Raw genomic sequence first — 57,671 nt, 5'->3', positions numbered from 1 at the left:
CTGGGTGCGGCGGTCGCGGGTGTCGTCGTGTTCGGGCTGTCGAGCATCGGCCGGGGAGCGGGCAACCCCCTGACGCTGGCCCTGGCCGGGCAGGGGGTCACGGTGTTCCTCGCGGCGATGACCACGGCGGTCGCACTGACGGACAAGGCTTCGCTGAACGCCCTGCGGTTCTGGAACGCGGGCTCGTTGACCGGTGTCGGCTTCGACGTCATCTGGCCCGTGTCCGCCTTCATCGCCGCCGGGCTGCTGCTGGCGCTGACCACGCTGCCCTCCGTCAACCTGCTCAACCTGGGCGACGACGTCGCACGGGGACTCGGGGTGAACATCGCGCGGACCCGCACCATCGGCATCGTCGCCATCACCCTGCTGGCCGGCGCGGCGACCGCGGCCTGCGGCCCCATCGCCTTCCTCGGGCTCATGGTGGCCCACGTGGCCCGGTACCTGACCGGCCCGGACTACCGTTGGCTGGTGCCGTACGCCGGCCTGCTCGGCGCCGTCGTCCTGCTGGTCTGCGACATCGTGGGACGCCTGGTCGTACGGCCCGGAGAGCTGGACGCGGGGGTCGTCGTCTCGCTCCTCGGCGCACCGTTCTTCGCCGTCCTGGTGTGGCGCGGAAAGTTCAAGAACGCGTGAACGGGGCGGACGTGAAGGCGAAGAGCACGGGTGCGGCGGTGGACGTGAAGGCGGACGTGCGGGCGTCGGTGGCGCCGGGTGTGCGGTTCGGCGGCGTGTCGTTCGTGTGGCGGCCCTGGGTCGCGGGCGTCACCCTGCTCCTGGCGGTCGCGGGCTTCCTGGTGTTCTGCCTGTCCATCGGCGTCGGGGACTTCCCCATCGCCCTGCCCCGGGTGGTGGCCACGATCCTCGGCCGGGGCGAGCAGGTCGACGAGTTCGTGATCATGGACCTGCGGATGCCCCGCGCCCTCGCCGGACTCGTCGTGGGCGTCGCGCTCGGGGTCTCCGGCGCCCTCACGCAGTCGATCGCCCGCAATCCGCTGGCCAGCCCGGACGTCCTCGGCATCACCAGCGGCGCCGGGGCCGTCGCGGTGTTCCTGGTGACGGTGTCCGGCGGCGCCGCGACGGCCGTGGCCGACTCCGTGGGCCTGTCGGCGGCGGCGCTCGCGGGCGGCCTCGGCACCGGACTGCTCGTCTACTTCATGGCGTGGCGCCGCGGGATCGACGGCTTCCGGCTCATCCTCATCGGCATCTCGGTGAACGCCGTGATGCAGGCGATCACGACGTGGCTGCTGGTCACCGCCGACATCAGGGACGTCGCCCGGGCCCAGGCGTGGCTGGTCGGCTCGCTGGACAACCGGTCGTGGGACGAGGTGAACGTCGCCCTGTGGTGCACGCTCGTCCTGCTGGTCGTCGTAGCCTGCGTCGCCTTCCAGTTCAAGCCGCTGCACTTCGGCGACGAGGTCGCCGCGGGGCTCGGCGTGCGGTACGGCGCGGTCCGCGCGGTCCTGCTGCTGTGCGCGGTGCTGCTGGCGGGCGTGGCCGTGAGCGCGGCCGGGCCGGTGCCGTTCGTCGCGCTGGTGGCGCCGCAGGTGGCGCTGCGGCTGGCCAGGTGCCCGACGCCACCACTGGTGGCCTCCGGCCTGGTGGGGGCGCTGCTGCTGACCGGCTCGGACCTGGTCGCGCGCACCGCCCTGCCCGTTTCGCTGCCGGTCGGTGTGGTCACCGCCGCCGTCGGCGGGCCCTTCCTCGTCTATCTGCTGGTGCGGGCCAACCGCAGATAGCTGGTACAAAGTAAGGTGAGCCTAATCGAGGGGGCCTTGTGGTCGTTCAGTCCATCACCGGGACCGAGACGGAAGTCGACGCTGCCGCACGGCTGGCGGCCCGGGGCGTCACCGTCGGGTACGGGGCCCGGTCCGTCATCGACGGCCTCGACGTGGCGATCCCGCCCGGGGTGATCACCACCATCATCGGGCCGAACGGCTGCGGCAAGTCGACGCTGCTGCGCACCCTGTCACGGCTGCTCAGGCCGACCGGCGGTACGGTCGTGCTGGACGGCGAGGACATCGCCGCGCTCAGGACCCGCGAGGTGGCGAAGAAGCTCGGCCTGCTGCCCCAGGCGCCGGTGGCCCCGGAGGGACTGACGGTGTCCGACCTGGTCGCCCGGGGCCGCCACCCGCACCAGAGCTGGCTGCGGCAGTGGTCGTCGGACGACGCCGACGTGGTGCGGCAGGCGCTGGCCATGACCGGCGTGTCCGACCTCGCGGACCGTCCGGTGGACTCGCTCTCCGGCGGACAGCGCCAGCGCGTGTGGATCTCGATGACCCTGGCCCAGGGCACCGACCTGCTGCTGCTGGACGAACCCACCACCTACCTGGACCTGGCGCACGCGGTCGACGTGCTCGACCTGGTCGACGACCTGCACGAGTCCGGGCGCACCGTGGTGATGGTGCTGCACGACCTCAACCTGGCCACGCGCTACAGCGACAACCTCGTCGTCATGCGGGAGGGCGCGATCCTGGCGCAGGGGCACCCGCGCGACGTGATCACGGCCGACCTGCTGCACGAGGCGTTCGGACTGCGGGCGAAGGTCATCGACGACCCGGTCGGTGACCGCCCCCTGATCGTGCCGATCGGACGCACGCACGTCGAACTGGACCCGTCGAAACCGGAGTTGTCACGGTGAGGGTAGGCTAACCTCACTCAGGCGCGGTAAGGTTTGCTGCCCTCAGACGGGGCGCAGTGGACAGCGCGACAGCAAAGGGATCTCCGGATGCTCCTCAGAACGACGCGTATGAAGCCCTGGCGACGACTCGCGGCGGCCCTGTCCGCCGCCGCGCTCGGCGTCGGACTCCTCGCGGGGTGCGGTTCCGACTCGGACGACTCGGCGGACCAGGCCGGCGGCGGCACCCCGGCCGCCGCCGGTGCCTTCCCGGTCACCGTGGAGCACGCGTTCGGAACCACGAAGATCGACAAGGCGCCCGAGCGGGTCGTCACCGTCGGCTACACCGACGACCAGACCGTCCTGGCCTTCGGCATCAAGCCCGTCGGCATGGTCGACCAGTACCCGAACCCGGCCGGCCAGAGCCCCGACATCAACACCCAGTGGCCTTGGGTGAAGGACAAGTGGGGCGACGCCAAGCCCGAGGTCATCATGAAGAACGGTGACACGGGCCCCAACTACGAGAAGATCGCCGCGCTGCGCCCCGACCTGATCGTCGCGGTGTACTCCGAGATCGACCAGGCCGGCTACGACAAGCTCTCCAAGATCGCGCCCACGGTGGGCCGCACCAAGGGCGAGAAGGAGCCGTTCAGCGCTCCCTGGCAGGACAACGCGCTGCACATCGCCAAGGCGCTCGGCAAGGCCGAGGAGGGCGAGAAGATGATCGCCGACATCCAGGGCAAGCTGGACGCGGCCAAGCAGGCCCACCCCCAGTTCGCGGACCAGACCGCGGTGGTGCTCTCCTGGTACAAGGACTCGGTGGCCCCGTTCACCTCCACGGACGTGCGCGGACGGCTGGTGACCGGCATCGGGTTCAAGTACCAGACCGAGATCGACAAGGTCGCCGGCGGCGACTTCTACACCACGCTCTCGCCCGAGCGCGTCGACCTGGTCGACGTGGACCGCGTCTTCGTCATCAACGACAAGGCGGACCAGGACGCGTTGAAGAAGTTCAAGCTCTTCACCAACCTGGACGCCGTCAAGAACGGCAAGGTGTCGTACCTGCTGGACAGCGAGGGCCCGGCGGTCGGCGCGGCCATCTCCCAGGGCACCCTGCTCTCCATGCCGTACGCCGTCGACGAACTCGTCAAGTCGGCCGGGTAGGTGTGAGCGACACCGACACCCGCGTCGCCGCGGCCCCGGCCGTCCTGCGTACGGCCACGGGGCGCGAGGCGGGCCGATGGGTCGCGGCGCACTGCCGCGAGGTGCCGTGGCTGACGGCCGCCACGGTGCTCACCACGGTGGCCGGAGCGGCACTCCAGGTGCTCCCGGTGCTGCTGCTCGGCCGGGTGGTCGACGCGGTGGCCGGGGGCAGGTCGCAGTCCGTCCTGCTCACGATCGGCGCCCTGATGGTCGCCGCGGCGCTGCTCGGCGCGGCGGCGACCGCGGTGTCGACCTACCTGATCGGGCGGCTGGGCGCCGACCTGCTCGCCCGGCTGCGCGAGGGCGCCGTCCGCGCCGTCCTGGCCATGCCCAGCGCACGCGTCGAACAGGTGGGCCGCGGCGACGTGCTGTCCCGGGTCGGCGACGACGTCGCCGTGATCTCCAAGGGCATCCGCACCGCCGTTCCCACGGTGTTCTCCGCGGGCGTCCTCGTCGCCATCGCCACGGCCGGCATGTTCGGCCTCGACTGGCGGCTCGGTCTGGCGGGGGCCGGCGCGCTGCCCGCCTACGCGCTGGCCCTGCGCTGGTACCTGCCGAGGTCCGCCCCGCTGTACCGCAGGCAGCGGATGGCCCAGGCCGACCGGGCGCAGGCCCTCATCAGCGCTCTGAACGGCATCGACACCGTCCGCGCGTACCGGCTCGAGGACGCCTTCCGTGAGCGGGTCACGCGCGAGTCGTGGCGGGTGCGCGACCTTGGCATCGAGGTGTTCCGGTTCTTCGGCCGGTTCGTCGGCCGGGAGAACCGCGCCGAGTTCATCGGGCTGACGCTCATCATCACAGTGGGCTACGCGCTGCTGGAGGCGGACGCGGCCACGCTGGGCGAGGTGGCGGCGGCCCCGCTGCTGTTCCACCGGCTGTTCACCCCGCTGGGCGCCATCATGTTCACCTTCGACGAGGCGCAGAAGTCGGGCGCGAGCCTGACCCGCCTGGTCGGCGTGCTGGGGGAGGACGCCGCGGACCGGCTGGTGGGCGACGACTCCGTCGGCGCCGCCGCCGGACCGTACCCGGTGACGGTGCGGGGACTGACGTTCACCTACCCCGGGGGCGAGGAACCGGTCCTGAGGGACGTCGACCTGACGATCCCGGCGGGCGGCTCGCTCGCCCTCGTGGGGGCGACGGGCGCGGGCAAGACCACCCTGGCCGCCCTGGTCGCCGGCATCGGGACCCCGCAGGCGGGATCGGTGCGCGTCGGGCGGACCGACCTCGCGGAGCTCGACGAGGCCGGGGCGCGGGCCCTGGTGAGCATCCTGACCCAGGAGACGCACGTGTTCTCCGGGACGCTCGCCGACGACCTGCGGCTGGCAGCGCCGCAGGCGACCGACGCCGAACTCCTGGGCGCCCTGCGCACGGTCGGCGCCGGCGGGTGGGCCGAGGCGCTGCCCGACGGTCTCGACACCCCGGTCGGTGAGGGCGGCGAGCGCCTGGACGTGACCCAGGTCGCCCAGATCGCGCTGGCCCGGCTGGTGCTGGGCCGGGCGCCGGTGGTGGTCCTCGACGAGTCGACCGCGGAGGCGGGCAGCGAGGGTGCCGCCGAGCTGGAGCGGGCGGTGCTGGCCGCGTGCGCGGGCCGGACCACGCTCTTCGTGGCGCACCGTCTGACCCAGGCGATGGCGGCGGACCGGATCGCCGTCCTGGACGCCGGACGGGTCGTCGAGGAGGGCACGCACGCGGAGTTGGTGGCGCTGGGCGGCCGCTACGCACGGCTGTGGCGGGCCTGGCGCGAGGGCGGTCGGGCGGGGTAGTTAGGCATGCCTAAGTTAGGTTAGCCTGCCTTCATTCCTTGGAAGGGGCGTTGAGTCTTCGATGATGGAACCGACCGCTTCTCTCGCACGGCTTTCTCCCGGGCAGCTGACCGGCATACGCCGGCGCACCGGCGACTTCTCCGACCGGGTCGTCGCCGAGGCGTGTGCCGTCTCACTGGCGTACTGGGCCTCGGGCCGCGGCCCCGCCGGACTCGACCTCGCACCGGGCACCCTGTTCACCGACGTGCTCGGCTGGGCCGACAACGGCGGTACGGCACCCGGCGGTTGGACCGTGGGCCGGGACGGGGACGGGGACGGGGGCGGCCGGACCATCACCCTCCCGGACGGCGTCGTGCCGGACGACGCGCAACGCGCGCTCGACGACCTGGCCGACTTCCCCGACCGCCCGCTCGGCACCATCGGCCCCTCCGGCCCCGCGGAGCGCCTGGCGGACCTGGCCAGGTGGAACGACACCGACGCCGACCGGGTCCGCCCCACCTTGGTGGAGATGTTCCGCGAACAGGTCCGCGCCCGCCCGGACGCCGTGGCCGTCGTCGACGAACGCCGCACCCTCACCTACCGTCAGGTGGACGAGCTGTCCGCGCAGTTGGCGCACCACCTGGTCGCACACGGGCTCACCGCCGAAGACGTCGTCGGCATCTCCCTGGAACGCTCCGCCGAGATGGTGATCGGGTTGCTCGGTGTGCTGCGGGCGGGCGGCGCGTTCGTCCCGCTGGACCCGCACTGGCCCGCCGAACGCCGGGCCGTGGTCATCGAGGACGCGGGCGTCGTCGTACAGCTCAACTCCTCGGGCGAACACGTGCCGACGGAACCCGAAGCCGCGGCCGTGGACCTCGGCGACTGGCGGTTCGGCGCCCACCCCACCGAGGGACCCGCGATCAGCGTCCCCGGCGACGCCCTGGCCTACGTCATCTTCACCTCGGGCTCGACCGGGCGGCCCAAGGGCGCCATGATCCGGCACGAGGCGATCAGCGAGCGCCTGCTGTGGCAGATCCACGAGATCCTGGGCTTCGGACCCGACGACGCGTCACTTTTCAAAGCGCCCCTGTCCTTCGACATCTCCATCAACGAGATCTTCCTGCCCCTGGTCGGCGGCGGCAGGCTCGTGGTCCTGCGGCCCGGCGGCGAACGCGACCCGCAGCACCTGCTGGGCGTGATCGCCGAACAGCGCGTCACCTTCACCTACCTGGTCTCGTCCATGCTGGACGTGCTCCTCGAGATGGCGGGCGACTCGGGGCGCCTCGACAGCCTCCGGCACGTCTGGTGCGGCGGCGAGGTGCTCACGCCCGAACTGTACGAGCGCTTCCGTACCCGGCTCGACATCCCGCTGTACCACGGCTACGGCCCCGCCGAGACGACCATCGGAGTCTCGCACGTCGTCTACCGGGGAGCGGCCGAGCGCCTGTCGACATCCATCGGCCGGGCCAACCCCAACACCCGGCTGTACGTCCTGGACGACGAACTGCGCCCGGTCCCGGTCGGCGTCGGCGGCGAACTGTACGCGGGCGGACTGCTGCTGGGCCGCGGCTACGTGAACGCGCCGGGCCTCACCGCCTCCCGGTTCGTGGCGAACCCCTTCGCGAACGACGGCTCCCGGCTGTACCGCACCGGCGACCTCGCGCGGTTCGCTCCCGACGGGTCGCTCGACTTCCTCGGCCGCGCGGACAACCAGATCAAGATCCGCGGCATGCGCCTGGAGATCGAGGACGTCGAGGTCGGTCTCGCCGAACACCCCCACGTCCGCCACACCTGCGTCGTGGCGAAGAAGAACACGGCCGGCGGCACCTACCTCGTGGGATACGTCATCCCGGCCACCGGCCACGAGGACCTGCGCGCGGACGACGTCAAGGCGTGGGCCGGCGCGCACCTGGTGGAGTACATGGTGCCCGCCCACGTGGTCGTGATGACCGCGTTCCCGCTCACCGCGAACGGCAAGCTCGACCGGAACGCGCTGCCCGAACCCGTGCTCGCCACGGCCTCGGTCGCCCCGCCCACCACCGAGGAGGAGCGGATCGTGTGCGCGGCGGTCGCGGCACTGCTCCGGCTGGACCGGGTGGGAGTCGACCAGGACTTCTTCCAGCTCGGCGGGGACAGCATCCTGGCCATCTCCCTGCTGAGCGCGTTGCGCGACGCCGGACTCCACGTGAGCGCCCGGCAGATCTTCACTCACAGCACGGTGGGAGCGCTGGCGGCGGTGGCGAGCCGCGAGGACACCACCGCCGTGGACCACCGCGACGTGGCGACCGGAACCGTCGTGGGACCGCCCGTCGTGCAGTGGCTCGGCGAGACCACGGACGCGATCGACGGCTTCGTCCAGTCGGTCGTGCTCAACACCCCCGCGGACCTGACCGCGGACGCCCTCGGCACCCTCCTGGCCGCCCTCGTCCGCCGGCACCCCATGCTGCGCGCCAGGCTCGTGCGCGGCGCCCGCTGGGGATTCGACATCCCGGAGGCCGACCAGGACCCCGCCCGGGTCCTCTGGCAGGAGAGCGACCGGCCGCTCGACGCGTGCCTCGCCCTCGCCACCGGGGAACTGGACCCGACGGACGCCAGGATGCTGCACGCGGTCTGGCGCCGCGAGGCACGGCAACTGGCCGTCGTCGTGCACCACGTGGTGATCGACGGCGTGTCCTGGCGGGTCCTGATGGACGACCTGGCCACGGCCTGGCGGCAGCTCACCGCGGGCACACCCGTGGAACTGCCCGTGACGGGCACGTCGTTCCGGCGCTGGACCCAGCTCCTGGAACGCGCGGCGTTCGACGCGGACAGCACCTGCTTCCGTCGTCCCCTGCCGGGCCCCGACGAGCCGCTCGGCAGACGCGCGCTGTCCGAGGACGACACCGTGGCACAGGAGCGGACCCGGACCGTCCCGGTCGACGCCCGGACCACGGCCGCCCTCCTCGGCGACATCCCGGCGAAGTTCCACGCGGGCGTCAACGACGTACTGGTGACCGCGCTCGCCGTCGCCCTCGCCCGCCGCCGCCGCGACCTCGGCCAGGACCAGACCTTCGCGCACATCGAACTCGAAGGCCACGGCCGCGAAGCCGGGTTCGTCGCCCCGTCCGCCGGCTTCGAGCCGGAACTCTCGCGCACCGTCGGCTGGTTCACCACCCTGTTCCCGGTGACCGTCGACCCCGGCACGGGCCCCGACCCCACCGCCCCCGAGTACCTGTCCGCCGCACTCAAGGCGGTCAAGGAAGACCTCGCGCGCATACCGGACAACGGCGTCTCCTACGGCGCCCTGCGCCACCTGGCCCAGGCCGCCTTCGACGCGCCCGCACCCCAGGTGCTCTTCAACTACCTGGGCCGCTTCGACGCGGGCTCGTCCGGCGACTGGCAACTCGCCCGCACCACCGGGCAGCTCGGTGAGCGGCGCGACCCGCGCATGCGCCTGCCCCGCGCCCTGGAGTTCAACGCCATCGCCGAGCCCGACCCCACCGGCGCGTACGAGCTGGTCACCACCCTCTCCTGGCCCGAGGGCGTGTTCACCGACGCGGACATCGACACCCTCGCCACCTACTACCGGGAGGCGCTCACCGGGCTGGCCGCGCTGGAGCACGGCGGCCACTCGCCCAGCGACTTCCGCCCGCTGCCGCTCACCCAGGCCGACGTCGACGCGCTCGACGGCCCGGCACTGCGGGACGTCCTCCCGCTGACCCCGTTGCAGGAGGGCCTGTACTTCCACTCCGTGTACGACGACGAGGCCACCGGCAGCTACGTCGAGCAGCAACTGCTCACACTGGAGGGCGAGGTGGACCCCGACCGGCTCGCGACGGCGGCCACCCGCCTGCTCACCCTCCACCCGAACCTCGCCGCGCGCTTCGTGGTCCTGGCCGACGGCCGCGTCGTCTGCGTGCTGGAGCACGGCGTCGAGGCGCCCTTCACCACGCTGGACCGCCCCGGCATCACCGACGACGAGATCCGGGCCCACGCCGAGCGGGACCGCCGCGCCGGATTCGACCTGGCCACCGGCCCGCTGATGCGCTACACCCTCATCCGTGCGGGAGCCGGCCGGCACGTCCTGGTGCAGACGGTGCACCACATCGTCGCCGACGGCTGGTCGGTGCCGCCCATGCTGCGCGCCCTGCTGGCCGAATACCACGCGCCCGGCTCCGGGCACGCGCTCGGCGGCTTCCCCGACCACGTACGCCGCCTCGCCGCGCGCGACGGCGAAGTGAGCGACCGGGTCTGGGACGGACAACTGGCCGGCCTCCCCGGCCCGTCACTGATCGCCGAGGGGCACACGCCCTCCGCACACTTCGCCGACACGGCCGTGACGGCGGACACCGACGTCGACGCCGCCGCCCGGTCGGCCGGAGTGCCGCTGAGCGTGGCCGTGCACAGCGCCTGGGCCCTCACCCTGGGCGGCATCCTGCACAGCGACGACGTCGTGTTCGGCTCCACGGTGTCCGGCCGGGACGCGGACGTGCCCGGCATCGAGGACATGGTCGGCCTGTTCATCAACACGATCCCGCTGCGCGCCCGCTGGACCGCCGGGACGACCGCGCGCGAACTGCTCGCCGCCGTCCGGGCACACCAGAGCGCGGTACTGCCGCACCAGCACGTCTCGCTGGCCCGGATCGCCCGCCGGGCCGGCGCGGGCACCCTCTTCGACACCCTGGTGGTGTTCGACGTGGCGACCGACGTGGACGGACTGCGGCGACCCGGCGACACCTTCGCCGTCACCCGCATCGTCAACGAGGGCGCCCCGCACTACCCGCTGACGCTCGTGGTGGAACGCACACCGGACGGCCGCCCGCGCTTCAACCTGATCCACGACGCCGAACTGCTGGGACGGACCGCAGTCCGCGACATCCTCGCCACCTTCACCCGGAACCTCACCGCCCTGCTCAGCCGGCCGGACGCCCCGGTCGCCGACCTGGCGTCCCAGGACGCCGAACAGGTCGAGCCGATCACCCCGACCACCCTGGGCGACCTCTTCGACGCCGCAGCGCGCCGCACCCCGGCCGCCACCGCCGTCACCCAGTGCGCCCTCGACGGCGCCACCAGGTCCCTGAGCTACGGCGAACTGGGCCAGGCCAAGGACCAGTTGGCCGCCGCCCTGCGCGCGGCCGGGGTCGGCCCCGGCGGACGGGTCGCCGTCGCCGTGCCCCGCTCGGTCGAGCAGGTCGTCGCCCTGGTCGCCGTCGTCGCCGCGGGCGGCGCCTACGTACCGCTGGACGTGGCTTACCCGGACGAACGCCTGGAGTACGTCCTCGCCGACTCCGCACCGCAGGTCGTCCTCGTGGACAAGGAGCAGCGCGAGCGGTTCACGGGACTGCTGGACCGGGCGGGGGTGACGGCCCGCGTGCTCGTACCGGGGGAGGGGAACCCGCCCACCGGCGCGGAGCCCGGGCCCGGCGCAGGGTGGAACGACCCCGCGTACGTGATCTACACCTCGGGATCGACGGGGCGGCCCAAGGGCGTCGTCGTCCCGCACCGCAGTGTCGTGACGCTGCTGGCCAACACCCGGCCCGCGATGGCCTTCGGGCCGGACGACGTGTGGGTCCAGTTCCACTCCTTCTCCTTCGACTTCGCCGTCTGGGAGCTGTGGGGCGCGCTCGCGCACGGCGCCGAGCTGCTGGTGCCGGAGTACGGACTGACCCGTTCCCCGGTGGACTTCCACCGCCTGGTCCGCGAGCGCGGGGTGACCGTGCTCAACCAGACCCCCTCGGCGTTCCACCGGTTCGCCGAGGCGGACCGGCACGCGGGCGAGCCGCTGCCCGCACTGCGCCGCATCATCTTCGGGGGCGAGGCCCTGGACCCGGCGCGGCTGCGCGACTGGGTCGAACGGCACGGCACCGACGCGCCCGAGCTGGTCAACATGTACGGCATCACCGAGACCACCGTCCACGTCACCCACCGGCCGCTGACCGCCGCCGACTTCGCCCCCGGCGCCGCCGCGGCCAGCCCCATCGGCGGTCCGGTCCCCGGCCTGGTCGCCCACCTCCTCGACGACCGGCTCCGGCCGGTGCCGCCGGGCCGGGTGGGCGCCATCTACGTCGCCGGCGATCAGGTGGCGCTCGGCTACCTGGGCAGGCCGGGGCTCACCGCCGGCCGGTTCGTGGCGGACCCGTTCCGGGCGGACGGCTCCCGCATGTACCACACGGGCGACCTCGCCCGCCGTACGCTCGACGGCGAGCTGGAGTTCGTGGGCCGCGCCGACGACCAGGTGCAGCTGAAGGGCTTCCGCATCGAACCGGGCGAGGTGGAGTCCGCGATCCGGGACCTCGACGGCGTGGTCGACGCCGCCGTCACCGTCGCCGACAGCGAGGACCACCTGGTCGCGCACGTCGTGGGCCGGGCGCCCGCGGACCTCCCCGCGCTGCTGTCGGCGAAGCTGCCCGCCCACATGGTGCCGGGCCGGGTGCTGCCTGTCGACGCCCTGCCGCTGACGGTCAACGGGAAGCTCGACCGCGGGGCACTGACCGAGCGCGCGGCGCTGACGCCGCCCGAGAGCGGCGGGGTACGGGACCGCGACGCGCGGGTCGGCGACGCGCCGGAAGGCGACGCCCGGGACGGTGGCGGGCCGGCCGACGGGAACGACTCCGCGCTCGCGGCACTCGTCGGCATCTTCGCCACCGCGCTGCCCGGCTCCGCCCCGGACGCCGACACCGACTTCTTCACCGCCGGAGGCGACAGCATCGTCGCCATCACGGTGATCAACCGGGCCAGGGCGCTCGGCCTGCCGATCACCCCCCGCGACGTGTTCCTGCTCCGCACCCCCCGCGCGCTCGCGGGACACCTCGGCACCCGCACCCCGCGGCCCCAGGCGCCCGCGGCCGCCCGCCACGAGGACGGCCCGCTGCCGCCCACCCCGATCATGCTGCGCCGACGGGAACTGGGCGGACCACTGGCCCGGTTCGCCCAGGCCAGGACGCTGGCAGCACCCGAAGGCACCGGGTTCGCCGACGCGGAGCGTGCCGCGCGGGCCGTCGTCGACACGCACCCGGCGCTGCGGCTGCGGCTGCGTGTCGACCACGGGGCGTGGTTCCCGCGCACCGAACCCCACCGCGAGGTCACCGTGGTCCGGGCCGCCGGGACGGACGCCGCGAGCGCGGCCGACCGGGCGGCGGACCGCCTCGATCCCGAGAGCGGCGAGGTCGTCGCGTTCACCTGGCTGGAGGAGACCAGGACCCTGGTGGTCGCCGTGCACCACCTCGCCGTCGACGCCGTGTCCTGGCTGATCCTCCTGGACGACCTGGCCGACGCGATGCGCGGCACGGACCCGGCACCGCAGACCACGTCCTACGCCGAGTACGCCCGAGCGCTGACGTACCGGTCCACCGACGAGACCGACGACCTGGCCGGCTGGATCAGCACGCTCCAGGCCCCCACGCCGCTGCCCGCCGCGGTGAACCCGCGCGAGACGACGGTGGTACTCGACCCCGGACTGAGCGACCGCGTCACCCGCACCGCGCCCGCCGCGCTCGGCCTCGGTCTCACCGAACTGCTGTGCGGCGCGCTGCGCACCGCGCTGACCCGCGTCCAGCCCACGCCCACCGACCTGGCCGTCGACCTGGAGCGGCACGGCAGGGTCCCGGCCCTCGACCACCACGACTACACCCGCACCGTCGGCTGGTTCACCTCCATCGCACCCGTACGGCTCAGCGCGCACACCGACCCCGTCGCCGCGGCGCGCGAGGTCACCGAACGCCAGCCGGACGAGCGCGCCCACGCCGCCTACGGCGGCCTCAGGTACCTCAACCCGCAGACCGCCCCGCTGCTCACCGCCCGGCCCCAGGTCCTCTTCAACTACCTGGGCCGGGGCGGCGAGTCCGACGCACCGCACCTCACGGGCGGTGACGGGGGCATCGCGTACGCGGTCGAGGTGAACGCCTGGACCGACGCCGCGACCGGCAGCCTGCACGCGGCCTTCACCCTGGCCGAGGACGTCCCCGGCGAGATCACCGAGCACTGGCACCGCGCACTGGAACGGATCGCGGAGGCCGCCGCGACGGCCGAGCGCACGGCACCGGTCAGCCCCCTCCAGCGGGGCCTGTACTTCCAGGCCCAGCTGACGGGCCCGGCCGGGCACTACGTCGCCCAGAGCTACTTCACCTTCGAACGACGGCTGGACACCGAGGCGTTGGCCCGGGCGATGGAGTACGTGCTCGCACGGCACCCGGCCGTGGGCGCGGGCTTCACCACGGACGAGGACGGGAACCCGGTCCAGGTCCTCGCCGCGGACCGCCGGGTCGACGTCCGCACGGTCCACGCGGCGACGGACGAGGAGGCCGACGCCCTGCTCCGCACGGACCGGGAGCGGGGCTTCGACCCCGGCGAGCCGCCGCTGATCCGGCTGACCGTGGTACGGCTGCCCGACGACCGCGACGGACTGCTGCTCAGCTACCACCTGCTGCTGTGGGACGGCTGGTCGCGGGAGATCGTCCTGCGCGACCTGTTCGACGCCTACCGCGGCGTCCTGGCGGGCGAGCCCCTCGACCCCGGGCCGGTCACGCCGGGCTTCGAGGACCACACCCGGGCCCTCGCCGCCAAGGACCCGGCCGCCTCGGAACGCTTCTGGGCGGCGCACCTCGCCGGACTGCCCGGCCCGACCCTGCTCGCCGGACCGGCTCCCGCCCTCCCCGACGACCTGCCGCGCGCCCTCGTGCGCACCCTGACGGCCGAACGGTCCGAGGCGCTGAGGTCGGCGGCCCGGACGTACGGCGTCACCCTGAACTCGGTGCTCACCGGCGCCTTCGGCCTGCTCCTGGGCGCCCGCACCGGCCGCGCCGACGCCGTCTTCGGCGTGACCGTCTCCGGCCGGGAGGGCGAGGGGCTGGCCGACATGGTCGGCGTGCTGCTCAACACGGTGCCCATGTGGACCCGGGCCCGGCCGCACGACACGGTCCGCGACTACCTCGCGGCGGTGCAGGCGGCCAGGGTCGACGCCATGGAGCACGAGCACCTCGGGCTGGGCGAGATCCAGCGGGCCGGCGGACACGACACCCTGTTCGACAACCTGTTCGTCCTCCAGAACTTCCTGGACCTGGACGCCTTCGCCGAGATGAACGCCCGGCACGGCATCACCTCGGTGCGCGCCGACGACTCCACCCACTACCCGTTCACCTGGGTGGTCACCCCCGGCGACCGGCTCACCGTCAAACTGGAGTACCGCGACCACGACACCGAGGGCGCCCGGCACCTCCTCGACGACTACCTGCGCCTGCTCGACGAGCTCGTCGCGCGCACCGGGTCCCGCGAGCCGCTCGGGGCCCTCCCCGGCCCGGCCCCGGCGCCCCGGCCCGCCGCACGCACGGACATCGGCACGGACACCGTCGTGGACCGCTTCGACCGGGCGGCCGACCGCGACCCGGAACGGACGGCACTCGTCGCCCACGGCTCCGCCCTGACCTTCGGCCGGCTGCGGGACCGCAGCCGGGCGGTGGCGGGTGTGCTGGCCCGGCGCGGCGTCGGCCCCGGGGCGACCGTGGGCCTCGCCGTCCCGCGCTCCCTCGACTCGATCGTGGCCCTGTTCGCCGTACTGCGCACCGGCGCCGCCTACGTGCCGCTGGAGCTGGACCACCCGGACGAGCGGATCGCCGCGATCGTGGCGGACGCCCGCCCGGACGTGGTCCTCACGGTGAGCACGGTCGCCCACCGGCTCGCCGGCGACCTCGACCTGATCGAGCTGGACCGGCCGCTGCCGGAGGCCGAGCCGTTCGTGACCTTCGCGCCGAACGACCCGGACCGACTGCGGCACCCCGCGTACACCATCTACACCTCCGGTTCCACCGGCCGGCCCAAGGGGGTGGTGACCGAGTACGCCGGGCTCACCAACATGCTCGTCAACCACCAGCGCCGGATCTTCGAACCGGTGCTGGCGCGGCACGGCCACCGGACCTTCCGCGTCGCCCACACCGTGTCGTTCGCGTTCGACATGTCGTGGGAGGAACTGCTGTGGCTCGCCGACGGCCACGAAGTGCACATCTGCGACGAGGAGCTGCGCCGCGACGCGCCCCGGCTGGTCGCCTACTGCCTGGAACACGGGATCGACGTCGTCAACGTCACCCCGACCTACGCGCAGCAACTGGTCGCCGAGGGCCTGCTCGACGACCCGGCCCGCCGGCCCGCGCTGTTGCTGCTCGGCGGCGAGGCCGTCACCCCGGCGCTGTGGCGGCGGCTGGCCGAGACCGAGGGGACCGTCGGCTACAACCTGTACGGACCCACCGAGTACACCATCAACACCCTCGGCGTCGGCACCTTCGAGTGCCCCGACCCGGTGGTGGGCGTCGCGATCGACAACACGGACGTGTACGTGCTGGACCCGTGGCTGCGCCCCCTGCCCGACGGTGTCCCCGGCGAGCTGTACGTCGCGGGCGTCGGCATCGCGCGCGGCTACCTCGGGCAGCCCGCCCAGACCGCGCACCGCTTCGTCGCCTGCCCGTTCGGCGCCCCCGGCGAGCGCATGTACCGCACCGGCGACCTGGTGGTGCGGCGGCCCGACGGGAACCTGATGTACCTCGGCCGCACCGACCAGCAGGTCAAGATCCGCGGCCACCGGGTCGAACTCGGCGAGGTGGAGGCCGCGTTCGCCGCCCACCCCGCGGTGCGGTTCGCGGCCGCCGTCGCCCAGCCCGACCCGCAGGTCGACGGTGCCCACCGGCTGGCCGCCTACCTGGTGCTCGACGGCGCCGACCTGGCCCGGGTCGCCGCCGACGTGGGCGCCGCGCTACCGGACTTCCTGCGCCCCACGCACTACGCCCAGGTCGACGGCATCCCGCTGACCGTGAACGGGAAGGCCGACACCAAGGCGCTCCCGGAGGCCAAGCCGCTGGGCGCGCTGACCACGGCGGGGGAGCGGGCACCGGAGACGGAGACCGAGACGACGGTGTGCGAACTCTTCGCCGAGGCCCTGGACCTGGACGACGACGAGGTGAGCGCGGTGAGCGACTTCACGGCCCTCGGCGGGCACTCCATGCTGGCGGTGCGGCTGACCGGGCTGCTCCGCCGGGAGTACGGTCCAGTGATCACCATCCGCGATCTGTTGACCCTGCGAACCCCGGAAGCGATTGCCCGCCATCTCGATGACCACTCCTGACGCACAGCGGCCCCGCGCGGGGTCCGGCATCCTCCGTACCGCCCTGCGACGCAACGTCGGCGCGATGGCCTGGGGCACCCTCCTCATGGGCCTCTACCAGGCCGGTGAGACGGCCTTCCCCATCGCGCTCGGACTGATCGTCGAGCACACCATGCGGGACCGCAGCCCCCAGGCGCTCGGTGTCTCGATCGCCGCGCTGGCCGTGATCATCACGACCGTGTCCCTGTCCTGGCGGTTCGGGATGCGGATCCTTCAGAAGGCCAACACGACCGAGGCGCACCGCTGGCGGGTCCGGGTCGCCGGCTGCGGACTCCAGCCGGTGGCCAGGGACGTCGACCTCAAGTCCGGCGAGGTGCTGACCATCGCGACCGAGGACGCCGACCAGACCGCCGACATCATCGAGGTGGTGCCGCTGCTGATCAGCTCGCTGGTGGCGGTGCTGATCGCGGCGGTCGCGCTGGGACTGGCCGACATCCGGCTCGGGCTGCTGGTCGTCGTGGGAACCGTCGCGATCCTGTCCGTCCTGAGCGTGATGTCCAGACGCATCGGCTCCAGCACCCGGGAGCAGCAGGCCCGGGTGGCACGGGCGGGTGCCAAGGTCGCCGACCTCATCATCGGCCTGCGCCCGCTGCACGGCTTCGGCGGCAACCACGCCGCGTTCCGCTCCTACCGCGTGGTCAGTACGGAGGCGAGGCGCCAGTCCGTCACCGTCGCCCGGGTGAGCGGCGTCTACGCGGGCACCGCACTGGCCCTCAACGCGGTGCTCGCCGCCGCCGTGACCCTCACCGCGGGCTGGCTGGCCTTCCGGGGCCGGATCAACATCGGTGAACTGGTCACGGCCGTGGGCCTCGCGCAGTTCATCATGGAGCCGCTGAAGCTGTTCTCGGAGATGCCGAAGTACGTCATGATGGCCCGCGCCTCGGCCGAGCGGATGGCCCTCGTCCTCGGCGCGCCGCCGGTGACGGCACCGGGCACGGAGCGACCGGCCCCGGGCGGGGACCTGGAGGTCGACGGCGTCCGGCACGGGGCGCTGCGCAAGGTGCGGTTCCGGGTCCGGGCCGGTGAGTTCGTCGCCGTCGCGGCGTACCAGCCGAGTGCGGCGGCCGACCTCGCGGCGGTCCTCGCGCTCCACGTACCCCCCGACGCGTACGAGGGGACGGTGCGGATCGGCGGCCGGGACCTCGCGGACCTGGCGGTCGAGGGCATCCGCGAGCACCTGCTGGTCAACCCGTACGACGGCGAGATCTTCGCGGGCACCCTGCGCTCCAACATCGACCCGTCGGGCACCAGCAGGACGGTCCCCGAAGCCGTCGAGGCGTCGATGCTGACCGACGTCGTCGCGCTGCACCGCGAGGGGCTCGACTACGCCGTCCGCGACCGGGGTGCCAATCTCTCCGGCGGGCAGCGCCAACGGCTGTCCCTGGCCCGCGCGCTGGCCGCCGACACCGACGTCCTGGTGCTGCGCGACCCGACGACGGCCGTGGACGCGGTGACCGAGCAGCTCATCGCGCGGGGCGTCGCCGAGCTGCGCCGGGACCGCACCACCCTCGTGATCACCAGCAGCCCCGCCCTGCTGGACGCCGCCGACCGCGTCCTCGTCCTGGACGAGGGAGTCATCACCGCCGAGGACACGCACCGCAATCTCCTCGCCACCGACGAGGAGTACTGCCTCGCGGTGACGCGGTGACGTGGTGACGCGGTGGCCCCGTGACCCTGCGGGTCGGCCGCGGTCGGGGGAGGCTACCCGAGGGCCCAGGCCACGTCCCGGAGCAGCGCGTGCCGCCAGCCCGCGCGGTCGTGGCCGGAGGCCGACCGGGAGACCCGCACGGTCGCACCGGCCCGCTCGGCCAGGCTCTCCACCAGGGCGCAGTGGGGGAGCATCCGCGTCTCGTGCTCCCCCGCGTCGAACGCGATCCGCAGGCCGGACATGTCGGGACCCGCCCGCAGACGCGCCGCGAGGGTGCCGCCGACCGGACCGCCCAAGGGGTCCGCCGACTCCGCGGCGTCCGGCGTCCACCACAGCGACGCCGACTGACAGGCGACGCGCGACACCAGGTCCGGGAACTCCAGCGCCGCGTACAGCGCGCTCAGACCGCCCAGGCTCTGCCCCGCGACCACCGTCCGGCCCGGATCGGCGGGCACCCCGCTCTCGGCCACCAGGGGCAGCAACTCGTCCCGCACCGCCTCCCACAGCGCCGGCCGGCACCCGAACTCGGCCCCGCGGTCCTTGGCCGGGAGGAACACCAGGGTGACCGGCGGCATCTCACCGCTCGCCGCGGCCGAGTCGAAAGCGGCCGTCGCCGGGTGCAGGTACAGCCAGTCGTCGCCGTCGAGCAGCAGGACCAACGGGCCGCCCCCGCCCACCGGATGGACCCGCACGGTGCGCCGCCCGCCGAGCCGCTCGCTGGCCCAGCGCAGCCGGGTGCGGGGCAGGGGCAGGACGTCGGTGGCGCCGACCAGGGGCCAGTGCGGCTGGGCCGGGGCGTCCGGGGTGGCGCAGACGGACCGGTCACCGCCCGCGCCGACGGGGTTGCCCGGGTCGGCGTAGGCGGCGTCGTCCACGAGGAACTGGTACGTCACCCGCAGCCGCGCCGGCATCCGCACCTCGGCGTACCAGCAGTCCGTGTCGCCCCACCGCCGCAGGGGCACGGGCTCCGACCAGCTCTCGAAGACGACGCTCGCCGCCCGCGACCCGCGCCACAGGAACAGGGTCGTCCACCCGTCGCCGTCGGGGATCGACAGCGGCGTGGTCGGCCCGGCCCAGAAGGCGTCGGTGCCGGGCTCGCCCGTCAGCCCGAACGCGGCGAAGGTGTCCGCCCCCGCCCGGCTCATGAACGTCTCCTTGTGGAGCGGAAATCCAGAAGGCTAAGCTCATCGCGCATTAGGCGAGCCTAACCTAATTCAACGGGAGGTACCGCGGATGAGCACCAACCCCTTCGACGACGCCGACGGCCGGTTCCTGGTCCTGGTGAACGACGAGGGCCAGCACTCGCTCTGGCCGTCCTTCGCGGCGGTGCCCGGAGGCTGGACGACCGTCTTCGGGGAGGACACCCGCGACGCCTGCCTGGCCTACGTCGAGGCCAACTGGACCGACCTGCGCCCGCGTTCCCTTGCCGGGTCCGCGGACGCCTGAGCTGCGGGCCGCGTCACGCGTCGCCGGTGAACTCCCACCTGCCGTGGCCCACTTCGAGGACGTCGAAGCCGGGCACCGAGCGCAGGAACTCCGCCCCGTCGGGCGCGCTCGCGCGCCCGGCCCCGGACACCGGCACGTGGACCTCCGCCCGCGACCCGACCGGCACGCGCACGGTGAGCCGCAGCCTCCCGCCCACGGCGGACCACGCCACGGCCGCCTCGCCGCGCACGGTGCGGATCGAGGTGCGCGCCCAGTCCACCCCCGTACGGGCGTCGGGGCGCACGGAGAAGGTGCGCCACCCGGCGTCGCCGGGCCTGAGCCCGGCCACGTTCTCGTACAGCCACTGGGCGACGGTGCCCTGGAAGTAGTGGTCGCGGGAGCGGGAGTCCAGCGGCCACATCTCCCACATCGTGTCGGCGCCGTGGTCGTGCCAGTAGCCCCAACTCGGGTACGTGCGCCGGGTGGCCACGGCGTGGGCGACGTCCGGGCGGCCGTGGGCGCACAGCACCCGCAGCAGCACGCTCGTGCCCAGGGCCCCCGTGTTGAGGTGGTTCCCGCGCCTGTCGATGTCGGCGACCAGGCTCTCCAGGACCGTGGCCCGGGCTCCCGGCGGCACCAGCCCGAACGCCAGCGGAATCGCGTTGGACGTCTGCCGGTAGTCCGGGTCCTTGGCCGTGCGGTAGTGGCCCTGCGGACCCAGGAACGCCGCGTTGAACGCGTCCCGCAGACCCTCGGCGGCGGCGCGGTAGCGGTCGGGGACATCGTTGTCGCCGGGCAGGCCGGAGAGCGCCTCGCCGAGCTCCGCCGTGTGCAGCAGCGCCCGGTACAGATAGGCCGTGGCGGTCAGCCGGGTGTCCTCGGGCGGGTTGCCGCCGTAGCCGGGGGCCAGGTAGTCGCCGAGCGCGGTGACGGCCAGGCCGTCCCGCAGCCGGCCGAGCTCCCAGTCCAGGTAGCGGGTCAGGGTCTGCCAGTGCTCCCGGGCCGCCCGCTCGTCCCCGTACACCCGGTACAACTCGCGCACCACGAACGGATACACGGTCGTCCACTCGGGCGAGGGGCCGAGATCCCCGTACCCCCACCCGCCGCTGGGCACGATCACGGGGAGCTGTCCGTCGTCGTTCTGGCTGTCGGCGAGGTCCCCGAGCCACTTGGACAGGAAGCGCTGCATGCCGAAGGCGTACGTCATGACCGGCGTGCCGAGCTGGGCGTCGCCGGTCCAGCCGTTCTTCTCGTACATCGGCGTGTCGGTGGGAATGCCGTGCAGGTTGTTGAGGACGGTGCGCCGCATGGCCCTGTCCAGCCACTCGTAGAACGGCTCCGAGCAGGAGAACGAGCTGACCTCGTCCACGCGGGAGTGCACCAGCCGCCCCAGCACGTCCCCCGGTTCAGGACGCGCGGGCAGGCCGTGGACCTCGACGTACCGGAAGCCCTTGTACGAGAAGCTCGGCTCCCACACCTCCTCGTCCCGCCCGGCGCACACGTACTCGTCGGTCTGGAAGCGGCCGGGTACGTGCCCGGTCTCCGCGTGCACACTGCCGTCATCCTTGAGTTTCTCGCCGTGGACGAGCCGGACCGTCGTGCCCTCGGGGGCCCCGCGCACGGTCAGCCGGGTCCAGCCGGCCATGGTGCGGCCCATGTCCACGACGTACACGTCGGCGCGCAGTTCCTCGATCGCCGTCGGGCGGACGGTGCCGACGATTCCGATCGGGTCGTGCGGCTGTGCGCGCAGCGTGCCCCCCGGCGCCTCGCGCACACCGGCCGGCCGCCAGCCGGAGTCGTCGAACCCGGGCCGGGACCAGCCGTCGGGCGCCCGCCGGGCGTCGTAGGTCTCCCCGGCGTACAGGGAGTTGGACCGGGTCGGTCCCTCGGTGATGCGCCACTCGGTGTCCGTGGCGACGGTGGTGCGGGTCCCGTCCGGGTGGTCGATCTCCAGCTGCGCGAGCAGCCGGGGCTCGCCGTGCCAGGGGGCGCGGTGCCAGTTCCAGACGTTGGGTGTCGTCATGCCGTAGAAGCCGCGTCCGAGGGCGACCCCGATGGCGTTCTCGCCGCGCCTCAGCAGCTCCGTCACGTCGTGGACGGCGTACAGCACCGTCTCGTCGTAGTCGGTGAAACCGGGGTCGAGGACCTGGTCGCCGACGCGCCGTCCGTTGATCTCGGCCTCGTAGTAGGCGAGTCCGCTGATGTGCAGGCGTGCGCGGGTCACCCGGCCGCGGACGGTGAAGGAGCGGCGCAGCAGCGGAGCGGGTGCCTCGGGAGCCGCGACGGAGACGTTGCCGCCCCAGGGGCCCTCGCCGTAAGGGGCCAGCACGGCGGCCGGTGCCCAGTCGCCGTCGTCGAACCCCGGGCGCTCCCAGCCCTCCGGTGCCGCGTCGGTGGTGCGCCAGCCGTCGCCGGTGCGCAGTTCGTGGGTGCGTCCGTCCTCCGTCTCGACGAGGAGGCGGGCGACGAGTCCGCCGGGGTTCACACTGGCCCCGGGCCGGTTGGTGGCGAGGACGGCGACGAGGATGCCGCCGCCGGCGGAGCGCGCCTGCTCCGTGACGTCGGCGGTGCGGCCGGTGCGCCAGCCGTCGGTCTGCGGCGGTGCGTGGAGCACCTGCTGTCCGTGGATGTAGAGGGTGAAGTCGTCGTCCGCCGTGGCGCTCACCACGGCCCGCTTCACCACGGCGCCCGCGGGCAGGGCGAGCGTGGCGCGGAACCGGCGTTCGCCCTCCGGGGCGTCCGAGGAGGTCGCACCGGGGGACCAGATCCAGGAGGCGCCCTCCAGGGACGGCGGCGCGGGCGGCTCCTCGGCGCCGATCCAGCGCGCCAGCCAGCCGTCGTCCGGCAGCGACGTCTCCCACCAGCGCCTCTCGCTCCACGGGGAGCGGCGTCCCGCGGCGTCCCAGACCCGGACCTGCCAGTGGTAGCGGGTGCGGGGGAGCAGCGCGGGCCCGCCGTAGGGGATGCCGACGCTGCGGTCGGAGGCGACCTTGCCCGAGTCCCACACGGTGCGGGTGCGGGAGCCCCGGCCACCGGTGTCCCGGGTGACCCGGACGTGGTAGGCGGTCTGCCGGGCGTCGTGTCCGGGGGCGGCCAGCTCCCAGGACAGCCGGGGGAGTTCCACGTCCGTGCCGAGCAGGTTCCCGGCGTACTCGACACCGGTGCGCACGACGTGCAGTCCCGCCTCCGTCCGAGGCGCGCCGCCCGCGCCCCCGGCGCCCTGAGCCGCGGCCGCGCCGCCGGTGGTCAGCGCGGTGACGCCGGCGGCACCCGCGGTCGCCACCGTGCCGCGGAGGAAGACTCTGCGGTTCCAGCCCTCGGCCGTGTCCCCGGCCGGTTCCTCGGTCATGTGTGTCCGCCTTTGCTCGTCGTGCCGACGCAGCGGGAACGCACCGCGCGTGTGACTCGCGTCGGCTGCCTGTCCTACGGAGGGGAGCGAAGAGGTTGAAACGATTCAACCACTGTCCTCACGATCCTATGCACGCCCTGAGGGCCGCATCAAGGGATGCGACAACGGCCGTGCCGCGGCGGGGGCTTGCCGTCGCGCCGTGCGGCGGGGAAATGGGTCGCGCCCGCGGGACGCGACTCGTTAGCCTCGCCTCCGCCGGGCGCCGCGGGGCGCGGGCGCACCGTGACGACCGTGGAAGGGGCCGGGCATGGCGATCGAGGGCGCGCGGACGGACCGGTTGGGCGTACTGCTCGACCAGTTCGACCAGGCCAGGGAGATGGCACAGGTGCGGTTGGCCGGGCTCGGCGACGAGGAGTACCTGTGGGAGCCCGCGGCCGACTGCTGGTCGATCCGCCGCCGGGGCGAGGCGGTGACGCCCAGGGCGTACGGGCCGGGCGAGTGGGTGCTGGACAAGGGCGCCCCCGACATCCCGGCGAACGAGTACGCGGAGGTGGCCCGGCAGGCCGCGAGCGGCATGGCGGTGACCAAGATCGCTGACGACTGGAGCGTGAGCGTCGAGCGCGTCGAGCAGGTCCTGGCCCACACCGGCACGCCGGAGCCCGACCCGACGCCGGTCACCACCATCGCCTGGCGGCTCTCGCACCTGCACTCCTGCTTCGCGGGCCAGTGGGAGTGGACCTTCGGTGAACGACGCCGGGACCCGCGGCTGCTGGTCGACTTCACCCCCTCCGCCGCCCTGGAGCTGGCACGGTTCTGGGCGGTGATCGACCGCTGGCGCGAGGACGTCGCGGGCGTCACCGACGAGCAGCTCGACACCGTCGGCTTCTCCCAGTACCCCTACGGCTCCGATCCGGACGACCCCTACATCGGCGTCGTGGCCGGGGACAATCTGGAGTTCATCCACCACATGGCCGAGATCGCGCTCCTGCGCGACCTGTGGCGAGCCCGCTCCGGGGCCACCGGGTAGGCCCGGTCGCCGCCCGCGCCGGGGGCCGTCGCGGGACTCCCGAAACCGGTGGGCCCGGCGCCGCCGGGAAAGGCGCCGTGGGCGGCTTCGGCGGCCCCTTCCGGCGCACTTGCACCATGCCCGACGCCCTGGCTCCGACCAACTCCCGGCAGCCCGGCGACCGTCCGGCCACGGCAGCGGGCAACCGTCGGCGAACTTGCGCATTCCGACGATCCGCGCAGGCTGGGGGTGCTGAACGGACAGTCCGGGGAGGGTGATTCATGAGTGGCGGCACCACCGACCGCGAGGCCGGCCGGATCGGGATGCGTGAAGCGCGGGACGCCATCCGCAAGCGGCCCGGCATGTACGTCGGTTCGACCGGTGAACGCGGCGTGCGGCAGATGGTGTTCGAAGTCGCCGGACGGGCGGTGAACGAGGTCCTGGCGGGCCGGGCACGCCACGTAGACGTCACGCTCACGCGCGACGGCGGAGTGCGGGTCGCCGACGACGGACCGGGCGTCCCCGTCGAGGCCGCCGGCCACACCGAAGGCCCCGGTCTCGAAACGCTGCTGACCCGCGTGGCGTTCGCGCCCGATTCGGCCGACCGGCACACCGCGGTGCTGGCCCCCCTCGGCATCTGGCCCGCCGTCACCAACGCGCTGTCGAGCCGCCTGACGGCCGAGGTGCGACGGGCGGGGACGCGCTGGGTCCAGGAGTACGCGCGCGGCGTCGCGCTCGGCCCGCCCGTCGCCGGGGGAAGGGCCGCGGGCAGCGGTACCACCCTCACCTTCTGGCCCGACGCCGGCATCTTCGACACCCGGGAGTGTTCGTTCCCCGCGCTGGAGGAGCGGTTCAGGGAGCTGGCCCTGCTGAACCGGGCCCTGAGCATCTCGCTCACCGACGAACGCCCCGCGCGCCGGTCGGGGCCGGCCCGGTCGGTGCGGTTCCGGTTCCCCGGAGGAGCACGGGACTTCGTGGCCCTCCTCGCCGCGGGAGTGGGGACGCCGGTGCACCCCGACGTCGTCTGGTTCGAGCGGGAGGACCCGCGGATGGCCGGGACCGTGGAGGTGGCCCTGCGATGGTCCGACGCCCGCGACGAGCGCGTACGGAGCTTCGCCAACAGTTCGCCCACGCCTCAGGGCGGCGCGCATGTGGCGGGCCTGCGCGACGGAGTGGCGGCCGCGCTCGACGCCCGCGCGCGGGCGCGCGGCCCGGCGTGGGGCCACGGCCCCGCCTCCGGCGCGCAGCGGACCGGTGAGGGACTGACGGCGGTTGTGTCGGTGAAGGTCGACCGTCCCGACTACCAGGGCTCCACCCGGGGCGAGCTGGCCGGCGCCGCGGTGCGGGCCCGCGTCGAGGCTGCCGTACGGGAGCGGCTCGGCACCTGGCTCGAGGAACACCCGGAGCAGGCGGACGCGATCCTGCGCCGGGCCGGGCGCCGCGCGCACTGAGCGCTCACTCCTCCGCGTCGAGCCGGGCCAGACGCGCCGTCACGTCGTCGGCGAGGCGGGTGAGGAGGCGGGTGAGGTCCTCGCGGTCCTGCCGCGGCCAGTCGGCGAGCGCCTCGGCGAACCAGCCGAGCAGGGACGTCACATACCGGTCGGCGGCCTCCAGGCCCGCCCCGGTCGGCTCGATGAGGCTCGCGCGGCGGTCGTGGGGGTCGGCGACCCGGCGCACCAGAGCGCGCTTCTCCAGCGCCTGGACCTGGCGGGTGACGTGCGGGCCGACGACCTGCATCCGGTCGGCGATCTCACCGATCCGCAGCGGCCGGTCGGCCGTCCGGAGGGTCACCAGTACGCCCATGGCGGGACGGTCGAGGGCGAGCCCGGCCGCCTCGGCCGCGCGTTCCGTGAGCCGGCCCTTGGTGAAGGCGGCGCTGAGCTGCGTGAGCCGCGGCAGCACGCTCAGCAGGTCGGGGTGCGGATCGTCGGGCGCGGAGGGCCCGGCGGGGCCGGAAGACTCGGGGGTCATGCGGATCTCCATTTGCATACCTGAGTTAGGTATCTATATCGTGGGGAGCGGCCGGTGCCTGGGAGGGTGCCGTATGGCCTCCATAAAGATACCTGAGGTACGTATGCTTGCATGCCGAGCGGCACGTGCCTCCGACTCGCCGGGGTCCGCCCCGGTGGAAGGCGAGAAGCCATGATCCGCACGTCCCGTCCCGCTCGCCGCGTACTGATCTCCGGAGCCAGTATCGCGGGCCCCGCGCTCGCGTACTGGCTCGACCGGTACGGCTTCGAGGTGACCGTGGTCGAGAAGGCCGCAGCCGTCCGCGGGGGCGGCTACGCGATCGACGTGCGGGGAACGGCCCGCGAGGCCGTGGAGCGTATGGGCCTCCTGCCGGCGCTGACCGAGGCGCACGTCGACAGTCGGAGGATCACCTTCGTGGACGCCGCGGGGGAGGAGGTCGGCTCGCTGCACCCCGAGCAGCTGACCGGGGGAGCGGCCGGGGTGGATCTCGAGGTCCGGCGCGGCGATCTGGCCGAGGTGCTCTACGCCCCGCTGCGGGACCGGGTCGAGTTCCTCTTCAACGACTCGATCGCGACACTCGACGACGACGGGGACGCCGTGCACGTCGTCCTCGACAGCGGCGCGCGCCGCACCTTCGACCTGGTGGTCGGCGCGGACGGGCTGCACTCGAACACGCGCAGGCTGGTCTTCGGCCCGGAGGAGCCGTTCCACAGCTACCTCGGGCGGGTCTTCGCGGGCTTCACGCTGCCGAACGAGTTCGGGCTCGCGCGCGAGGCCGTCATGTGGAACGAACCGGGACGCAGCGCCGTCCTCTACGCCCACGAGCCCTCCGACCCGGTGCACGGCTTCCTCAACTTCACCCGCGACACCCCGCCCTTCGAGGCCTTCCGCGACCCCCGGGCCCAGCGCGACCTGGTGGCGGCGCGCTTCCCCGAGCGGGTCTGGCACCTGCCGCGCATGCTCGAGGCCATGCGGGAGGCCGACGACCTCTTCTTCGACGTCGTCAGCCAGATCCACATGCCCACCTGGTCGCACGGGCGTGTCGTCCTGGCGGGCGACGCCGCGCACGCCACGTCGTTCATCTCCGGCCAGGGGTCGAGCGTCGCGCTCGTCGGCGCGTACGTCCTGGCCGGCGAACTGGCCACGCACGCGGACCACGCCGACGCCTTCGCGGCCTACGAGCGCCGGGTCCGGCCCTTCGCGGAGCGCAACCAGGCGCTGGCCACCAGCGGCGGCTCGGCGGTGACCCCCGTGACGCGGCAGGAGATCGAGGCCCGCAACGCCCTGCTGCGCGACCCGGAGGCGGCCGCGAGGGCGCTGGTGACGGCGAGCGCGACGGAGGGCCGGGCGGCCCACTCGTCCCTGGAACTGCCCGACTACCCGCGGGCCGCCTGAGCGCAGGCGGACCCGTCCGACGGGCCGGCCTGCGCGCGCCAACCGTGCAGGAGCAGGTCGAACGCCGTCTCCACGGTCGCCCGGGGGTCCTGCCGTCCCGTGGTCAGGGCGGGGATCTCCAGGACGAACCGGGCCAGCGCCGCGCACCCGGGGTCGTCCGTCTCCCGGCCGAGTTCCGCCGCGATCACGGCGCTGAGGGTGCCGGCGTGTCGCATCCACATGCGCTCGCTGTACTCGCGCAGCGCGGGCGTGTCGCCGACCAGAGCGGTGAAGTCCGCCCGGCGCGGGTCGGACGCGATCGGCACCCAGGACTCCAGGGCGTGTGCGCGGAGCGCCTCGACCACTCCCAGCCCCTCGGGCCGTTCGCGCACGGCGGCGGCCAGCGCGGTGTCGACCTCCTGCTCGCGGTCGAAGACCAGCGCCTCCTTGCTCGGGAAGTGCGCGAAGAGGGTCGTCGTCGAGACGTCGGCCCGCTCGGCGACGTCGCGGACGCTGACCCGCTCGAAGCCGTGCTCCAGGAAGAGTTCGAGGGCGGCGTCGGCGATGGCCTGCCTGGTGGCGGCCTTCTTCCGCTCGCGGCGGCCTGGGGTCGGTGAGTCGGACATGGCGCCACTCTAACCGACGACTGGAACGACACAGTAACCGGCCGAAGACAGAAAAGTGAGTCATGCAGAAACTGGAACAGTTGCAGTTTCTCACTCGTTTCTGCTTTGGTGGGTCCACGGGGGATCCACCGACGGAAGGAAGCCACCATGAACACTCCGACGCCCGCGGTCGCGCGGATCAGCATCATAGGCGCGGGCCCGGGCGGGCTCACCTGCGCCCGCGTCCTGCGGCGGCACGGCATCGCGGCGACCGTGTACGACCGCGATCCGGACGCCGCCTCCCGGGACCAGGGAGGCTCGCTCGACCTGCACGAGGAGGACGGGCAGCTCGCACTGCGGGAAGCCGGCCTGCTGGAGGAGTTCTTCGCGCTCGCCAGGTGCGAGAGCCAGGAGGAACGCCGTTTCGACGCCGCGGGGCGCCTGCTCGGCCACCGGCTGCCGGACGCGGGGGAGACCGCCCGCCCGGAGATCGACCGCGGCCAGCTCAGGGACCTCCTGCTGCGCTCGCTCGACGCCGGGACGGTGCGGTGGGGGCACACCCTGGAATCGGTGGGCGGGCCGGCCGACGGGCCGCGGACCCTGACGTTCGCCGACGGGAGCACCGTGGAGACGGACCTCGTGATCGGGGCGGACGGCGCCTTCTCCCGCGTCCGCGCGGCGGTCTCCGACGCTGTACCGCGCTACACCGGCGTCGGTTTCCTCGAAGCGTGGTTCGAAGGCATGGAGTCCGCGCACCCGGAGCTGTCCGAGCTGGTCGGCCGGGGCAGTGCCCATGTGGCCGACGGCGAGCGCGGTCTCTTCGCCCAGCGCGGCAGCGGCGGACACATGCGCGTCTACATCATGCGCAGGGCCGCCCTGGACTGGATGGCGGCGAGCGGCCTGCGTCCGCAGGACACCGAGGGCATCCGCGCGCGGCTCCTCGCCGAGTACGCGGGCTGGTCGCCGCGCATCCTCCGCCTGATCACCGAGAACGACGGCGCCTACGTCGACCGCCCGCTCTTCGCCCTGCCCGTGCCGCACACCTGGCGGCACACACCCGGCGTGACCCTCCTGGGGGACGCCGCGCACCTGATGCCCCCGCTCGGAGTCGGCGTCAACCTGGCCATGCTCGACGCCGCGGAACTCGCTCTCGCCCTCGCCCGCTCCGCCACCGTCGACGACGCCGTCCGCACCTACGAGAAGACGATGCTCCCGCGCTCGGCCGAGATCGCCGGGATGCTGGAGGGCGGCGCGGGGTTCCTGCTGGAGGAACCGGACGCCGAGGATCTCGCCCGGCTGGGTGCGCCCGCGACGGGCAGCGGGCCGGGGGAGTGACGCCCGCCGAGGGGGTGGCGCCCGGCCCGGTGGGCGGCACGACGGTGCGGCCCTCGCCTCCTGCGAGGAGGCGTTCCGCGCCGCGGCGTACGTGTCCCGAGCCGGGATCCGGGCCCAGGCGGAACACCGGGCCCCCGCTCCTGCCGCCCGACGACCGGCGCCGGGGTCCCGGTCCCGCCGCGGTGGGCGGCGAGGGTACGGAGGCCGGCCGGACGGCGCGGCCCCCTCGCGGCCGGGCGTGCCGGTGAGCGCGAGGGGGCCGGCGGGCCGGGCGCGGTCCGCTAACAGCTCAGGTTGTCGCCGGGCTCGACGCCGAGGAGCTGGGTGAAGCGCTCGTAGTTGTCGATCCGGCTCTGGACCTGTCCGGGATTGCCCCCGTCACACTCCAGGCTGCCGTTGATGGAGCGGATGGTCTCCCCGAACCCGGCGCCGTCGACCATGGCGTCGTGCGGGGTCATGGTGCCCGGCCCGGTCTGGGTGTTCCAGTACCACAGGCCCGTCTTCCAGGCCACGGCCGCGTCGTTCTGCACCAGGTCGGGGTTGTTGAGCAGGTCGATGCCGAGGGCGTCCCCGGCGGCCTTGTAGTTGAAGTTCCAGCTCAGCTGGACGGGCCCGCGCCCGTAGTACTTGTCGGTGCCGGCCGGACAGCCGTACGGCTGCGAGGCGTCGCAGTAGTGCGGGTAGTTGGCGGTGTTCTGCTCCACGACGTGCACCAGTCCGCCGGTCTCGTGACCGACGTTGGCGAGGAAGGCGGCGGCCTCCTGCTTCTTCACCGTGTCGCTGCCGGTGTTCGAGAACCCCGGGTAGGCGCTGAGCGCGGCAGTGAGACCGTCGTAGGTGTAGAAGGAGTTCCGGCTCGGGAACATCTGGTCGAACTGGGCTTCGCTGACCACGAATTCGGCGGCGGCGGCCGGGGTGTCGGGCTTCGCGGACTTCTCGGCGACGGCCGACGGCGCCATGGTCAGGGTGCACAGGGCGGCGGCCGCGCCGGTCGCGGCCAGCAGTGCGAGCTTGCGGTGCTGCATCGATGGGACTCCAGTCGGGTGGGAGGAGGGAGGCGGGGAGGGCGGAGGGGGGAGTGACCGTGCGCCCCGGAAGGGGCGGGATCGCTCCCGGACCGCTCCGCCCGGCCCGTCAGCCGCCGACGTTGACGTCGATGCAGGCGTAGAACGCGTTGGACGTGTCGGCGACGTTCCAGACGGCGAGGACCTTCTGCTGTCCGGTGAGCCCACCGAAGTCGACCTGGTGGTTCACGACCGCGTCCGGCTTCGCGCCGCCGTCGTCGAACAGTGCGATCCGCTGACCGCCGACGTAGTACTCCCAGGTGGTGGTGGCGTGCTGTGCGGTGAGCCGCCACGAGAACGTCGTGGTCTTCGACACCGGGGTGACCTTCCACCCCTTGCTGTCGTCGTCCAGCTCGGCGAACCGGCTGTTGCCGCCGCTGCAACTGGTCAGGCCCTTGGGGCCCTCGACGCTCTGGGGCTCGTACGTGATGTCGCCGCAGGACACCGTGCCCGCGGCGCACTGGGCCTGCCGGCTCGGCGGGTCGGAGATGTAGCCGTGCGCGCTCGCCGACGAGGCGGGCAGGCTCACGGCCACGACCGGGGCGAGGGCCGCGCCGATCAGGGCAGCGGTCTTCCGTCGTGCGTGCATGGGAACTCCTTCACATCCGGCCGTCCCAGGGCACGCGCGGCCGTGTGTGGGGGGACCGCGCGCACGCCGAGTACGGCCTCTCGTGGGTGGGGCCAGGAGGCGCGAAGGTGACGCGCACCCACCGTCCCCGCAGGGGCGTGGGACCCCGGCAGGGCTCAACTCCGTAAACGGAGCGGTGAGTTCTGTTGGACTAGACCATACAAGCGATCGACGTGACCGTGTCAAGAGTGTGTCAACGGCGAACCACGGCCCGCAGAACGCGCGTTGACCGGCTCCACGGCGGCGGACCGACGGCCTGTCAGCCCGAAGCCCTCTTGGACTCGAGCCGCCCGAGGGGATGCGCGTCCCCGGCGAGGTCGCCGCGCACCGCCGCCCATTCGGTGCTGTCGACGCCGAGGGCGTGGCGCAGGTAGGCCAGGGTGACCCGTTGCACCAGGGCGACGTGGGCGGGGTTCTCGTCGGTGGTTTCGGCGACCTCGTAGCCGGAGATGCCGCCGAGGAAGTGTTCCGCGCCGAAGAGCGTCAGGAGGCTCTTCTCTCCGGGGCTCAGGACGTACGGGTCGGCCGTCCAGTCCGCACCGCGGACGGTGAGGGGGAGGTCGTCCTTGTCGCCCGAGACCACCAGGGCGGGTGTGGTCATGCGGCCGAAGTCGGGCTGCCTCAGCCACGGGAGGTGCTCGGCGGCGAACGGCGTCAGGGCGTCGCCGCCCGCACCGGCCGTGGCGAGCAGCACGCCCGCCCCGACCCGGGGGTCGGAGAGGTCCTCCATCTCGCCGGTGGCGGGGTCGCGGACGCGCAGCCCCAGCAGGATGCCCGCCGTCTGGCCGCCGAAGGAGTGGCCGGCCGCCGCGACGCGGGACCGGTCCAGCCGCCCGGCGAGTCCGGGGACGGCCGCCTCCACCGCGTCCAGGTCGTCGAGGACCCGCCGCATGTCCTCGACGCGCGAGCGCCACAGCCCCGGCCTGCGCGGGTCGTCCTCGGCGAGGCCCACGGTCCGCGAGTCGAGATGGGTGGGTTGGACCACCACGAAACCGTGGGCGGCCCAGTGGTCGGCGAGCGGGCCGTAGCCCTCGAGCGACGAGCCGAATCCGTGCGCGAGGAGGACGACGGGCAGGCCGTGCCCGGTCACCGGCGCGGACACGCGCACGCGCAGGTCCTCGCCGCGCCCGGGCGCGGGCAGCACGACGGGTGCGACCGAGACGACCGGCGCGGCGGGGGCGATGTGGGGCGGCACACCGACTGGCGTGGTCATGAGGGGCCTTCTTTCTGTCGGCCGGAAAGGGTGGGGGAGAGGGGCCCGCGACGAGGCGGGGCCGTCGGGAGTTACGCTAAAACCTCACGTTGACGTGAGAGGCAAGTCCTGTGGCCCGGCCCAGGAGAGGAGGCGCGGGATGCGCATCGGGGAACTCGCCGCCCGAACGGGCGTCAGCGTGCGGGCGCTGCGCTACTACGAGGAGCAGGAACTGCTCGTCCCGGAGCGCAGTCACAGCGGGCAGCGGCGCTATCCGGAGAGCGCCGTCGGTCATGTCCGGCTGATCCAGCGGCTCTACGCGGCGGGCCTGTCGAGCAGGACCATCGTCGACCTCATGCCGTACGCGGTCGACGGCAGGGCCACGCCGGAACTGCTCGACCGCCTCGCCACGGAGCGGGACCGCGTCGAGGGCCGGATCGCCGACCTGGTCGGCACCCGGGACCGACTCGACTCCGTCATCACCGGCGCCACGAGCAACCTCCGCACCGGCAGGTCCTGCGGCGCCGGAGCCTCCTGACCGACGTCGGCCGCCCTCGGCGCACGCCGCCGGCAGGGCCGACCGGGTTGAGGATGGCCCGCTCGGTGTCGCCCGCCGGGGAAACGGCCTCGGCGCTGCTAGTTTCGCCTGCCGTCGGAGGAATCCGGACGTCTCGGTCGGAGCCGGGCGCCGGCGGGCAGAGGGAGTACGGGTGACCGGTGTGCGCGAGGAATCGTCGGGGGCGGGATCCCCGTTCGGGCGAAGGACCTTCATGGCGTCGGCCGTCCTGACGGCCGCGGCCCCCGTCTCGGCCGCCGCCCCCGTCTCGGCCGCCACTCCCGTCTCGGCCGTCGCCCCCGTTCGCGCGGCCGGGCAGCCGGAGGGCGCCGTGTCCGGCTGCCGGTCCGTGGCGCGACTGCTCGCCGTCCCCGAAGGCTCCCGCGGCGTCGACTGGCTGACGGAGGCCCTACAGGTCGCCGTGGCACTCGAACTCGCCACGATCCCGCCGTACCTGTGCGGATGGTGGTCCGTGGGGGACCGCACGAGCCAGGTCGCCCGGCTGATCCGGCGCATCATCGGCGACGAGATGTACCACATGGGCGTCGTCTGCAACCTGCTGGTGGCCGTGGGCGGCAGGCCCCGGATCACGGACGCGGCCCTCGCCTACCCCGGCCCCCTGCCGGGCGGGGTGCGCGACGGCGTGAACGTCTACCTCTCGGGCCTCACCAGGCCCTTCGTGCACGACGTGATGATGGCGATCGAAGCCCCGGAGGAGCCGCTGGCCCGCGGCATGAACAACTCGCCCAGCATCGGGCGCTTCTACGACGACCTGCTGGCCGCCTTCCGGGCCACGGCGCCCGAGCTGTCCGTCCGCGGGCAGTTGTCCGAGCACATCGGGTCCGACGTCCTGGAACCCGTCACCGACCTCGACGGCGTCGAGCGGGCGATCGAGATCATCAAGGAGCAGGGCGAGGGCACCACCAGTTCCCCCGAGGACGCCTTCGGCGACGACTACCCGGCCCACTACTACGCGTTCGGCGAGATCTACCACGGGCGGCAACTGCGCCAGGAGGACGGCGAGTGGCGGTTCACCGGCGCCCCCGTGCCCTTCCCCGACGCACGCCCCATGGCCCGGGTGCCGGCCGGCGGCTGGCCCGACCCGCCGCAGCGGGTGGCGGACCTCCTCGACCGGTTCGACACCGCCTACGCCAAGGTGCTGAGCACCCTGGAGGCGGCCTGGGCCGACGGCGACGCACGCACCCTGGGTTCGGCCGTGCGGACGATGCGCGCGCTGGAGGGCCCCGCCCTGGAGCTGATGGAAACCGGCATCCCCGGCACCCGGGGTACCTACGGCCCCCAGTTCCGCCCGCCCCGGGGGTGACGTCGGCGGGACGGTCAGTGGTTCTTGGCGAGCGTGCCGCCCAGCCGCTCGCGCAACAGGGTGCTGTGCTCGTTGAGGCCGACGATCTCGACCCGCTTGCCGCGCTGCGCGTACTTGGTCTCGATGGCGTCCAGCGCGGCGACGGACGAGGCGTCCCAGATGTGGGTGGCGGACAGGTCGATGACGACCTGGTCGGGGTCGCCGGCGTAGTCGAAGCGCGTGACGAGGTCGTTGCTGGAGGCGAAGAACAGCTCGCCGGTGACGGAGTAGACGACCTGGCCGCCGTCCGGGTCGGTGACGGAGGTGACGTCGGCGAGGTGCGCCACCCGCCTGGCGAAGATCACCATGGCGGTGACGGAGCCGACCACGACGCCGATGGCGAGGTTGCTGGTGGCGACCACGACGGCGACGGTGACCACCATGACGAGGATCTCGCCGGCGGGCATCCGCCGGAGGGTCCGCGGCGCGACGGAGTGCCAGTCGAACGTCGCGAAGGACACCATGACCATCACCGCGACCAGGGCGGCCATCGGGATGTCGGACACGACCGGGCCGAAGACGATGCACAGGACCATCAGGAACGAACCCGCCAGGAACGTGGACAGGCGGGTGCGCGCGCCGGACACCTTCACGTTGATCATCGTCTGGCCGATCATGGCGCAGCCGCCCATGCCGCCGAAGAAGCCGGTGACGATGTTGGCGACGCCCTGCCCGATCGACTCGCGGGTCTTGTCGGAGTGGGTGTCCGTGATGTCGTCCACCAGCTTCGCCGTCATCAGCGACTCCATGAGCCCGACCAGCGCCATGGCGAGCGCGTACGGGGCGACGGTCGTCAGCGTGTCGAGGGTGAACGGCACGTCGGGCAGCCCCGGCACCGGCAGCGCGTGGGGCAGCTCGCCCTTGTCGCCGACGGTCGGTACCGCGATGCCGGCCGCCACGGTGACGAGCGTCAGGATGACGATGGAGACCAGCGGCGCCGGGATCACCCTGGTGATCCTGGGGAAGAGCACCATCAGCACCAGGCCGCCCACGACGAGCGGGTACACGGGCCAGGGCACGTCGGTCATCTCGGGCACCTGCGCCATGAATATGAGGATGGCGAGGGCGTTGACGAAGCCGGTCATCACCGAACGCGGCACGAACCGCATCAGCCTGGCCACCCCGAGCGCGCCGAGGACCACCTGGAAGACTCCGGCGAGGATGACCGCCGCGACGAGGTACCCGAGCCCGTGCTCACGGTTCAACGGGGCGATCACCAGGGCCACGGCACCCGTCGCCGCGGAGATCATCGCGCGACGGCCGCCCACGACCGAGATGGTGACGGCCATGGTGAACGCGGCGAACAGGCCGATCTCCGGATCCACCCCGGCGATGATCGAGAAGGAGATGGCCTCGGGGACCAGCGCCAGGGCGACGACGAGTCCGGCGAGGACCTCGGTGCGCCACACCTTCGGGTCGGAGATCCAGTCGGGCTTGAGGCCGCGCAGGCGCGCGGCGGGGGAGAGCACGGGAGCAGACAAGAGGGAGGTACCTGTCGTGGTCGGGCACGCCCGGCGGCGAGGGGCGTGCGGGGGAGCGCGAGGGCCGGGCCGGTCCTGCGCGAGGGCCGCGCGGCGGCGGACCGAACGGGAGGAGACGGCGCGCCGACGGGCGGACGCCGCTCAGCGGCGAAGCGTCACGGCGGACAGGCGGCGGCGCGGGGCGTCATCGGCATGCGCTCGCTCTCTCCTGCCGGCGTCGGTACGGTACCCGGCTACTCTACCCTAACGTTACGGTAGGGATCCCGGCCGTCGTGACGACGGCAGGACGGACGAGGAGGAAGGCGCGGGCGTGAACGGCGGGCACATGCAGATCGGCGAGGTGGCGTCCAGGACCGAGTTGTCGCTGCGCACGATCCGGCACTACGAGGAGACGGGCCTGGTCGTTCCGTCCGCCCGCTCCCAGGGCGGCTTCCGGCTGTACACCGAGGCCGACGTCGCCCGCCTCATGGTCGTGCGCCGGATGAAGCCGCTCGGCTTCACCCTCGACGAGATGCGCGCCCTCCTGGAGGCGACCGACCGCCTGGACCGGGGCGGCGAGCAGCTGCCGGCGGACGAACGCGCGCGGCTCCTGGAGCGGGTACGCGGCTTCGAGCAAGCGGCCCGGCAGCGGGTCGCCGACCTGCGCACGCAGCTGGCGCGCGCGGAGGAGTTCGCCGCGACCCTGGCCGACCGCATCGAGAGCGCGACGGGCGGGCAGTAGCGGGCGCCCGGCCCGTCCGCCCCCGTCCGCTACTGGACCTGCATGATCTGGATCAGATTGCCGCAGGTGTCGTCGAGGACCGCCGTGGTGACCGCACCCGTCTCCAGCGGCTCCTGGGTGAAGTGCACCCCGAGTCCGCGCAGCCTGTCGTACTGGGCCCGTACGTCGTCCACGGCGAAGGAGGCGGCCGGGATGCCGTCCTCGGCCAGCGCCGTCCGGTACGGCCGTACCGCGAGATGGGCAGAGGGTTCGAGCAGCAGCTCGGTCCCGTCGGGCGCCTCGGGGGAGACCACGGTCAGCCACCGGTCCCCGCCCGCCCCCACCGGCACGTCGTGCTTCTTCAGGAAGCCCAGCGCCTCGGTGTAGAAGCGCAGTGCATGCTCCTGATCGTCGACGAAGACGCTGGTGAGGTGGATCTTCATGGGGTCACCTCCGGTGTGCGGGTCCGGGCCGTCGGGCCACGACGCGCACGGGCGGGCCAGAACCGCCTCCCCCCGACGCCGCGGGCCGGGGGGAGGGGCCGGACAGGTGTCCTAGGACTGGGGCCGGCGGCCGTGGTTGGCGGGGTGGTTGCGGCGGGCCTTCTTCTTCCGGCGTCGCTTCGAGGACATGCGTGCCTCCTTCGGAAGACGTCTGCTCGGTGCGGGTCCGTGTCCGAGTTCGTGTCCGTGTCAGTGAGCATCCGTGGATGCCGTCCGTCCACGATTCCACGCACGGCCGGCCGGTGCCATTCGGCGCGGCACGGGCCCCCCGGGTCCCGCCGGCTCCGGGGGGCGTGCCGGTGACGAGCCCGGCCACGCGACGTCGTCGATCGCGAGCCACGGTGCGCCGGCCACGGCCGTGGGGGTGAGGCCGGTGAACGCCTTGACCTCCCGGTGGAGGTGGGACTGGTCGACGTAGCCGCTCTCGAAGGCGACGGAGGCCGGGGCCAGTCCGGCCGCGAGCAGGTGGGCGGCGTGGTCGAACCGCACCAGCCGGGCGGCTCGTTTGGGCGTGATGCCCAGCTGGGCGTGGAAACGGGCCGACAGCCGCTTGCGGCTCCAGCCGACCTCGTCGGCGAGACCGTCGACCCGTACGCGCCCCCCGTGTGCGCGTGTCGTCCGCCAGGTGTGGGCCACCTCCGGGTCGACCGGCGGCAGGTCGGCCGTGCGGCGGCGGACCAGGTCCGCCGCGAGCGCGAACCGCTCGTCCCACGACCCGGCGGCGCGCAGCGCGTCGACGGCGGCTTCCGCGCCGCGGCCCCAGACGTCGCCGAAGGACTCCACCCGCCCGCCGAGCGCGGCGGCCGGGCCGAGCACCCTGGCCGCCACCGCCGGTTCCAGCCTGATTTGCAGGCACGTGCCCACCCGGCCCGCCGCTCTGAGGTCGCCCGGGGCGAGCCCGACGACGACGCTGCCGTGTCCGTGGCGTCCCCGGGTGCTGTACAGCAGGCCGTCGCCCTCGCTCAGGTCGAGCAGCACGGTGACGGCGGGATGCGCGACCATCGCCATGTCCACGAAGGCGGACACGTGTTGGCTGAACCCGGCCATGCTGATACCCGGCAGCCGGGCCGAGGGACGCGGGACCGCGACGTCCACCCTCGACCAGTCGGGTGGCGCCCCGGTCGGTGCCTCGGTGGACAACACGCGGTCAGTCTAGGACTCGGGGCCGACGGACGGGAGGCCCGCGTCCCGCACGGCGAGGCCGAGCAGCAGCTCGCCGGTCGTCCCGGGCGCTTCCAGGGGAGGCAGGTGGCCGACGCCGGGCAGCAGCTCGAGCCGCGCGTCGGGCACGGCTTCGTACCGGTGTGCCGACGACGGCTCCCACCGGGGGTCGGCGGCACCGAAGAGCACCAGCACCGGGACGGTGAGCGCGGCCAGGCGCTCGGGCACGCTCCGCTCGGCGAGGTAGGCCGTGTTCCCGCGCGCCACCGTCCGGAAGGAGCGGTACGAGGTGGCCCGCAGGTCGTCGAGCATGTCGGCCGGGACGTCCACGGACCGGGCGGCGGTCGCCCCGATCGCCTTGCGGAGCATCGCGTCCGTGCGCCGCCGCCACAGGAGCGGGCCGAGGGGCGGGGCCAGCAGGAGCCTCAGGATCATCGGCTGCGGGAGGAGCGCGTCCAGACTCGGGCCCGTGCTGACCAGAGCGATCGCCCCCACCAGATCGGGACGCCGCTCCGCGAGGGCCGTGGCCACGTAACCGCCGCTGGAGTGGCCGACCACCGTCACGGACCGGAGCCCCAGGTCGTCCAGGAGTGCCGCCACCCGGCCCGCCTGCAACGGCACGTCGTACGACGGGACCGGCGGGGACGTGCCGGACCCTGGCAGGTCGATCCGCACCACGTGACGGCGCTCGGCCAGCACCGGTACCACCAGGTCCCACGAGGCGCCCGAGGCCCCCGAACCGTGGATGAGCAGGACGGGCGGCGCCTGCGGCGGACCGTCGTGGACCACGTGCATTCCGTGCGACATTTCGGCGTCGTACTGACTCATGCGGGCATCGTGCGCCCGTGACCGGGCGGGGGTCTTGTACGAATGTCGCGTGATCCGCGGGGCGGACCGGGAGTCAGGCGGGCGAAGCGCCGCGCACCGGGTGCTTGCTCAGGACGGAGACCCGGTTGAAGGCGTTGATGCTGATCGCCACCCAGATCACGGCGGAGATCTGGTCTTCCGACAGGACGCCCCGCGCCTGCGCGTACGCGGCGCTCTGCGCATGCGCGTCGGCGGGATGCGTGGTGGCCTCGGCGAGGGCGAGCGCGGCGCGTTCGGCGGGCGAGAACAGTTCGGTGTCGCGCCAGGCCGGCAGCACCCCGAGCCGCTGGGTCGTCTCACCGCCCCGCAGTGCGGCCCTGGTGTGCACGTTGAGACAGTAGGCGCAGGCGTTGAGCTGGGAGACGCGGATGTTGACCAGCTCCACGAGGGTCCGGTCGAGTCCGGCCGCCGCGGCGACGCCTCGTACGGCCTCCGCCGTCGCGCGCAGTGCGGTGTAGGCCTCGGGGCTCTGCTTGTCGATGAACACGCGCCGCTCTTCGTTGTCCTCGGCGGTGCCTGCATCGCTGCGTACCGGCGTCTGCGTCATGCGGGTGTGCCCTCCGTTGCGCCTCGGCGTTCGTGACGTCCTATCATCGAACCATAGAAGTTGAAAGTGAAACTTTCAGGGTGAGTGGGAGGACGAAGCGGTGAGCAACACGGAAGCGCATCCCGCCGAAGTCGGGCGCGGGGCACGGCACAACGGCACGTCCGCCGCCGGCGTGGAGATCCTGACCGCGCGGGAGGTCCCGCTCGGCGGGCCGCGCGCCATGACGGTGCGCCGCACCCTGCCCCAACGGGCCCGGACGCTGATCGGAGCCTGGTGCTTCGCCGACCACTACGGACCCGACGCGGTCGCGGAGTCGGGCGGCATGAACGTCGCCCCCCATCCGCACATCGGCCTCCAGACGGTCAGCTGGCTGTTCAGCGGAGTGATCGAGCACCGGGACAGCCTGGGCAGCCACGCGTTCGTCAGGCCGGGCGAGGTGAACCTGATGACGGGCGGCCGCGGCATCAGCCACTCCGAGGTGTCCACGCCGGACACCACCGTCCTGCACGGCGTCCAGCTGTGGGTGGCGCTGCCCGCGGAGCACCGCGACACCGCCCCGGACTTCCAGCACCACGTGCCCGCCCCGGTGGCCCTCGACGGCGGCGAGGCGCGCGTCTTCCTCGGCTCGCTCGCCGGGGAGACCTCGCCCGTCGACACCTTCACGCCCCTGCTGGGCGCCGAGCTGACCCTGGCCCCCGGCGCCGCCGTGACCCTCGACGTCGACCCCGGCTTCGAGCACGGCGTCCTCCTCGACACCGGCGGCCTGCGCGTCGACGGCACGGCCGTACGCCCCGCCGAACTGGCCTACGCCGCGCCGGGACGGAACACGCTCACGCTGACGAACGAGAGCTCCGGGACCGCCCGGGCCCTGCTGCTCGGCGGCCCGCCCTTCGGCGAGGAACTCGTCATGTGGTGGAACTTCGTCGGACGCACCCACGACGAGATCGCGGCGGCCCGTACGGACTGGGAGAACGAGTCCGGGCGCTTCGGCCGGGTCGAGGGCTACCCCGGCGACCGCCTCCCGGCGCCGGCGCTCCCCAACGCCGTCCTGTCCCCGCGCCGCAACCCCGCGCCCTAGGGCCCGGGGGCGGGGTCACTCCGGCCAGGCGGAGTTCTCGATCACCTCGACGAAGTCCGTGCGCCGGAAGCCCGGCACGAAGTGCTCCAGGACGTCCGCGTTGACCGTGCCGAAGGTGGTGTCCGGACGGTGGCTGAAACCGTCCGTGAACGCCTGGAGGATCTGCTTTTTGAAGTCCGGGCGGGGGTGGACGGCGGTGACCGCGTCGATCTCCGCCCGGGTGATGCGGCCCAGGTGCAGGCCGAGCACGTCCGTCTCGACACCCGCGGTGGTCGCCGCGATCTCCGGCGCCAGCTTGTAGGGGACCTCCGGGGTGGTGTGCAGCGCGACGGCCGTCCACACCGTGCCCGCGTCGGCCTCGGGCACGCCGTGGGCCAGCAGGAACGCCCGTGCCTGGTCCGCGCCGTCCATCTCGAAGCGCTGGTCGTCGCTGCGGTAGGGCGGCACCAGGCCGGTGTCGTGGAAGAGCGCGGCGACGTACAGCAGCTCCGGGTCCGGCCGCAGGCCCAGGGCGGCGGCCTGGAGGCTCCCGAACAGGTAGACGCGCCGCGAGTGGTGGAAGATCAGGGGCGGCGTGGTGTCACGGACGAGTGCGGTCGCCTCCCGCGCGAGCGAGCTGTCGGGGATGTCGACTCCGGCGATGGTCTCGGTCATGGCGGTCCTCACGGGTCGGTGCCTGTCGTGTCGGTTCCCACCCTGCGCCGCACGGCCGGTCCGCGTCCGCTCCCCGATGGCCAGGTGTCCCTCGAAACCGGTCATGACTCCCGCACGGTGGTGGCGAAGCGCCGCTGGTAACGGATGGGGGACAGGCCCAGGTGCCGGATGAAGGCCCGGCGCAGACTCTCGTAGCTCGAAAAGCCCGATCGGGTGGCCGCCTCGGTGGCGTTGTGCCCGGCGTCGAGCAGGGCCTTGGCCAGGTCGAAGCGGACCAGTTCGACGTACTTCGCCGGCGTCGTGTCCAACTCGGTGCGGAACATGCGGGTCAGATGGCGTGGACTGACCCGCACCCGCGCGGCCAGGGCCTCCAGGCCGTGGTCGGCCGTCGGGTCGCCCTGCACCGCCTCCTGGACCAGCCGCAGCACCGGGGTCCGGGGAGCCGGCCCCTGGAGCGAGGCGGAGAACTGCGACTGGCCGCCGGCCCGCTGCATGTACACCACCAGCGAGCGGGCGACCCGACGGGCCAGGGCGGGACCGTGGTCCTCCTCCAGCAGGGCGAGGGCGAGGTCGATGCCCGCGGTCACACCGGCGGACGTGTACGTGGTGCCGTCCTTCACGAAGAGCGCGTCCGGCTCGACCCGCGTCGCCGGACACCGCCGGGCCAGTGCGTCGGTGTGCTGCCAGTGCGTCGTGGCGCGCCTGCCCTCCAGGAGGCCCGCCGCGCCCAGCACGAAGGCACCGGTGCACACCGAGGCGACGCGCCCCGCCCGCTGTGCCAGTGCCTTCGCGGCCGCGCCGAGGGCGGGGTCGACGGGGGAGGCCGGCAAGGCGTCGCCGCCGACCACGACCAGCGTGTCGTAGGCCGCCGCGGCCCGTGCGTCCGTGTCCGCCGGCACCCGCATGCCGATGGACGAGGACACCGGCGACCCGTCCGCCGAGACGATGCTCAGCCGGTAGTCGGCGCCGAACCGGTTGGCCTCGCTGAAGACCTCCGCCGGCCCCGACAGGTCGAGCAGCTTCATGCCGTCGAACACGAGGACGCCCACCCTGTGCGGTCCGGCTGCCATTGCTTCCTCCGCCGTTCGGTACTTCAAGATCAGGTCATTATGAGTGAAAAATGAGGTATGTCGGTTATCGGCGTAAGGTGGCTCGCGGGGATCAGTCGCACACGCGGAAGGATCAGTCATGGGTACGGTCGCCACCTCCGACGGCACGGACATCTTCTACAAGGACTGGGGGCCGCGCGACGGACAGCCGATCGTGTTCCATCACGGCTGGCCCCTCAGCGGCGACGACTGGGACAACCAGATGCTGTACTTCCTCTCGCACGGCTACCGCGTGATCGCCCACGACCGCCGCGGTCACGGACGGTCCGCCCAGCCCTCGACCGGCCACGACATGGACACCTACGCCGCCGACGTCGCGGCCCTGGCCGAGGCGCTCGACCTGCGGGACGCCGTGCACATCGGGCACTCGACCGGCGGCGGCGAGGTCGCGCGCTACGTGGCGCGGGCCGAGCCGGGCCGCGTGGCGAAGGCCGTACTCCTCAGCGCCGTGCCGCCGGTGATGGTCAAGTCCGCGTCCAACCCGGGGGGTACGCCGATCGAGGTCTTCGACGAGTTCCGCGCCGCCCTCGCCGCCAATCGCGCGCAGTTTTACATCGAGGTGCCCTCCGGGCCGTTCTACGGCTTCAACCGGGAGGGCGCGAAGGTGTCCCAGGGGCTCATCGACAACTGGTGGCGGCAGGGGATGAGGGGCGCGGTCAACGCGCACTACGAGTGCATCAAGGCGTTCTCCGAGACCGACTTCACCGAGGACCTCAAGCAGATCCGGGTACCGCTCCTCGCCGCGCACGGCACGGACGACCAGGTCGTGCCCTACGCCGACGCGGGACCCCGGTCCGCCGAACTCGCCCAGAACGGCACCCTGAAGTCGTACGAGGGGTTCCCGCACGGCATGCACGCGACGCATCCGGAGGTCATCAACCCGGACCTCCTGACCTTCGTGAAGTCGTAGCCCCGGCGCCCGCACGGCCTCCCGCCCCGCTCGGCGGCGTGGCGACCTCAGGACGCCGATGCCCGCAGGCGGCGGCCGGCCGCCTTGGCCTGGTTGCCGCAGCGGCGCATGGAGCACCACTTGCGCGGCCGTCCGCCACCGGAGTCGAGGCACAGCATCCGGCACACCTCGGAGGCGCAGGCGGTCAGCCGGGTCCGGCGTGCGTCGTCGGTCACGAGATCGATCAGGTCCCGTGCGACGAGCGACAGCAGGGCTTCCTCGGTCAGCGGCCGGCTTGACTTCGGCGCCCACCCGCCCGCAGCCGTCGACTCCAGTCGGGGTGCCGGAGGTTCCGCCCCGGCCAGCAGATTGACCAGGTCGACCGACTCCTGCCGCGGCCGGTGCGAGTCCAGGGCGGCGGAGGCGATGTCGTATGCGGCATCGCGCAGCGCGTGCAGCGACTTCAGGACGCCCTGGGGGTCGTACCCCTCCTCCAGCGTCACCCCCACCCCCCGGCACCAGGCCCTCAGGCGTGCGGCGTCGCCCATCCGCTCGACGGGGGCCTCGGGCCTGCGCCCCACGGTGGCCACCAGGTCCAGACACAGGGTCCCCGCGTCGAAACGGAGCTCCCGCAGGTGCGCGGTGACCCTTCTGCGGGGCTCGCGCCGCTCGGCGTCCATGGCTCTATAGTAACCGTTCAGACGGTTACCAAGAGAGTGGCAGACGGGTGCCGGGAGAGTGGGGGCGGAGTCATGCGTATCGCGGTGATCGGGGCGGGCGGCGTCGGCGGGTATTTCGGGGCCCGGCTGGCCGCCGCGGGGAACGAGGTCACCTTCGTGGCCCGCGGCGCCCACCTGGAGGCCGTGCGCCGGTCCGGACTGGTCGTCCACAGCCCTCTGGGCGAGTTGCGCACCTCGCCCGACTCCTTCGTGGGGAGCATCTCGGAGCTGGGCCCCGCCGACCTCGTCCTCGTCGCCGTCAAACTGTGGGGCACCGAGGCCGTCGCCGACCAGCTGCGGTCCTCGGCGGTACACGGGGCTCCGGTGCTGTCCCTGCAGAACGGGGTGCACAAGGACGCCGTACTGCGCGGCCGGCTGACGGACGAACAGGTCCTGGGCGGGGTCTGCTTCATCTCCGCCTTCATCGAGGAACCCGGGGTGGTCAGGCACAACAGCACCCTCCAGAAGGTCGTCCTCGGCCCTTACCGGTCCGGTCGGCCGGCGATCAGCCGGACCGTGCTCGCGGCGTTCCGGGACGCGGGGATCGAGGCCGAGGCGAGTGACGACATCGAGCGGGCGATCTGGGAGAAGTTCGTGTTCCTCGTGGGTCTCTCGGCGACCACGGCAACCGTCCGCCGGCCCATAGGAGTCGTCCGCTCCAACGAGCGGAGCCGACGCCTCCTGCACGACGTGATGGCCGAGACGGTGGCCGTGGCGCGGGCGTCGGGGGTACGGCTGGACAGCGCCTTCGCCGAGGACCGGCTCGACTTCTGCGACACGCTCCCCGCGGGCATGACCTCGTCCCTGCACAACGACCTGGAGAAGGGCAACCGACTCGAACTGCCCTGGCTGAGCGGCGGAGTCGTCGACCTCGCCGACCGCCTCGGCGTGCCCGTCCCGCGCAACCGGACGGTGGCCGACATCCTCGCGCCGTACGTCCTCGGCCGGCCGGCCGACTCGTGACCGGCGCGGGGGGCTAGGCGCCGGCTAGGCGCCGACCCGGGCGAGGAAGTCCCGCATACGGCCGGCGATCTCCTCCAGGTGGGTCTCCAGGGCGAAGTGCCCGGTGTCGAGGAGGTGGATCTCGGCATCCGGCAGGTCGCGCCGGAACGCGTGGGCGCCCTCGGGGCCGAAGATCTCGTCGTTGGCCCCCCACACGGCCAGCAGCGGCACCCGCGTCTCGCGGAAGTACGCGTGGAGCCGGGGGTAGAGGGCCACGTTGGTCGGGTAGTCGCGGAACAGCGTGAGCTGGACCGCGTCATTGCCCGGCCGTCCGAGCAGGGCCTGGTCGAGGGTCCAGGTGTCGGGGCTCACGAGGCTCTGGTCGGGCACCCCGTTCAGGTACTGCCAGCGGATCGCCTCGGGGGTCAGCGCGGCCCGGGCGGGTGCCTCGGTCTCGGGGGTCGGGTCGTCGGTGTAGGCGAAGAGCCCGTCCCAGAACTCCTTGACGAACCCGTCGGTGTATCCGTTGCCGTTCTGCGTGACGATCGCGGTGACGCGGTGCGGGGCCCGGATGGCGATGCGCCACGCCACCGGCGCCCCGTAGTCCTGCACGTACACCGCGAAGCGCGCCACCCCGAGCCGGTCCAGGAGGCCGACGGTCACGTTCGTGAGGGTGTCGAAGCTGTAGTCGAACGCGTCGGCCCCGGGCATGGCCGACAGGCCGAAGCCGATCATGTCGGGTGCGATCACGTGGTAGGCGTCCGCGAGCTTCGGGATCAGGTGGCGGAACATGTGGCTGCTCGTCGGGAAGCCGTGCAGCAGCACGACGGTCGGCGCCTGCGGGTCACCGGCCTCCCGGTAGAAGACGTCCAGGCCGTCGACGGTGGCGGTCCTGTGGTGCACGGCGACACTCATGGCAACCCCTTAATTTGTTTTTGATGGTTAGGTGGAGTCCAGCACTTCGAAGCTAACCTGTCAAGTGTGAGTTAGGGGTTAGATGGAATGCTGCGAACGGTGTTGTAACCTGCCAATGTCAGCGAAATGGTTAGGGGTGAAGGCGGTGTCCGACGGAGCCGCGGAAGACGTCCTTCTGGAGCTGCTCAACACGACTCCCGTCGTGCGGGGCTCGGTGAGCGACGCTCTGGGCACGCCCGGCGAGGGGCGCGCGTGGGCACGCGGCCACGGCGGCACCGGGTCGGACGAGGAGGTCGCCCTCCTGGTCGCCGCGCGGGGTGCCCTCCAGGACGTCGTCCGGGGGCGGCGGGACCCCGCGTGCCTGGGCGAGTTCCTCCAGGGCGTCAGCAGGGTGCCGGTCATCGAGGACGGCCGGGTGGAATGGGCGCTCAGGGTTCCCGAGGCGCACCGTCTGGCCGTCGAACTGGTGCTGGCCTGGGCGCACGTCGAAGAGACCCGGCCGGGACGGCTCAAGGCGTGCGGCAATCCGGAGTGCCGGCGCTTCCTGCTGGACCGGAGCAAGCCCAACAGTGCCCGTTGGTGCTCCATGGCCGAGTGCGGGAACCGGATGAAGGCCCGGCGGCACTACCAGCGGGTCAAGGGCTCCCAGGCGTAGTCGGAAGACTCCGGGCGTAGCCAGGGAACCCGGGCGTAGTCAGGGGCCCCCGGGCGCAGTCCGGGGGCCCCGGTCGTGGGGAGCCGACCGGCGTCAGGCGGCCGCCATCACCTTCTCGTGCTTCCAGAACCCCGAGAAGGTGATGCGCTCCTTCGGCAGCCCCAGGCGGTGCAGGTGCCTGCGTCCCTCGGTGGCCAGCGTCGACTCGCCGACGACGAAGGCGTATCCCGCCGCGTCGGCACGGGTCAGCCGGCGCAGCTCACGGAGTGCGGCGGCACCGGGTACCGCGGTGTCGTCCCGGCGTACGACCCAGGAGACGGTCACACCGGCCGGGGCGGTCAGCTCGCGGCGGTCGGCGTCGGTGGGGATCTCCTGGATGAGGCGCCCCACGGTGCCTTCGGGGAGCGAGCGCAGGATGCTCGCCGCGGCGGGCAGCCCGGTCTCGTCGGCCACCACGGTGACCTCGGAGGCGTCCTGCGGGCAGTCGAAGAGGATGCCCTGGTCGAGCAGGGCGAGGGTGTCCCCGGGGCGGGCGCCGCAGGCCCAGATCGCGGCCCTGCCCTCGACCTCGCCGGTGGGGCCGCGGTGCACGACGAAGTCGATGTCCAGCTCGGCCGCCGCGCTGCGGTAGTCGGCCACGGAGTAGTTGGCGCAGTGCGGCCGCTCCTCCTCCGGGATCGCGAGATACGGCTGCCACCACTGGGAACCGGTGAACTCCGGCAGGCGCAGGCCCCGTTGATGGGGCAGCGGGAAGAACAGCCGGAACCAGTGGTCGTACCCCAGCCACGGGAAGCCGCCCAGTCGCGGCCCGGTGACCGTGACGCGCCGCATGGACGGTGAGACCTGCTCGGTCCGCACCACGCGGGCGCGGAACATCTCCGGGTGCTGGGGCGTGAGCCGCCGAACCTTCGCCATGAAGGCAAGGCTAGCCTAAGTTGCGTTCGATTCCGAGTCCGTGATCTCCAGGTGGACGCCCGTGGTCCGGTCGGACGCGGGGCCCGTCTCCAGCTCGACCAGCCCCGGCTCCACGGCGAGCCGCAGGTCGCGCCCGACCGAGGCCAGCGTGTCACGGTCCACCTCGAAGACCGCCTCGGCCTCGTCGCCGGGCGCGATGGTCAGGCGGACGAAGCCCCGCAGTTCGCGCACGCGCGGCCAGGACGTGCCCCCGGACAGTCGGCGCACATACAGTTGCACCGTCTCCTCGGCCGGCCGGGCCCCGGTGTTGCGGACCGTGACCCGGCACGTCAGCCGCGGGGCGTCCGCGCCGACACGCGTGTGCGACAGGCGCGGCGGCCCGTACGCGACGCCGGTGTAGGACAGGCCGTGCCCGAAGGCGTGGCGCGGACCGGCGCCCTGGTCGACGTAGCCGCGGTAGCGGTGGTCCTTGCCGTTGTAGTAGACGGGCAGTTGGGCGGCCGACCGGGGTACGGAGACCGGCAGCCGGCCGCGCGGCTCGGCGTCGCCGAACAGCACCTCGGCCACGGCACGTCCGCCCCGCGGCCCCGGATACCAGGCGCTCAGCACCGCCACCGCGGGCGCGTCCAGCTCGGGCAGGGCGTGCGGACGGCCCTGCACCAGTACCACCACGACCGGGGTTCCGGTCGCTGACACCGCGGCCAGCAGGGCCCGTTGCGCGGGCGGCAGCGCCAGGTCGGCCAGGTCGACCCCCTCGCCGCAGGTCATGCCGGACGGTGTTCCGGCACCGGTGACGGCCGCCCCGTTCGCGTCGAAGACCGTGTCCGGGGAACGGGCACTGGAGCCGCCCAGCACCAGCACGGCCACGTCGGAGCCGGCCGCCAGGGCGACGGCGGCGGGAACGTCCGACACGTTGTCACCCACCAGGGCGCACCCCCGGTCGTGGACCACCTCGGTGCCGGGCGCCACCGCCGCCCGGAAGCCCTCCAGGACGGTGATCCCGCCGCCGGGCCGCTGCGGCGCCGTGTAGTCGCCGATCTGCTGCGCCACGGAGTCGGCGTTCGGGCCGAGCACCGCGATTCGCCGCACCGCGCGGGACAGGGGGAGCACGCCGCCCTCGTGGGCGAGCAGGGTCACCGACGCACGGGCGATCCGCTCGCCCAGCTCGGCGGGGTCCGGGAGACCTGCGGTCTCGGACCGGGCCGGAGGCAGGGGCTGTTCGAACAGGCCCAGACGGAACTTCAGCGTGAGGACCCGCGCCACCGCGGCGTCCAGCGCCGACTCGGACACCAGACCGCGTTCCACCGCCTCGCCCAGCCGTGTGAAGGAGGCGTCCCAGAGACTCAGGTCGCACCCGGCGTCCAGGGCGAGCGCCCCGGCCGACACCGGATCGCCGGTCAGCCGCACCAGCCGGTCCACCGCCGTGCCGTCCGCCATGACGACACCCTCGAAACCCCACTCGGTACGGAGCAGGTCGGTCAGCAGATACCGGTTCGCGACGCAGGGCAGACCGTCGAACTCGTTGTAGGCGGCCATCACCCCGGCCGCACCCGCGGCCACGCCGGCCCGGGCGGCCGCCAGGTGCACCTCGTGCAGTTCGCGCGGTCCCAGTTCCGTCGCCGCGCTGTTGCGGCCGCCGATGGTGGCGCCCTGCCCGGCGAAGTGCTTGAGGACCACGGCCACACCCGCCCGGCGCGCGCCCTCGACCAGGGCCTCGGTCATCCGCGCGGCGAGGTACGGGTCCTCGGCGAAGCACTCCTCGCTGCGTCCCCACCGAGGATCGCGCACCAGGTCGAGGGCGGAGACCAGCGCGATGTGCGCGCCGCGCGCCCGCAGTTCGGCGGCAGCCCCGGCCACCGCGTCGGCGTACAGGTTCGGGTCCCAGGTGGCACCGACCGCGAGGTTCACCGGGAGCACCGTGCCGTCCAGCGCCTGGTGGCCGTGCGGCATCTCCTCGACCAGCAGCACGGGTATGCCGAGCCGGGTGTGCTCCATGACGTGCCGCTGCACGTCCGCCGCCGTGCGCGCCCCGTCCCCGGCGTCGAGGCCGTCCGCGAAGCCGACGCCCGACCAGGCGTCGGCCCGCTGTAGCCCGTACAGCGCGCCCATGCCGTCGAAGGCGGCGACCTCGGCGCGGAAGGAGTCGGTGAGGCGGTGTCCCTCCCCGGCGCGCTCGTAGGCGTCCCAGCCGTACATGCGCTGGTTGACCTGACCGACCTTCTCCGCGAGGGTCATGCGGCCCAGCAGGTCACGGACGCGGTCCGGGACCGGTGCGGCGGGATCGCGGTAGCGGGGGAGGGTCATCGCAGCTCCAGCACCACTACGCCGTACGCGTCGAGCGCCACGTCCTCGACCGGGTGACCGTCGGCCAGGTCGTGCAGCTTGCCCTCGGCGGTCGGGCGGACCACGAGCGGGTCGGGGCTCTGGCTGACCAGCCACACGAAACGGCGCCCGTCGGCGTGGCCGAGGACGTCCGCCGAGACGTGCGGATCGGCGACCGTGACGGGTCGGCGCACGCCCGCCACCTGCGCGAGCGCGGCGTAGAGACGGTGCGTGACATCGGGGTTGACGCGCGCCGTGCGGGCCGCCATGTGCTCCAGCGGGTAGGTGGCCAGCACCGTCCGGCCCACCCCGGTCTCGTGCACGATCAGGGCCGGCCGTCCGTGCGCGTCCACCGCGACGACCCGGCCGGCACGCGGTACGACGGGCAGGTAGGCGCGGCTGTCCTCGTTCCCCGCGACCGGGAAGCGCAGCACCTCGCCGGCCCGCAGGCCGCCGAAGTCCTCGGTGAACGTCATCTCCAGCACGTCGTCCTCGATCGGCTCGGCGACGCCGTACGACAACTGCAACTCGACGCCGAAGAGCCCGTCGAGATCGTCGAACCAGGGGCCTCGGGTCGCCGGGTGTTCCCCGGAGCAGAAGGACAGGTACACGGTGGCGCCCTCGGCGGCCCGGCGGGCCAGCTCCCGGCGGGTGCGGGTGGTGAGCTGCCGGGTGGCGGGAAGCAGGTAGAGCGACGCCTCGCCGGGCAGTCCGTCGGCCTCGCGGGTGAGGGCCACCGGCAGGTCGGCGGCGTGCGCGGTGACGTAACCCTGGTGCAGGGACGTGAAGATGAGCGGCCGGTCGGCGGGACGGCTGTAGGGATAGCTGCGTTCGAGGAAGGCCGGGACGACGAGGGCCGCGTCCGCGTCCGTGCGGGAGCAGCGCCGGAAGTCCACGGCCTTCAACACCTCGGCGAAGGCGGCCAGTTCCCGCAGCGGTTCCTTGGGCGCACCGGTGGAGTCGGTGATGCCGAAGTGCATCTCGAAGGGGTGGTGGTCGTAGGGGGACCGGTCCCACAGGCCGTCGTAGTCGGTGTTGTTCCAGGCGAGCCAGCCGGTCGCGCCGCCCAGCAGCGAGTTGTGCAGCGTCTGCCGGTAGAAGATCCCCGCGTTGGCGGCCGAGACCGTGTCGGTGGACAGCCCGAACTCCTCCAGCACGACGGGCTGCCCGGTCACCGAGGCCAGCTCGCACTCGAAGGCGGCCCGGTAGTGCTGGCGCGGCCGGTCGGTGTCCGAGCGGTACACGTGCGGGCCCACGAAGTCGACGTACTCGGCCGTCTCCCGCAGCGAGAAGCCGTTGTCCCGGCCGGTGACCTCGATGCCCCACGCCCCGTCGCCCAGCGACACCGGCTGCGTCGCGCCGGTCGCCCGCACGGCGTTGCACATGGACTGCGCCCACGCGGTCACCACGTCCGAGGACGGCGGGTCGACCTGGTAGATCCGCCCGTACCCCGGCATCTCGTTGGTGATCAGCCAGCCCGTGACCGCGGGGTGCTCCTTGAAGCGGCGCGCCATGCGGGAGACGAACCACGCCTGCCGGCCCACCATCCACACGTCCTCGTACAGGTCGCGGTTGCCGCGCCAGACGGGGTCCCAGTTCTCGCCGGACATGTGGCCGACGATGAAGGTGGGTATGGTCCCCATGCCCGTCTCCGTGTGCGCGTCGAGGAAGTCCTCGAAGCGCGCGCACAGTTCGTCGTCGATCCGGTCGGGCTCGGGGTGGAAGTCCGGCCAGTAGAAGAAGGACCGGGTGGTGTTGAGGCCGTGGCCGGCGAGCACGCGCAGTTCCTCGCGCACGGTCGCCGGGTCGTAGTTCCGCCACATCAGCGGGCCGCCGGTGCGGGACCAGAAGTTGGCGCCGAGCCAGGGCAGGACGTCGGACTGGTGGGTGAGCTGGGCGCTGTGGCGTCGCATGGTCCTTCTCGGGTGGTGGGGGTGCGGATGGTGCGGGGCCGCGGCGACGTGCCGCGGCCGGGTGGTGGTCAGGTGGGGGCGGGCCCCGTGGACTCGCGTACGACCAGGCGCGGCCGTTCGGCGAGGGCGGTCTCCTCGACCTCCTCGCCGCACAGGGCCAGCAGCATGCGCGCGGCCGCCGCGCCCACCCGCTGCACCTGCTGATCGACGGTGGTCAGCCGGGGGTGCAGCCAGGAACCGAGCGGCAGGTTGTCGTAGCCGACGACGGACACGTCCCGGGGTACGGCCAGCCCGGCGCGCTGCGCGGTGCCGATGCCGCAGACCGCCATCGAGTCGTTGGCGTACACGATCGCGGTGGGGCGGTCGGCGGAGTCGAGGAGCGCCTCGGTGGCGCCCACGGCGCGCCGTTCGCTGAAGTCGGTGGGCAGTACCGCGAACGGGCGCAGGCCCGCCTCGCGCAGGGCGCCCTCGAAGGCCGCCCTGCGCACCCGCGTGTGCTGGAGCTCGGGCGGTCCGCTGACGTAGGCGACGCGCCGGTGGCCGAGGCCCAGCAGGTGCGTGACGGCCTCGGCGATCCCCGCACCCTGGTCGCTCAGTCCGACACGCGGCACGACGGCCGTACCGTCGGGCGAACCGAGCAGGACCGCGGGCAGTCCGAGCCGGGCGAGCAGCGCGGGCCGGGCGTCGTCGTCGCGGGCGTCGGTGAGCACGGCGCCGTCCACCCGGCCCTCGGCCGCGAGCCGCTCGTACAGCGCGTTCTCCTCGCGGTGGCCGCTGACCAGGTGCAGCAGCAGACCGTAGCCGCGCGGTGCCAGCTCGCCCTCTATGCCGGTGATCAGCTCACTGAAGTGCGGGTCGGAGCCCAGCACGTCCGTGGGGCGGCGCACCACCAGGGCGAGACTGCGGGTACGCGCGTTGCGCAGGGCCGCGGCGGAGGCACTGGGCGACCAGCCCAGCTCCAGCGCCGCGTCGAGGATCCGGCGGCGGGTCGCCTCGGAGAGCCGGCCCTTGTTGTTGAAGGCCTGGGACACGGCGGCCGTCGACACCCCGGCCGCCGCCGCGACCGCCTTGATGGTGGGCCGGCGTCCCGACCGCTCGGCGAAGACGCTCACATCTTCACCGCCCCGCTGACCAGGGCCTGCTGCATGCGCTTCTGGAGCAGGGTGTAGACGAGCCACACCGGCACCAGGGTCAGCACCGTGCCCGCCGTCAGCACGCCGTAGTCCGTGCCGGTGATCGACTTCAGCGTGGGCAGGGCCACCTGGACCGTGCGCTGCGCCGGGTCGGGGCCGATGATGACCAGCGAGTACAGGTACTCGTTCCAGAAGGTCAGGAAGTTCAGCAGCAGCACGGTGGCGATGCCCGGCAGGCACATCGGCGTGTACACGTGCCGCAGTACCGCGAAGGTCGACGCCCCGTCCAGCCGGGCGGCCTCCTCCATCTCCGGCGGGATGGTGCGCATGAACTGCACCAGGATCACCACCGACAGCGGCAGCGCCGTCGCCGGCAGGAACAGCACCATGAAGATCCGGGTGTGGAACAGCCCGGTGGCCGCCGCCAGGAGGAAGGTGGGGAAGAGCGCCGCGAACGTCGGGATCAGGAAGCCGAGCGAGAAGACCTTCTCGACCACACCCGCCAGCCGCCCGGTCGAACGCGCCAGCGCGAACGAGGCGGGGATCGCCAGCAGCAGGGTGAGCGCCAGCGAGAACACCGTGACGAGCGCCGAGTTGACGACCGCGAGCCCGAGGTCGGCGCTCTCGAAGGCGGTGCGGAAGTTGCCGAGCCCCAGGGAGGACGGCGGGGCGAAGGGATGCGCGAAGATCTCGTCGTTCGACTTGAACGCCGAGGCGAGGAAGTAGTACAGCGGGACGACGAGCAGCACCGCGTACGTCCACACCAGGATGTGGGCCGGGAGCCAGCGCTTGCCGAGCTTCATCAGTGCTGCTCCGATCAGTAGTTCTGGCGGAAGACGCGGCGGATCGTGAGCAGCCCGGCGAGTCCGACGAGGAAGAGGAGGACGCCGACCGTCTGGCTGTAGCCGAGGTCGGCGGCGATGAACGCCTTCTGGTAGACGAGGAACGACAGCGTGGTGGACGAGGTGCCGGGACCGCCCTGGGTGAGCAGCAGCACGTGCTGCGCGGAGCCGAACAGCGTCCACAGGAACTGGAGCATCGTCACGACGCCGACGTAGTCGCGGATGACCGGGAAGTGGACCGACCACATCGTCCGCCAGTGCCCCGCCCCGTCCAGCTGGGCGGCCTCCCCCAGCTCGTGAGGCACACTGCCCAGCCGCGCCGCGAACAGTACGGCGGTGAAGCCGATGCCGGCCCAGACGTCCAGGGCGATCAGGCACGCCAGCGCCGTCGACGGCGAGGCCAGCCAGGCGTCGGCGAGGGAACCGAGGCCGATGCTCTCCAGCCCGCCGTTGAGCAGGCCGTCCGGGGAGAGGGCGGCGTAGAAGACCATCGCCTTCGCGGGCGTCGAGATCAGCCCCGGGATGAAGAGGAGGTACCGGATGACCTTGTGCCCGGGCGGCCGCTGGGCGACGTAGTACCCCAGCATGTACGCGCAGACGATCATCACCGGGACGGCGACGGCCAGTTGCACGGCGGTATTGCGGACCGCGTCCCAGAACACCGGGTCGTCCAGCACCGTCCGGGCGTTGTCCAGGCCGGCGAAGGAGACCGGCTGGAGCATGCCCGGCCAGTGCAGGGCCGCGATCACGAAGATCGCCAGCAGCGGCCCGACCATGAAGACCAGGTACCACACCAGCGCGGGCACCGCGAGGACGGTGCCGCCCTGCCGGGGCCGGCGCGAGACCGGGGCGGGGGAGGCGGGCGGGGCGGACCGCGGGGCCGCGCTCCCGTCCGGCGTCGTCGTGAGCGTCGTCATGCGGTGACTCCCGGAGAACGGGGGGAACGGGGGAGGGGGACCAGGGGAACCCGGGCGGCGGGACCGGGCGCGTCGGGGCGGCTCATACGGACCGGTACGCGGACTCGAGGGCGGCGCGCACCCGGGCCGGGCTCGTGCCCCGGGTGAACGACGTGCTGGTCGCCGTGATCAGCGGCTGCGCGGCCGCGGGCGGCACGTACACGTCGGGCAGCAGGACCTGGCTCACCCCGGAGCCGAGCCGCTGGGCCGCCCCGACCAACGGGAAGTCGGTGGAGACGGCGTCCGTGCGCAGGGCCATGTCACGCCCGCTCTCCGTCACGAACCGCGCCACGACGTCCGGGCGGTACATGAACCGCAGGAACTTCTCGACCTGCTCGATCTTGCGGACGCCGTTGGGGCTGATCCAGAAGCCGATGAGGGTGTAGGCGCGGATGACGGTGGGACCGTCGTGCGCCGCCCCGTCGGCCAGCGGCCAGCCGCCGACCTCCGTGTGCCCGGCCACCTTCTCGGGCACCTTGGCCAGGGCGGAGGACATCGCCGACTGGACGGCCGCCTCCTCGGTGTTGAACTGCGTGGTCATCGAGTCGGAGGTGAGGCCCTGGGCCTTGTCCGCGAACACACCCGCGTCCCGCAGATGCGTGAAGTACTCGATGCCCCGGCGCGCACCGCGCCCGGAGAAGTCACCCGTGGAGTACACGTGCCGGGCCTCCTCCTGGGACAGGAACGTCTGGATGATCTGCGCCAGCAGCTTCTGGCCGGTCCAGTCGTTGCCGCCCACGGTCACCGGGGCGATGCCCTTGGCGCGCAGCTTGCGGGCCGCGGCGATCAGCTGGTCCCCGGTGGTGGGGATCTCGGCGACGCCGGCCCGGTCGAGCAGGGCGCGGTTGTAGGCCACGGGCCAGTTCGTGGCGAAGTAGGGGAAGGCCCTGACCCTGCCCTCGTCGTCCGTCCAGTCGGCCAGCGCGGCGGGCAGCACCCGTCCGCGCAGCCCCCAGTCGTCGAGGTAGGGCTTGACGTCGACGGTCGCGCCGACGTCCGTCCAGGCCAGGGTCTTGTCGTAGAGGTTGACCATCACGACGTCGGCCTCCTTGCGGGCCAGCCGCGAGGTCTCGTAGACCTGGGCGAGGTCGTCGCCGTTGACGAGGTTCTTGACCTTCACCCCCGGGTTCTCCTCGCGGAAGCGGTCCACGGCCGCCAGGTACGTGGGGGAGCCCGGCGCGGTGGTGCCGAGCTGGGTGTGGACGACGAGGGTGTCCGGGTCGGAGTCCGCCGACGCCAACGACGAGCAGCCGGACAGAGCGGGCAGGGCAGCGGCCGCGGCCAGAGAGGAACCGGCGGCGAGCAGTTCGCGCCGCGTCAGCGATGAGCGCACAGGGGTGGTCTCCAACCAAGCGGTTAACGATTGGTTAATCGATGTACCTCGTGAGGTGCGAGGACTTTATGGAGTGGAGGGACCACGGTCAAGGGGGTGGCGCGGGGAGATTCCGTATCCGCGGCGCGGTGCCGGTTGCCTGGTCAGGCCGTTGCCGCGGCATCGACGGAGAGGCCGAGCCGGTCGGCGACGGTCGTGAGGGCCGGCCCCAGGCCGAGCGCGACCCGGGTGACGGCCAGCCGGTCGCCGCGGGTGGCGTCGCGGTTGACGATCAGGACCGGCTTGCCCGCGTCGGCCGCCTGGCGGACGAAGCGGAGCCCGGACATCACCGTCAGCGAGGAGCCGAGGACCAGCAGCGAGGACGCCGCGCGCACCAGCTCGCGGCAGTGCTCGACGCGCTGCGGCGGCACGTTCTCGCCGAAGAACACCACGTCCGGTTTGAGGATGCCGCCGCAGACCGTGCAGGGCAGCACCCTGAAGTCCCCGACCTGCTCGTCGGTGAGGTCCGCGTCGCCGTCCGGGTTGATGCCGGCGGCCACCGGCGCGAAGCCCGCGTTGGCCTCCTCGAGGCGCCGGGCGAGTTGGCGGCGCGCGCTGAAGGCACCGCAGGTCAGGCAGACGACGCGGTCCAGACTCCCGTGGAGTTCCACGACGCCCTCGCTGCCGGCGGCCTGGTGCAGACCGTCGACGTTCTGGGTGATCACGCCGGTGAGCAGACCGTGCCGCCCGAACGCCGCCACGGACCGGTGCCCCGCGTTGGGACGGGCGCGGCCGAAGGTGCGCCAGCCGAGGTGGCTGCGTGCCCAGTACCGGCGGCGGGCCTCGGGGTGGGAAGTGAAATCCTGGTAGGTCATCGGGGTGTGCCGGCTCAGGCTCCCGCCCTCGCCCCGGTAGTCGGGGATGCCCGACTCCGTGGAGATGCCCGCCCCGCTGAGCACCAGCACGCCTCCGGCGCGCAGCGCGTCGGCGACGGGGGCGAGATCCGTGGTGCCCGGCGGCAGGTCCGCTCCCGGGGTCCAGCTCAATGTGGGGCGCATGCGCATGCGGCAAGGGTACGGAACACGCCGCGCTTCCCGGCGTGGCGGGGCTCACGGGTGCGCGCGTGCGCCTGGTGCGGGGGTGCCGCGTCCCACGCGTTGGGCGCCCGTCCGCTTCCCGCATGCCGCGCGCCCGCCCGCTCTCCGCATGCCGGGCGCCCGCCCGCGCCCGGACGGCTTCGGCATGACCTTTCCCGTCCCGGGTGACAGACTTGCACTGTCCAGGGGGCCGAGAGGCTCCGGCCGGGAGGCGGCCTGGCGGGGAGTGGTCGATGTTCCGCAAACATCCCGCACCTGACGGTGAAGAGCTGCTCGCCCGGCTGGCCTCGCTGACCACACAGGCGAAGGAGCTGGCCGAGCTGCGGCGGTCGCAGGTGGAGCTGGCGATCGCCCTGCAACGCGACATGCTCCCGGCGGACCTGCCCGCCGTACCCGGCATCCACCTGGCCGCGTGCTACTCGCCCGCGTACGCCGGACTCAACGTGGGCGGCGACTGGTACGACGCCTTCACCCTTCCCGACGGCCGTATCGGCCTCTCCGTCGGAGACGTCCAGGGCCACGCCATCGACGCGGCGGCCTTCATGGGCCAGGTCAGGGTCGGCCTGCGGGCGCTCGCCTCGGTGACCGGCGAACCCGGCGAGCTCCTCGCCTGCACCAACGAACTGGTCCTCTCCCTCAACAAGGACCTGTTCGCCACCTGCACCTTCATGCGCTACGACCCGGCGACCGGCCTGCTGGAGAGCGCCCGGGCCGGCCACATCCCCTGCGTCCGGGCCACCGCGGACGGCCGGGCGGAGGTC

At 73.2% G+C, this 57,671-nt stretch carries 44 protein-coding genes (2 of these 44 only partly in view); 20 read left to right on the top strand and 24 right to left on the bottom strand.

Features of this window, described 5'->3' with window-relative positions; all coding sequences use genetic code 11:
• The 7 genes from B9W62_RS01725 to B9W62_RS01695 form a co-directional block, all read left to right on the top strand.
• Positions 1-633, top strand: partial view of a FecCD family ABC transporter permease gene (locus B9W62_RS01725; RefSeq protein ID WP_087804460.1) — the 3' portion only. Its footprint begins 432 nt before the window's first position; 633 of the gene's 1,065 nt are visible here — the last part of the coding sequence; the start codon falls outside the window, past its left edge; its stop codon occupies positions 631-633.
• 11 nt (positions 634-644) lie between these two features.
• Positions 645-1,736, top strand: coding sequence for a FecCD family ABC transporter permease (locus B9W62_RS01720; RefSeq protein WP_179235919.1), 1,092 nt, complete (start codon positions 645-647; stop codon positions 1,734-1,736).
• A gap of 38 nt (positions 1,737-1,774) precedes the next feature.
• Positions 1,775-2,638 (top strand): ABC transporter ATP-binding protein, encoded by an 864-nt coding sequence (locus tag B9W62_RS01715; protein WP_087804456.1) that lies wholly within the window; start codon positions 1,775-1,777, stop codon positions 2,636-2,638.
• Between the two features lie 87 nt (positions 2,639-2,725).
• A complete protein-coding gene (locus tag B9W62_RS01710) occupies positions 2,726-3,778 on the top strand; it encodes an iron-siderophore ABC transporter substrate-binding protein (RefSeq protein ID WP_087804454.1) in 1,053 nt (350 codons plus the stop codon).
• 2 nt (positions 3,779-3,780) lie between these two features.
• A complete protein-coding gene (locus B9W62_RS01705; RefSeq protein ID WP_087804452.1) occupies positions 3,781-5,580 on the top strand; it encodes an ABC transporter ATP-binding protein in 1,800 nt (599 codons plus the stop codon).
• Positions 5,581-5,641: 61 nt separating this feature from the next.
• Positions 5,642-16,645, top strand: coding sequence for a non-ribosomal peptide synthetase (locus B9W62_RS01700; RefSeq protein WP_087804449.1), 11,004 nt, complete (start codon positions 5,642-5,644; stop codon positions 16,643-16,645).
• Positions 16,632-18,332: an ABC transporter ATP-binding protein gene (locus tag B9W62_RS01695; protein WP_179235301.1), complete on the top strand. Its 1,701-nt coding sequence runs from the start codon at positions 16,632-16,634 to the stop codon at positions 18,330-18,332. The genes B9W62_RS01700 and B9W62_RS01695 overlap by 14 nt, the downstream gene beginning before the upstream one ends.
• Positions 18,333-18,385: 53 nt before the next feature.
• On the opposite strand, the gene B9W62_RS01690 is transcribed toward B9W62_RS01695, so the two are convergent.
• Positions 18,386-19,477 carry an alpha/beta hydrolase-fold protein gene (locus B9W62_RS01690; RefSeq protein WP_087804447.1) on the bottom strand — a complete coding sequence of 364 codons (1,092 nt, stop codon included), beginning with the start codon at positions 19,475-19,477 and terminating at the stop codon, positions 18,386-18,388.
• Positions 19,478-19,565: 88 nt separating this feature from the next.
• Between B9W62_RS01690 and B9W62_RS01685 the strand changes: the two genes are divergently transcribed.
• A complete protein-coding gene (locus tag B9W62_RS01685) occupies positions 19,566-19,778 on the top strand; it encodes an MbtH family protein (protein WP_087804445.1) in 213 nt (70 codons plus the stop codon).
• A 13-nt stretch (positions 19,779-19,791) separates the two neighbouring features.
• On the opposite strand, the gene B9W62_RS01680 is transcribed toward B9W62_RS01685, so the two are convergent.
• The gene (locus tag B9W62_RS01680) at positions 19,792-23,106 is read right to left on the bottom strand and encodes a family 78 glycoside hydrolase catalytic domain (protein WP_087804443.1); all 3,315 of its coding nucleotides are present in this window, start codon (positions 23,104-23,106) and stop codon (positions 19,792-19,794) included.
• Between the two features lie 307 nt (positions 23,107-23,413).
• Between B9W62_RS01680 and B9W62_RS01675 the strand changes: the two genes are divergently transcribed.
• Entirely contained in the window at positions 23,414-24,133 is a 720-nt protein-coding gene (locus B9W62_RS01675) for a DinB family protein (RefSeq protein WP_087804441.1), read from the top strand.
• 260 nt (positions 24,134-24,393) lie between these two features.
• Complete coding sequence (locus B9W62_RS01670) at positions 24,394-25,563, top strand: DNA topoisomerase subunit B (RefSeq protein ID WP_087804439.1); 1,170 nt, start codon at positions 24,394-24,396, stop codon at positions 25,561-25,563.
• 4 nt (positions 25,564-25,567) lie between these two features.
• Here the strand turns inward: B9W62_RS01670 and B9W62_RS01665 are convergent, their stop codons facing one another.
• On the bottom strand, positions 25,568-26,083 hold the full coding sequence (locus B9W62_RS01665; protein WP_087811688.1) for a MarR family winged helix-turn-helix transcriptional regulator: 516 nt from the start codon (positions 26,081-26,083) through the stop codon (positions 25,568-25,570).
• Between the two features lie 171 nt (positions 26,084-26,254).
• On the opposite strand from B9W62_RS01665, the gene B9W62_RS01660 reads away from it, so the two are divergent.
• On the top strand, positions 26,255-27,478 hold the full coding sequence (locus B9W62_RS01660; RefSeq protein ID WP_087804437.1) for an FAD-dependent monooxygenase: 1,224 nt from the start codon (positions 26,255-26,257) through the stop codon (positions 27,476-27,478).
• Here B9W62_RS01660 and B9W62_RS01655 read toward each other — a convergent pair.
• The gene (locus tag B9W62_RS01655; RefSeq protein ID WP_087804435.1) at positions 27,460-28,083 is read right to left on the bottom strand and encodes a TetR/AcrR family transcriptional regulator; all 624 of its coding nucleotides are present in this window, start codon (positions 28,081-28,083) and stop codon (positions 27,460-27,462) included. The two genes, B9W62_RS01660 and B9W62_RS01655, sit on opposite strands and share 19 nt — an antisense overlap.
• Before the next feature lie 147 nt (positions 28,084-28,230).
• On the opposite strand from B9W62_RS01655, the gene B9W62_RS01650 reads away from it, so the two are divergent.
• The gene (locus B9W62_RS01650; protein WP_087804433.1) at positions 28,231-29,397 is read left to right on the top strand and encodes an FAD-dependent oxidoreductase; all 1,167 of its coding nucleotides are present in this window, start codon (positions 28,231-28,233) and stop codon (positions 29,395-29,397) included.
• Between the two features lie 281 nt (positions 29,398-29,678).
• Here B9W62_RS01650 and B9W62_RS01645 read toward each other — a convergent pair whose 3' ends face one another.
• The 3 genes from B9W62_RS01645 to B9W62_RS01635 all read right to left on the bottom strand — a co-directional run bounded on the left by B9W62_RS01645 (position 29,679) and on the right by B9W62_RS01635 (position 32,302).
• On the bottom strand, positions 29,679-30,422 hold the full coding sequence (locus B9W62_RS01645; protein ID WP_087804431.1) for a chitinase: 744 nt from the start codon (positions 30,420-30,422) through the stop codon (positions 29,679-29,681).
• A 109-nt stretch (positions 30,423-30,531) separates the two neighbouring features.
• On the bottom strand, positions 30,532-31,050 hold the full coding sequence (locus B9W62_RS01640; RefSeq protein WP_087804429.1) for a lytic polysaccharide monooxygenase auxiliary activity family 9 protein: 519 nt from the start codon (positions 31,048-31,050) through the stop codon (positions 30,532-30,534).
• Positions 31,051-31,348: 298 nt separating this feature from the next.
• Positions 31,349-32,302, bottom strand: a complete 954-nt coding sequence (locus tag B9W62_RS01635) for an alpha/beta hydrolase family protein (protein ID WP_087804427.1) — start codon at positions 32,300-32,302, stop codon at positions 31,349-31,351.
• A gap of 139 nt (positions 32,303-32,441) precedes the next feature.
• On the opposite strand from B9W62_RS01635, the gene B9W62_RS01630 reads away from it, so the two are divergent.
• Together B9W62_RS01630 and B9W62_RS01625 are read left to right on the top strand one after the other, a co-directional pair.
• Positions 32,442-32,819 carry a MerR family transcriptional regulator gene (locus tag B9W62_RS01630; RefSeq protein WP_087804425.1) on the top strand — a complete coding sequence of 126 codons (378 nt, stop codon included), beginning with the start codon at positions 32,442-32,444 and terminating at the stop codon, positions 32,817-32,819.
• 232 nt (positions 32,820-33,051) lie between these two features.
• Complete coding sequence (locus B9W62_RS01625) at positions 33,052-34,161, top strand: ferritin-like domain-containing protein (protein ID WP_179235300.1); 1,110 nt, start codon at positions 33,052-33,054, stop codon at positions 34,159-34,161.
• 14 nt (positions 34,162-34,175) lie between these two features.
• Here B9W62_RS01625 and B9W62_RS01620 read toward each other — a convergent pair whose 3' ends face one another.
• The gene (locus B9W62_RS01620; RefSeq protein WP_087804423.1) at positions 34,176-35,681 is read right to left on the bottom strand and encodes a SulP family inorganic anion transporter; all 1,506 of its coding nucleotides are present in this window, start codon (positions 35,679-35,681) and stop codon (positions 34,176-34,178) included.
• A 310-nt stretch (positions 35,682-35,991) separates the two neighbouring features.
• On the opposite strand from B9W62_RS01620, the gene B9W62_RS01615 reads away from it, so the two are divergent.
• The gene (locus B9W62_RS01615; RefSeq protein WP_087804421.1) at positions 35,992-36,402 is read left to right on the top strand and encodes a MerR family transcriptional regulator; all 411 of its coding nucleotides are present in this window, start codon (positions 35,992-35,994) and stop codon (positions 36,400-36,402) included.
• Between the two features lie 29 nt (positions 36,403-36,431).
• Here the strand turns inward: B9W62_RS01615 and B9W62_RS01610 are convergent, their stop codons facing one another.
• The 4 genes from B9W62_RS01610 to B9W62_RS01595 form a co-directional block, all read right to left on the bottom strand.
• A complete protein-coding gene (locus B9W62_RS01610; protein ID WP_087804419.1) occupies positions 36,432-36,824 on the bottom strand; it encodes a VOC family protein in 393 nt (130 codons plus the stop codon).
• Positions 36,825-37,073: 249 nt separating this feature from the next.
• Positions 37,074-38,027, bottom strand: a complete 954-nt coding sequence (locus B9W62_RS01605; protein WP_087804417.1) for a helix-turn-helix domain-containing protein — start codon at positions 38,025-38,027, stop codon at positions 37,074-37,076.
• Between the two features lie 9 nt (positions 38,028-38,036).
• Positions 38,037-38,873, bottom strand: coding sequence for an alpha/beta fold hydrolase (locus B9W62_RS01600; RefSeq protein ID WP_087804415.1), 837 nt, complete (start codon positions 38,871-38,873; stop codon positions 38,037-38,039).
• 73 nt (positions 38,874-38,946) lie between these two features.
• The gene (locus B9W62_RS01595; protein WP_087804413.1) at positions 38,947-39,459 is read right to left on the bottom strand and encodes a carboxymuconolactone decarboxylase family protein; all 513 of its coding nucleotides are present in this window, start codon (positions 39,457-39,459) and stop codon (positions 38,947-38,949) included.
• Positions 39,460-39,559: 100 nt separating this feature from the next.
• On the opposite strand from B9W62_RS01595, the gene B9W62_RS01590 reads away from it, so the two are divergent.
• Positions 39,560-40,537: a pirin family protein gene (locus tag B9W62_RS01590; RefSeq protein WP_087804411.1), complete on the top strand. Its 978-nt coding sequence runs from the start codon at positions 39,560-39,562 to the stop codon at positions 40,535-40,537.
• Between the two features lie 15 nt (positions 40,538-40,552).
• Here the strand turns inward: B9W62_RS01590 and B9W62_RS01585 are convergent, their stop codons facing one another.
• Positions 40,553-41,191, bottom strand: coding sequence for an HD domain-containing protein (locus tag B9W62_RS01585; RefSeq protein ID WP_179235299.1), 639 nt, complete (start codon positions 41,189-41,191; stop codon positions 40,553-40,555).
• Between the two features lie 101 nt (positions 41,192-41,292).
• Positions 41,293-42,261, bottom strand: coding sequence for a GlxA family transcriptional regulator (locus B9W62_RS01580; protein WP_087804407.1), 969 nt, complete (start codon positions 42,259-42,261; stop codon positions 41,293-41,295).
• A 118-nt stretch (positions 42,262-42,379) separates the two neighbouring features.
• On the opposite strand from B9W62_RS01580, the gene B9W62_RS01575 reads away from it, so the two are divergent.
• Positions 42,380-43,210 carry an alpha/beta fold hydrolase gene (locus tag B9W62_RS01575; protein WP_087804406.1) on the top strand — a complete coding sequence of 277 codons (831 nt, stop codon included), beginning with the start codon at positions 42,380-42,382 and terminating at the stop codon, positions 43,208-43,210.
• Between the two features lie 47 nt (positions 43,211-43,257).
• Here the strand turns inward: B9W62_RS01575 and B9W62_RS01570 are convergent, their stop codons facing one another.
• Positions 43,258-43,869, bottom strand: coding sequence for a CGNR zinc finger domain-containing protein (locus tag B9W62_RS01570; RefSeq protein WP_087804404.1), 612 nt, complete (start codon positions 43,867-43,869; stop codon positions 43,258-43,260).
• A gap of 72 nt (positions 43,870-43,941) precedes the next feature.
• Between B9W62_RS01570 and B9W62_RS01565 the strand changes: the two genes are divergently transcribed.
• Positions 43,942-44,871: a ketopantoate reductase family protein gene (locus B9W62_RS01565; RefSeq protein WP_087804402.1), complete on the top strand. Its 930-nt coding sequence runs from the start codon at positions 43,942-43,944 to the stop codon at positions 44,869-44,871.
• A 24-nt stretch (positions 44,872-44,895) separates the two neighbouring features.
• On the opposite strand, the gene B9W62_RS01560 is transcribed toward B9W62_RS01565, so the two are convergent.
• Positions 44,896-45,765, bottom strand: coding sequence for an alpha/beta fold hydrolase (locus tag B9W62_RS01560; RefSeq protein WP_087804400.1), 870 nt, complete (start codon positions 45,763-45,765; stop codon positions 44,896-44,898).
• Between the two features lie 145 nt (positions 45,766-45,910).
• On the opposite strand from B9W62_RS01560, the gene B9W62_RS01555 reads away from it, so the two are divergent.
• Positions 45,911-46,420, top strand: coding sequence for a CGNR zinc finger domain-containing protein (locus tag B9W62_RS01555; RefSeq protein WP_087811686.1), 510 nt, complete (start codon positions 45,911-45,913; stop codon positions 46,418-46,420).
• A gap of 93 nt (positions 46,421-46,513) precedes the next feature.
• On the opposite strand, the gene B9W62_RS01550 is transcribed toward B9W62_RS01555, so the two are convergent.
• The 8 genes from B9W62_RS01550 to B9W62_RS01515 all read right to left on the bottom strand — a co-directional run bounded on the left by B9W62_RS01550 (position 46,514) and on the right by B9W62_RS01515 (position 56,877).
• Entirely contained in the window at positions 46,514-47,335 is an 822-nt protein-coding gene (locus B9W62_RS01550) for a siderophore-interacting protein (protein WP_179235298.1), read from the bottom strand.
• Between the two features lie 15 nt (positions 47,336-47,350).
• Positions 47,351-49,639 carry a glycoside hydrolase family 3 N-terminal domain-containing protein gene (locus B9W62_RS01545; RefSeq protein ID WP_087804398.1) on the bottom strand — a complete coding sequence of 763 codons (2,289 nt, stop codon included), beginning with the start codon at positions 49,637-49,639 and terminating at the stop codon, positions 47,351-47,353.
• A complete protein-coding gene (locus tag B9W62_RS01540) occupies positions 49,636-51,570 on the bottom strand; it encodes a glycoside hydrolase 5 family protein (protein WP_087804396.1) in 1,935 nt (644 codons plus the stop codon). The genes B9W62_RS01545 and B9W62_RS01540 overlap by 4 nt, the downstream gene beginning before the upstream one ends.
• Positions 51,571-51,638: 68 nt before the next feature.
• Positions 51,639-52,682 (bottom strand): LacI family DNA-binding transcriptional regulator, encoded by a 1,044-nt coding sequence (locus tag B9W62_RS01535; protein WP_087804394.1) that lies wholly within the window; start codon positions 52,680-52,682, stop codon positions 51,639-51,641.
• Positions 52,679-53,506, bottom strand: a complete 828-nt coding sequence (locus B9W62_RS01530; RefSeq protein ID WP_003978411.1) for a carbohydrate ABC transporter permease — start codon at positions 53,504-53,506, stop codon at positions 52,679-52,681. The genes B9W62_RS01535 and B9W62_RS01530 overlap by 4 nt, the downstream gene beginning before the upstream one ends.
• A gap of 14 nt (positions 53,507-53,520) precedes the next feature.
• Positions 53,521-54,462 carry a carbohydrate ABC transporter permease gene (locus tag B9W62_RS01525; RefSeq protein WP_087804392.1) on the bottom strand — a complete coding sequence of 314 codons (942 nt, stop codon included), beginning with the start codon at positions 54,460-54,462 and terminating at the stop codon, positions 53,521-53,523.
• 82 nt (positions 54,463-54,544) lie between these two features.
• The gene (locus B9W62_RS01520; protein WP_087804390.1) at positions 54,545-55,834 is read right to left on the bottom strand and encodes an ABC transporter substrate-binding protein; all 1,290 of its coding nucleotides are present in this window, start codon (positions 55,832-55,834) and stop codon (positions 54,545-54,547) included.
• Positions 55,835-55,977: 143 nt separating this feature from the next.
• Positions 55,978-56,877: an NAD-dependent protein deacetylase gene (locus tag B9W62_RS01515; protein WP_087804388.1), complete on the bottom strand. Its 900-nt coding sequence runs from the start codon at positions 56,875-56,877 to the stop codon at positions 55,978-55,980.
• A gap of 266 nt (positions 56,878-57,143) precedes the next feature.
• Between B9W62_RS01515 and B9W62_RS01510 the strand changes: the two genes are divergently transcribed.
• A protein-coding gene (locus B9W62_RS01510; protein ID WP_087804386.1) for a PP2C family protein-serine/threonine phosphatase crosses the window boundary here: on the top strand, positions 57,144-57,671 show its 5' portion. 303 nt of this gene lie beyond the right edge of the window; the window shows 528 of its 831 coding nt (coding positions 1-528); the start codon lies at positions 57,144-57,146; its stop codon lies off the right edge, out of view.

The sequence above is a fragment of the Streptomyces sp. CS113 genome (genome assembly GCF_002188365.1).
GTDB classification, from domain to species: domain Bacteria; phylum Actinomycetota; class Actinomycetes; order Streptomycetales; family Streptomycetaceae; genus Streptomyces; species Streptomyces tendae.
The sequence above is the reverse complement of the archived record's forward strand: the minus strand, read 5'-3'. Positions and strand labels throughout refer to the sequence as shown.

What these genes read in the sequence shown, in the direction of transcription:
- B9W62_RS01710 (WP_087804454.1), top strand. Translation starts at nt 2,726, where the DNA reads ATGCTCCTCAGAACGACGCGTATGAAGCCCTGGCGACGACTCGCGGCG.
- B9W62_RS01700 (WP_087804449.1), top strand. Translation starts at nt 5,642, where the DNA reads ATGATGGAACCGACCGCTTCTCTCGCACGGCTTTCTCCCGGGCAGCTG.
- B9W62_RS01695 (WP_179235301.1), top strand. Translation starts at nt 16,632, where the DNA reads ATGACCACTCCTGACGCACAGCGGCCCCGCGCGGGGTCCGGCATCCTC.
- B9W62_RS01690 (WP_087804447.1), bottom strand. Translation starts at nt 19,477, where the DNA reads ATGAGCCGGGCGGGGGCGGACACCTTCGCCGCGTTCGGGCTGACGGGC.
- B9W62_RS01685 (WP_087804445.1), top strand. Translation starts at nt 19,566, where the DNA reads ATGAGCACCAACCCCTTCGACGACGCCGACGGCCGGTTCCTGGTCCTG.
- B9W62_RS01680 (WP_087804443.1), bottom strand. Translation starts at nt 23,106, where the DNA reads ATGACCGAGGAACCGGCCGGGGACACGGCCGAGGGCTGGAACCGCAGA.
- B9W62_RS01675 (WP_087804441.1), top strand. Translation starts at nt 23,414, where the DNA reads ATGGCGATCGAGGGCGCGCGGACGGACCGGTTGGGCGTACTGCTCGAC.
- B9W62_RS01670 (WP_087804439.1), top strand. Translation starts at nt 24,394, where the DNA reads ATGAGTGGCGGCACCACCGACCGCGAGGCCGGCCGGATCGGGATGCGT.
- B9W62_RS01665 (WP_087811688.1), bottom strand. Translation starts at nt 26,083, where the DNA reads ATGACCCCCGAGTCTTCCGGCCCCGCCGGGCCCTCCGCGCCCGACGAT.
- B9W62_RS01660 (WP_087804437.1), top strand. Translation starts at nt 26,255, where the DNA reads ATGATCCGCACGTCCCGTCCCGCTCGCCGCGTACTGATCTCCGGAGCC.
- B9W62_RS01655 (WP_087804435.1), bottom strand. Translation starts at nt 28,083, where the DNA reads ATGTCCGACTCACCGACCCCAGGCCGCCGCGAGCGGAAGAAGGCCGCC.
- B9W62_RS01650 (WP_087804433.1), top strand. Translation starts at nt 28,231, where the DNA reads ATGAACACTCCGACGCCCGCGGTCGCGCGGATCAGCATCATAGGCGCG.
- B9W62_RS01645 (WP_087804431.1), bottom strand. Translation starts at nt 30,422, where the DNA reads ATGCAGCACCGCAAGCTCGCACTGCTGGCCGCGACCGGCGCGGCCGCC.
- B9W62_RS01640 (WP_087804429.1), bottom strand. Translation starts at nt 31,050, where the DNA reads ATGCACGCACGACGGAAGACCGCTGCCCTGATCGGCGCGGCCCTCGCC.
- B9W62_RS01635 (WP_087804427.1), bottom strand. Translation starts at nt 32,302, where the DNA reads ATGACCACGCCAGTCGGTGTGCCGCCCCACATCGCCCCCGCCGCGCCG.
- B9W62_RS01630 (WP_087804425.1), top strand. Translation starts at nt 32,442, where the DNA reads ATGCGCATCGGGGAACTCGCCGCCCGAACGGGCGTCAGCGTGCGGGCG.
- B9W62_RS01625 (WP_179235300.1), top strand. Translation starts at nt 33,052, where the DNA reads ATGGCGTCGGCCGTCCTGACGGCCGCGGCCCCCGTCTCGGCCGCCGCC.
- B9W62_RS01610 (WP_087804419.1), bottom strand. Translation starts at nt 36,824, where the DNA reads ATGAAGATCCACCTCACCAGCGTCTTCGTCGACGATCAGGAGCATGCA.
- B9W62_RS01600 (WP_087804415.1), bottom strand. Translation starts at nt 38,873, where the DNA reads ATGAGTCAGTACGACGCCGAAATGTCGCACGGAATGCACGTGGTCCAC.
- B9W62_RS01595 (WP_087804413.1), bottom strand. Translation starts at nt 39,459, where the DNA reads ATGACGCAGACGCCGGTACGCAGCGATGCAGGCACCGCCGAGGACAAC.
- B9W62_RS01585 (WP_179235299.1), bottom strand. Translation starts at nt 41,191, where the DNA reads ATGACCGAGACCATCGCCGGAGTCGACATCCCCGACAGCTCGCTCGCG.
- B9W62_RS01580 (WP_087804407.1), bottom strand. Translation starts at nt 42,261, where the DNA reads ATGGCAGCCGGACCGCACAGGGTGGGCGTCCTCGTGTTCGACGGCATG.
- B9W62_RS01575 (WP_087804406.1), top strand. Translation starts at nt 42,380, where the DNA reads ATGGGTACGGTCGCCACCTCCGACGGCACGGACATCTTCTACAAGGAC.
- B9W62_RS01570 (WP_087804404.1), bottom strand. Translation starts at nt 43,869, where the DNA reads ATGGACGCCGAGCGGCGCGAGCCCCGCAGAAGGGTCACCGCGCACCTG.
- B9W62_RS01565 (WP_087804402.1), top strand. Translation starts at nt 43,942, where the DNA reads ATGCGTATCGCGGTGATCGGGGCGGGCGGCGTCGGCGGGTATTTCGGG.
- B9W62_RS01560 (WP_087804400.1), bottom strand. Translation starts at nt 45,765, where the DNA reads ATGAGTGTCGCCGTGCACCACAGGACCGCCACCGTCGACGGCCTGGAC.
- B9W62_RS01550 (WP_179235298.1), bottom strand. Translation starts at nt 47,335, where the DNA reads ATGGCGAAGGTTCGGCGGCTCACGCCCCAGCACCCGGAGATGTTCCGC.
- B9W62_RS01545 (WP_087804398.1), bottom strand. Translation starts at nt 49,639, where the DNA reads ATGACCCTCCCCCGCTACCGCGATCCCGCCGCACCGGTCCCGGACCGC.
- B9W62_RS01540 (WP_087804396.1), bottom strand. Translation starts at nt 51,570, where the DNA reads ATGCGACGCCACAGCGCCCAGCTCACCCACCAGTCCGACGTCCTGCCC.
- B9W62_RS01530 (WP_003978411.1), bottom strand. Translation starts at nt 53,506, where the DNA reads ATGAAGCTCGGCAAGCGCTGGCTCCCGGCCCACATCCTGGTGTGGACG.
- B9W62_RS01525 (WP_087804392.1), bottom strand. Translation starts at nt 54,462, where the DNA reads ATGACGACGCTCACGACGACGCCGGACGGGAGCGCGGCCCCGCGGTCC.
- B9W62_RS01515 (WP_087804388.1), bottom strand. Translation starts at nt 56,877, where the DNA reads ATGCGCATGCGCCCCACATTGAGCTGGACCCCGGGAGCGGACCTGCCG.